Below are 54,798 nucleotides of genomic sequence, written 5' to 3'. Positions count from 1 at the left end.
CCCGATCGCGGTCGATGCCTGGCGCACTCCGGGGTCGACGGAGTCGAGACCGTCGGCGACGGAGCGCACGAGGATGGCGACCGCATAGATCGCCAGGGCCACGATGAGGTTTGTCTCGCTCACGATGCTGTAGCCCAGGACGGACGGCAACAGGATGAGGAGTGCCAGCGAGGGGATCGTGTAGAGCAGACCCGTGATCGTGATGACGCCGCTGCGTACGAGACGGTAGCGCCACGCCACCCACCCGAGCGGCACCGAGATGACGAACCCGATCACCAGGGGGATGACGCTCTGGCGCAGGTGATCGAGCGTCAGGCCGCCGATGAGACCGAGGTTGTCGAGAACCCAGCTCACCCGGTGGGTCCGTCCACGAGCGCTCCCTGCGTGCGTCCTTCGCCGTCGACGAGGAATGACCCGTTCGCCGTCGTCTCGATATGCAGCGCCCGCTTGCCGCGCTCCGTTCCGACGAAGCTGGCGACGAAGTCGTTGGCCGGGTTCTGGATGATCTCGGTCGGCGTGCCGAGCTGGGCGACCTTGGCGCCCTTCTCGAGGATGACGACCTGGTCGCCGAGCAGGAACGCCTCGTCGATGTCGTGGGTGACGAAGACGATCGTCTTGCCGATGTCGCGCTGCAGTCGGAGCAGTTCTTCTTGCAGCTCGGCCCGCACGATCGGGTCGACGGCCCCGAACGGCTCGTCCATGAGGAGGATGTTGGGATCGGCCGCGAGTCCGCGCGCCACGCCGACGCGCTGCTGCTGACCGCCCGAGAGCTGGCTCGGGTAGCGGTCGGCCATGGAGGGCTCCAGCCCGACCGTCTCCATCAACTCCAGAGCCCGGGTGCGGGCGACCTTGCGCGACTGCCCCTGCAGCACCGGCACCGTCGCGATGTTGTCGGCGACGGTGAAGTGCGGCAGCAGGCCGGAGTTCTGCATGACGTACCCGATGCTGCGGCGCAGCTCCACCGGCGAGCGGTCGGCGATGTTCTCGCCGTCGATCGAGATGGTGCCGGCCGTGGGTTCCACCATGCGGTTGATCATGCGCAGCAGGGTGGTCTTGCCGCATCCCGATGACCCGACGAAGACCGTCGTCTTGCGCGAGGGCAGCAGGAGGTCGAAGTCGCCCACTGCTCGTGTGCCGTCGGGGAATTCCTTCGAGACGTTCGTGAACTCGATCATGTCGACCGCCTCAGTCCTGGACCGATACCTTCCGGTCGAACGCCACGAAGCCCGCGAAATCGCCGCCGGCCTTCTCCACCGCGCCCGGCAGCAGATCGGGATACGACCACGCTCCGTCGGTGAGATCGGCGCCGTCGAGCGAGATGCTCCAGTACTGCGCGGCACCCTTCCAGGGGCAGGTGTAGGGGGTGGGGGTCTTCGTCAGCGCACCCTCGCGGATGCTGGCCGGCGGGAAGTACCAGTTTCCTTCGATCGAGATGAGATCTTCGCGATCCGCCTCAGCGATCACGACACCGTCGAGCACAGCCTTCATGAGTCCTCCTCGGAGCTCCGCGGGGCACGGACGCCCGTGCGATCCCGCCACGGTACCCGAGGCTACCGACGCCCGGGTCGGTCTCGACCGAGATTGCCGCGTATGACGCCGACGTGTTATGAGGTCGCGTCAGACGACGCGCGCACCCGAGACGGGGCCGTGCACGTGGAGCGCGGAGAAGCCGGCGGCGCTGAGGGTGATCTGCAGATCGAGCGCGGATGCGTCGTCGGCGGCGAGGAACGCCAGGGTGGGGCCCGAACCCGACACGATGCCGGCCAGTGCCCCGGCCTTCTCCCCCGTCTCGAGGGCTGCTCCGAGGTCGGGGCGGAGAAGCAGCGCCGGTGCCTGCAGGTCGTTGCGCAGCGCCGCGGCGAGCATGCCCGCGTCGCCCTGGCGCAGCGCGTGCAGCACGTCGGGGTCGACGCGCGGCTGCCGCGGTGCGGGACCGATGTCGACGAGGTGCCGCGCGCGGTGGGCGTCCAGCTCGCCGTAGACGACGGGTGTCGACATCCCCTCGTCGCTGACCACCAGCACCCAGTCGAACCGTCCGCGCGCGAGTGCGGGGCTCAGCTCGTCGCCTCGGCCCGTCCCGATCGCGGTGCCCCCGAGCAGCGCGAAGGGCACGTCAGCACCGAGCCGTGCGGCCAGACGGGCAAGCTCCGCGGTGGACAGCCCCGTGCCCCAGAGCGCATCGCACGCGACGAGGGCGGCCGCAGCATCCGCCGATCCGCCCCCCATGCCGCCGGCGACCGGCACCGACTTGCGGATCTCCAGGTGCACGCCGCGATCGACCCCGGCGGCCCCGGCGAGCAGTCGCGCGGCCCGGACCGCGAGATTGCGGTCATCGACCGGCACGTCGCCGATCGCGACGCTGCCCGAGACGTGGGCCGTGATCTCGTCGGCGTCGCTCGCCCACAGGTCTTCGTACAGCGAGACGGCTTGATAGGCCGTGGCGACGTCGTGGTACCCGTCGTCCTGCACGTCACCGACCTCGAGGAAGACATTGATCTTTCCCGGCGCGCGCACGTGCACGCGCTCGGATGACGACGCGAGAGTCACCGCTTCGCCGAATCCGCCCACGGATCGGCGCCGACGATGTCAGAGATGGCGTCGATGCGCTCGAGCTCCTCGGAGTCGAACGCGGGACCGCTGAGAGCGGCGATGTTGTCGTCGAGCTGCTCGACACGAGAGGCGCCGATGAGGGCGGAGGCGACCACCGGGTCGCGCAGCACCCACTGGATCGCCATCTGCGCGAGCGTCTGCCCGCGCTCCTTGGCGATGAGGTTCAGGCTCCGCAGCGCCGAGACCGTGCGATGCGGCAGCGCCGCCTCCGGCAGCGACGACCGCTTCTGAGCGCGGTTGGCCCGTCCGTCGCCGAGGTACTTGTCGGTCAGCAGGCCCTGCGCGAGCGGGGTGAACGCGATCGCGCCCATCTGCTCCTGGCGCAGCACACCGGTCAGCCCGTCCTCGACCCATCGGTTCACGATGGAGTACGACGGCTGATGGATCACGAGGGGCGTGCCCAGCGAGCGCGCAACGGCGACGGCCTCGGCCGTGCGCTCGGCGCTGTACGACGAGATACCGACGTAGAGGGCCTTGCCGTCGCGCACGAGGGTGTCGAGCGCCCCGATGGTCTCCTCGATCGGCGTGACCGGGTCGACCCGGTGCGAGTAGAACACGTCGACGTAGTCGAGCCCCATCCGCGTCAGCGAGGCGTCGGCGCTGGCGATCAGGTATTTCCGCGAGCCGTAATTTCCGTAGGGCCCGGGCCACATGTCGTACCCCGCCTTCGACGAGATGATCAGCTCGTCGCGGTAGGGCGCGAGGTCCTCGCGCATCATCCGGCCGAAGTTCGTCTCGGCCGAGCCGTAGGGCGGTCCGTAGTTGTTGGCGAGGTCGAAGTGCGTGATGCCGTGGTCGAATGCGTGACGAAGCAGCGCGCGCTGCCGGTCGAACGGGATGTTGTCGCCGAAGTTCCACCACAACCCGAGCGAGATCGGAGGCAGGTACAGCCCGCTCGTTCCGACCTGACGGTAGTCGACTCCCGAGTACCGTTCGGCGCGGGCGGCGTATGGCCGGTGCAGGTCTCGAACATCGGCGCCGAAACGGTCGGAATCACTCACTCTTCGACCCTAGCGCGCGACCCCGCCCGCAAAGGAAGCCCCTGTGAAATGCGGGCGCAACACGGTGTGTTTACCTTTAGTACACCTTCGCGCTCGCGAAGCGCGCCACATCCTGCCCCTCAAGGAGCCTCGTTGCCCCGAATCACACCGCTGCCGGCCGAGACCGATCCGCTTCGTCGCATCCTCTCGCGCGACGACGTCCGTCTCTCCGACGGCATCCTGCACCTCATCGGAGACGACACCGCTCCGGCCGAGGCCCGCGACGCCGACCTGCTCTACATCGCCGCAGCGCTGGAGTCGGCGTCGATCGACATCCTGCTCGTGCGCGACACCAATCGCCGTCCGAAGATCGTCGTGGATCTGACGGATGCTGCCGCCGCACTCTCGGCGCTGCGCCTGGCCGCAGCGGACGAACCGCTCTACCTCAAGACGTCGGGGGAAGACCCCGCGCCCGTGCACACCGCGACGCTCGCGACCGACGCCGTCTCGGCGATGGCCGTCTTCCGTCCCCGTGCCTCCGTCGACGGCGCGTTCCGCTACGGTTCCGCGCTCGCCCCGCACCTCGAGTTCTGGCGGTTCGGCGACGCGCTCGTCGAGGCCCCCCGCCCCAACGCCCTCACCCGCCGCGTGATGGCCGCCTCCGACCTCTCTTTCGTCGAGGTCGAACGCCACGGTCGACGGTGGCGCACCGTGGAGGGCATGTTCGAGCCCCACGCCAACGAGTTCACCGAAGACGTCGACATGGTCTTCTCGTGGGTGGACGGCACCGACTCGGAGTTCCAGCGACAGCGCGCCGCCCGCATGCAGGGCTACGTGGTCGGCGACGGCGACGACGCCCCCGCGCGGTACCGCCAGATCGACGAGCTCCGCTACGCGCTGCGCAGCGTGCACATGTACGCACCCTGGGTGCGGCGCATCTTCATCGCGACCGACTCCCCGCGGCCGGCGTGGCTCGACGACCACCCGAACGTGACGATCGTGCGCAGCGAGGAGTTCTTCGCAGATCCGTCGACGCTCCCCACGCACAACTCGCACGCGGTCGAAGCGCAGCTGCACCGCATCGAGGGGCTGGCCGAGCATTTCCTCTACAGCAACGACGACATGTTCTTCGGTCGCCCCGTCTCCCCCGAACTGTTCTTCAGCGGATCGGGCGTCAGCCGTTTCGTCGAGAGCGGCATCCGCATCGGCGGTGGGGCGTCCGCCCCGGAGCGCTCGGGACACGACAACGCGTTGCGGGTGAACCGTGCGCTGCTGCGCGAACGCTTCGGGCGCGTGATCACCCACGACCTCGAGCACAGCGCCGTCCCGATGCGCCGCTCGATCGCCGCAGAACTCGAGCGCACCTTCGCCGACGACTACGCCCGCACGGCGGGCAGCCGGTTCCGTTCGGCCACCGATGTCTCGGTGACCAACAGCCTGTACCACTACTACTCGCTGTTCACCGGGCGGGCGGTCGTGACGACCGAACCGCGGGTGCGCTACATCCAGACCACGAAGCTCGATTCGCTGCGCAGGATGGAGCGCCTCATCGAACGGCGCGACACCGACATGTTCTGCCTCAACGACGGCAGCGAACCGGAGATCCCCGAAGAGATGCGGGTGAAGGCGCTGCGTTCGTGCCTCGAGCGTTACTTCCCGGTGCGCGCACCGTGGGAGCGCGCGGACGTCGTCCCCACCGAACTCAGCGGATCGCCGTCATCGGAGCCGTCGGCGGCGACGATGGTGTGAGCGCGCGAGCCGCGGGCGTCTCGATGCCCGCGGCACGCAGCCGCGCGAGCGACTCCGCAGCATCCACGAACTGCAGCGGCGCCGCGGTGTCCAGCGGAACGACCGAGTGCACCACGGTGTCGTCGTAGACGTGGATGAGGTTGAACCCCTGCGCGCCGTCGTGGGGCCGCGTTCCGCCCACCGGCACAGTGAGGTCCTGCGTATAGCAGGTGGCCGAGGCGACCGACACCGGGATGCCCGCGAACGTCGCGAACGTCGAGTAGTGCAGGTGCCCGCCGATGATCGCGCGCACGTCGCTGCCGCGCAGCACGTCGCCCAGGCGACGCTGCTCGCGCAGCTCGACGGATGCCGCGAGCTCGAGCACGCTCGGAACGGGCGGATGGTGCAGGGCCAGGATCGTGCCCAGGGGCGCCGGCGTCGAGAGCTCCTCGGCGAGCCACCTCAGCTGCGCGTCGGTCACCTCGCCGTGGTGATGCCCCGGAACGGTCGTGTCGAGCGTGATGACGCGCAGGCCGTCGAGCTCGTCGACCCGATCGACGGGCGCGTCGCCGGCCGCCTCGCCCGGAAGGAGCCGCGCGCGGAAGGCGGCGCGATCGTCGTGGTTGCCCATGACCCAGATCACGCGCGCGTCGAGCGATGCGGCGAGCGGCTCGACGAGGGCGGCGATCCGGTCGTAGGCGTCGTCCTCGCCGTGGTCGGCGAGATCGCCGGTGAAGATCAGCGCGTCGGGCTTCACGCCCGAGGCCGAGATCGCGGCGAGCGCTCGGGCGAGGTAGGCCTCGGAATCGACGCTGTCGTACAGCGGGGCGCCGTGAGCGCGCAGGTGGGTGTCACTCAGGTGGAGCAGTACCCGCTCGGGTTTGGGGTACTCCGCATACCGCATGTGTCTCCTCGTGCCGTGGAGCCGAAGGTGCGGCTGCCGGGCGATCATCGTGGCAGAACGAGGGAAATGTTACAGACGTGTTTCGTGAACGTCCGGTGGACACGTCATGAAACGCTGATGCGGGCGATGCGGAGATAGTCCTCGACGCCGAGCTCCTCGCCGCGAGCCGTCGGCGCGACGCCGGCGCTCTCGAGCAGGGCGGATGCTTCGGCAGCGGTCGTGCCGACCACGCCCGCGAGGGCCTGTCGCAGCATCTTGCGTCGTTGCTGGAACGCCGCATCCACGATCGCGAACGTGCGGCGGCGCTCCTCCTCCGTGCCGCGCGGGTCGGAGTCGAGCGTGAAGGCGACGAGCACGGAGTCGACGTTCGGCACCGGCCAGAACACCTGCCGGGACACGTTGCCGGCGAGCCGCCACGACCCGTACCAGGCCGCCTTGACGCTGGGCGCGCCGTAGATCTTGGAGCCGGGGCCCGCGGCCATGCGCTCCCCCACCTCGGCCTGCACCATCACGACACCGCGCTGCAGCGCCGGAAAGGTCTCGAGGAAGTGCAGCAGCACGGGCACCGAGACGTTGTAGGGCAGGTTCGCCACGAGCACCTCGGGGTCGCCCGGCAGCTCCATCACTCTCAACGCGTCGGCGTCGACGACGGTCAACGCACCGTCGGGCACGCCGTGCGCGGCGGCCGTCTCGGCGAGCCGGGCGGCCAGGCGGTGGTCGATCTCGACCGCCGTCACCGTCGCGCCGGTTTCGAGGATGGCGAGGGTGAGCGAGCCGAGACCCGGGCCGATCTCGACGACGCGGTCGCTCGCGGTGACGCCCGCGACCTGCACGATGCGCCTGACGCTGTTCGCATCGACGACGAAGTTCTGCCCGAGCTTCTTGGTCGGGGTGACGTCGAGCTCCGCCGCCAGCCGACGGATCTCGGTCGCCCCGAGCAGGGTTACAGGCATCCTTTAACCCTACGACCTCGCGCGCAAGCCTTCGTCTTGTCTCGCGGCGAGGAGTACGGTGACGGCCATGACATCAACCGGCACCATTCCCGCGAACGCGTTCTCGATGAAGAGCCCGTTCGGTCGACGCGCAGCCGCCCTCTCGATCGCGGCCGCCGTCGGCGGGTTCCTCTTCGGGTTCGACTCCTCGGTGATCAACGGTGCCGTCGACTCGATCCAGGAGAACTTCGCCCTGGGCGAGTTCCTCAAGGGGTTCGTGGTCGCCATCGCGCTGCTCGGCTGCGCGCTCGGCGCCGTCATCGCCGGCAACCTCTCCGACCGGTGGGGACGGCTGCGCGTGATGAAGCTCGGCGCGATCATGTTCCTCGTCTCCTCCGTCGGCTCGGCGCTCACCTTCAGCGTGCCCGACCTCATCCTCTGGCGTGTCATCGGCGGCATCGGCATCGGCATCGCATCGGTGGTCGCTCCCGCGTACATCGCCGAGATCGCACCGCGGCAGATCCGCGGCGCGCTGGCCTCGCTCCAGCAGCTCGCGATCACGCTCGGCATCTTCGCCGCGCTGCTGAGCGATGCGGTGCTCGCCACCTCGGCGGGCGGCGCCTCGGAGCAGCTGTGGTGGGGCCTGGAGGCCTGGCGGTGGATGTTCCTCATCGGCGTCGTCCCCGCGGCCGTATACGGCGCGCTGGCGTTCGTCATGCCCGAGTCGCCGCGCTACCTGCTGTCGAAGGACCGCGCAGACGAGGCGCGCGCGATCTTCGCCCGGCTCGTGCCGCCGGCCGACCTCGATAAGTCGGTGAACGAGATCGCCCAGGCCATCGAGACCGACCGCAAGAACGCGAACGCCTCGCTGCGCGGGCCTGTGCTGGGCCTGCAGGGCATCGTCTGGACCGGCATCATCCTGTCGGTCTTCCAGCAGTTCGTCGGCATCAACGTGATCTTCTACTACTCGACCACTCTCTGGCAGGCGGTCGGCTTCGGCGAGAGCAACTCCCTGCTCATCAGCGTCATCACCTCGGTGACGAACGTCGTGGTCACCCTGATCGCGATCTGGCTGGTCGACCGCGTCGGACGAAAGCCCATCCTCCTCACTGGTTCCACGCTGATGGCGCTCTCCCTCGGCACGATGGCGCTGGCCTTCGCCTTCGCCGAGACCGTCGACGGCGAAGTGAGCCTCCCCGGGGCGTGGGGCCCGATCGCGCTGGTCGCCGCGAACCTGTTCGTCGTCGGATTCGGCGCGTCGTGGGGTCCGCTGGTGTGGGTGCTGCTCGGCGAGATCTTCCCGAGCCGCATCCGCGGCAAGGCGCTCGGTGTGGCCGCGGCCGCGCAGTGGGTCGCCAACTTCCTCATCACCGTGTCGTTCCCCGTGATGTCGGAGTGGTCGCTTCCGCTGACCTACGGCATGTACGCACTGTTCGCCGCGCTGTCGTTCGTGTACGTCGCGATCAAGATCCCCGAGACGAAGGGCATGGCGCTGGAGCAATCCGAGACGCTGTTCACCGAGAAGAACGCCAAGAGGAAGGCCGCTTCCGCCGCGAAGGACTGAACCTGCACGACCTGCGGCAGGATGGACCCCGTGCCGTGGCTCCGTCCCTGAAGAAGGGCCCGCCCGGGCCCCGCACAGGCAGGATGGACGCATGACCAGGTTCGTCGTGGTTCCCCAGTGGCAGGGTTCGTCGTCGTCGCGCGCGATGCAGCTCGTCGACGGGGCGGACGCCATCGCCGGCGATCTGCCGCGCAGCGCCACCACCCGGCTCGACATCCCGCTCGAAGCCGGCGACGCGCTCGGCTCGGGCGTGCACCGCCTGAGCGCTCTGCATCGCGTTCGTGCCCAGGTCGAAGAGGCGGTGCGCGACGCCACCGAGACGATCGTGGTCGTCGGCGGCGATTGCGGTGTCGCGCTCGGAGCGGTCGCCGCCGTCGCGGGCGACGATCTCGCCGTCGTCTGGCTCGACGCGCACGCCGACGCCCACAACCCCGAGACGTCGGCCTCGGGAGCCTTCCACGGCATGGTCCTGCGCAGCATCCTGGGCGACGGTCCCGACGGCATGACCGTCGAGACCGGGCTCGTCACGCCGTCGCGCGTCGTGCTGGCCGGCACGCGCTCCCTCGACCTGGAAGAAGAGCTCTACGTCGCCGGGTCGGAGATCCGGATGCTGACGCCCACCGACCTTTCGCACCACGACGCCCTCGCCGACGCCGTCGAGGCGACGGGCGCCGGGCGCGTGTACATCCACGTCGACCTCGACGTGCTGGATCCCGCGGAGATCACCGGCATCGGTCTGGCGGAGCCCTTCGGGGTGGCGACCGCCGACCTCGTGGGCTCGATCCGGGCGTTGCGGGCGCGGATTCCGCTCGCCGGAGCATCCCTCACCGAGTTCTCGCCCTCCTCGCCCGACGCCGCCGTCGACGACCTCGGCACGATCCTTCGCATCGTGGGAGCGCTCGCGTGAGCCCGGTCGCTACGCCGCCCGACGGGTGGGAGCAACGCGCCGAGCGGGCCGTCGAGCGCGGTCGCCGTTTCGATCGCTGGATTCCGTCGTTCCTCCTCGACTCCCCCCTGAGCCGGCTGGGCTATCTCTACGGCACCGCCACGGGGTGGATCTGGGGCACGATCTGGAGCACCGGACGCGTCGAGCGCCGCGGCGGTCTCTGGGTCTTCCGCGGGATGCCCGCCTGGACCTACGGGCGCGGAGGGGTCTGCGTGGGCGGATGCTTCCTCACCGGATACGCGCGAGTGACCCCCGCGATACTGCGCCACGAGGCCGTGCACCAGCGGCAGTGGCGGCGCTACGGCATGCTCATGCCGTTCCTCTACGCCTTCGCCGGGCGCGATCCGCTGCGCAACCGCTTCGAGATCGAGGCCGGCCTGGTCGACGGCAACTACGTCCCCCGCGACACGTGATGCGAAGCGCCTCGCGGCGAAACACGCGCATCGGCTGACACACACCGCCTGGCGGTGCGTCTCGCCCGAAAGGTGTGTCTCAGCGGGGTTTGCGGCCGGCGGTCAGCGGGCGGTCGCGAGCCCGAAGCGCTCCGGGGTGTGGATCGACGCGGCGTCGACGGCGTACGCCAAGGTGAGCTCGTCGACGATGTCGGCCGTGCCCAGGTATCCACCGAGCAGGAACACGCGCGTGTGGGCTGCCGACTCGGCATCGCAGAGCATCTCGCCGGCCCAGCCCGTGACAGCGCGCGTCAGCGCCTCGCCGGGCGCGCACGAACGGGCGGTGCCGGGTGCGCCGGCGCGACGCGAACGGTCGAGCCACGTGACCGTCATGCGGGCGGGGGCACGAAGGGGGCCGATCCAGGATGCGTCGGGCACCTCGATGAACACGCGACCCGTCGAACAGATCGGGAGCGTCACCAGCAGCGTCTCGAGGTCGACCAGCGACGACTCGTCGGCCGTGATGAGGTGCTGCACGCGCGTGTGACGCGACGACCGGCAGACGGTCTCGTTGTGCTCGTTCTGGGTGCCCATGACCCTCCCACTATACGCGAGGGAAGGGTTGCCTCACCTTATGCCGGGCGAACGATCAGGATGCGGCGCAGCTCGGCGATCTCGTCGTCGCCGAGCCCCTGGGCGCGCAGGTAGTCGCTCGGCGATCCGTACTCGCGCTCGAGCCGGGCCAGCAGGTCGCGCATCACGGGGGCCGGCGACCGGGTCGCGAGCTCCTCGAGATGGCGGGCTTCGGGATGCATCGCCCGCAGCCGGGCGATGACCTGCGTGTTGCGTGACGCGGGCAGCAGCGTCTCGGTGCGCGCGTAGTCGTCGACCACGGCGTCGAGGTCGACACCGGCCGCGGCGAGGGTGAGGGCGACGGTCACCCCGGTGCGATCCTTGCCGACCGTGCAGTGGACGAGCACGGGCTGATCGACGAGGACGCTGCGCACCACCTCGACCACACGGTCAGCCGAGTCCTCGATGAGGCTGTCGTACAGCTCGCCCAGGCTCGGATCGTTGCGGAAGAAGGAGGCGACCGAGCCGAGGAACAGCGGCACGCGCTGGGTCGTGAGGTCGAGTCCGTCGACCCGGCTCGGCGAACGGGTCACCTCTTCGTCGTCGCGGAGATCCAGGATGCGGCGCAGTCCGAGCCCGCGAAGGGATTCGGCCCCCGCGGCGTCGACGTCGGCGAGGTTTCCCGACCGGTAGAGCACGCCGCTGCGGGTGAGGCCGCCCTCGGCCGGCAGTCCCCCGACGTCGCGGAAGTTCATCACGCCGGAGACGAGGGTCGGCGGCACCTCGGTCATGCCCGCGCCTCGCGTGCCGGCACGGCGTAGCGACCGGCGATCGCGACGCGGTTGAAGGCGTTGATCGCCACGAGGATCCAGCTCAGCCCGACGTACTCCTTCTCGCTCAGGATGCCGCCGACGTGGTCGTACACCTCGTCGGGGATGCCGTCCTCGGAGATGAAGGTGAACGCCTCGGCCAGCTCGAGGGCGGCACGTTCGCGGTCGGTGAAGACGCCGGAATCCCGCCACACGGCGACCTGCGCGATCTCGTCGGCCGTGACGCCGGCCGCGACGGCGCGGTCGACGTGCACCCGCACGCAGAAGGAGCACCCGTTCAGCTGCGACGCGTGGATCTGCACCAGCTCGCGCAGACGCGGCTCGATCCCCGAATCGGACGCCACCGCACCGACGGTCTTCGAGAACGCCTCCAGCGCGCGATAGGCGTCGGGGGCCGATCTCGACAGGTGGACACGCGCTTCATCCGTCATGCGACCAGCCTAGGCGCGCGCCGCGCGCGTGTGCGGGCAGAATAGCCGCGTGACCGACTTCGACGAGTTCTCGTTCCTCTCCGATCAGGCCGCCGACGCCGGGCTGACGGTTCCGATCCCGCGGGGTGAGCGTCTCACCCTGACCCTGCCGGACGGGCGGACGCTGAGTGCATTGCGCTACGGCGACTCGGCCCCCGAGGTCACCTTCCTGCACGGCGCGGGACTCAACGCTCACACGTGGGACACGACGATCCTCGCGCTCGGGCGCCCCGCGCTCGCGATCGACCTGGCGGGGCACGGCGATTCGTCGTGGCGCGACGATGCGGCCTACACCCCGCGCAACCTCGCGCCCGACGTCGTCTCCGCCCTGTCGGCCTGGACCGACCGCCCGCAGGTGCTGGTGGGTCAATCGCTCGGGGGCCTCACGGCGGCCCCGGTCGCCGCATCCGCCCCCGACGCCGCATCCAGTCTCCTCATCGTCGACATCACCCCGGGCGTCGATCCCGATGCCGGCCCCACGCAGGTGCGCGCCTTCTTCGCGGGCCCCACCGATTGGGCGTCGCGCGACGAGCTCGTCGACCGAGCGCTCGCGTTCGGGCTCGGCGGCGGCTCGCGCGAGAAGGCGGCGCGCGGCGTGTTCCTCAATTCCCGCGTGCGCGCCGACGGGCGGGTCGAGTGGAAGCACCACTTCGCGCATCTCGCCGCAGCCGCCGCGAACGACGCCGGGGGCACGCCGTCGCGCGACGACGCGGTGTCGGCGCTGCTGTCGGGTGCGGGCTGGGACGACCTCGCGGCGGTCGGGGCCCCGATCACGCTGATCCGCGGCGAGCGCGGGTACGTCACCGAGGCGGATGCGGCGGAGTTCGCCCGTCGCGCGCCCGCGGCGCGCATCGTCTCCTTCGACTCGGGGCACAACGTGCAGGAGGACGCACCGGTCGAGCTGGCGCGCGCGATCGCCGACCTTCTCTGAGTCCCGGTGCATCGACCTGTGACGTTCCGCGTCACGGTCGCCTCACGCACCCGCGCGGAACCCTAGGCTGGTAGGCACACCGAGATTGCCTGCCCGCGGCGTCCGACAGCATCGATGACGCCGCCTCCTGGGGAAAGGACCCGCCCGCACATGCCCCGCCGCGCCACCCTCGCCACTGCCGCCCTCTTCGTCACGGGGGCCCTGGTCCTCGCGGGGTGCTCCAGTTCACCGTCACCGGCACCGACATCCGTCGGCGCCCCCGACCCGGACGCGACCCTGACGATCGCCGCGACGCTCGAGCCGTCGAACCTCGACATCCGTCACACGTCGGGTGCGGCCCTCGATCAGGCGCTCATCGACAATGTCTACGAGGGGATCGTCTCCCGGGACCAGGACAACAAGGTCGTCCCCAAGCTCGCGAGCGCCTACGAGGTCTCCGACGACGGGCTGACCTACACGTTCACCCTGCAGGAGGGCGTCACCTTCCACGACGGGAGCGCCCTCACCGCCGACGACGTCGTCACCTCGCTCACCACGGCGAAGGACGACCCGACCGTGCAGGGCAACTCCGACCTCGCGGGCGTGACCTCGATCACCTCCCCCGACGCCGCGACCGTCGTCGTCACGCTGGCCGAACCCAACAGCGACTTCCTCTTCTCGCTCACCGGGCGCGCCGGTCTCGTCGTCCGGGCGGGCGACACCACCGACCTGCAGACGAAGGCGAACGGCACCGGCCCGTTCACCGTCTCGCAGTGGGCGCAGGGCCAGAGCCTGACCCTCGACCGGGCCGACGCCTACTGGGGCGAGCAGGCGGGCGTCGCCGAGGTCGTCATCGACTACATCCCCGACCGCACAGCGGCCGCCAACGCCGCCCTCGCGGACGAGGTCGACGTCACCCTCGAGCTCGACCCCGAGTTCCGCTCGCAGATCGAGGACAGCGGCCTGTTCACCATCGAGACCGGACAGACCACCGACAAGGGCACGCTGGCGTTCAACAACGCCGCTCCCCCGCTGAACGACCCGAAGGTGCGCGAGGCGCTGCGTCTGGCGATCGACCACGACGGGCTCGTCGAGGCCATCGGCGGCGTCGGCTCGACGCTCTACGGTCCGATCCCCGAGCTCGACCCGGGGTACGAGGACCTCTCCGATCTCGTCCCGTTCGATCCGGAGCGCGCGAAGGAGCTGCTGCGGGAGGCCGGCCAGGAGAATCTCGAGCTGACGCTCACCATTCCGAACATCTACGACGCGACCATCCCGACCTACCTCGTGTCGGCGTTCAACGACATCGGTGTGACGCTCACGGTCGAATCGGTCGAGTTCTCCGTCTGGCTCCAGGACGTCTACACGAATAAGGACTACGAACTCAGCTTCGTCCGCCACGTCGAGGCCCGCGACTTCTCGAACTGGGTCGACCCCGACTACTACTTCGGATACGACAACCCCGAGGTCCAGTCGCTCTACGCCGAGGCCGTCGCCTCGGTGGACGAGGACGAGGCGAACACCCTTCTCGCCCAGGCCGCGCGGATCGTGTCGGAAGACAACGCGGCCGACTGGCTCTTCGCGGCGGCTCCGCTCGCCGCGGTGAGCACGCAGGTCGGCGACTTCCCGAAGAACTCCTTGAACGTGCGGCTTCCGCTGGCCGGCGTGACGGTCTCGTCCGAGTGATGCGCTCGAAGAACTGACGGTGTCCTCGCGGTGATGCGCTACGCGGTGACGAGGGTGGTCCTGCTCCTGGCAGGCCTCCTCGTCGCCAGCGTGCTCATCTTCGTGACGTTGCGCGTGCTCCCCGGCGACGTCGCGGCGGTGATCGGGGGCACCACCTCCTCGCCCGAACAGGTCGCGGCCATCCGCGAGGGCCTGGGACTCGACCGGCCGCTGGTGGTGCAGTACACCGACTGGATCGGCGGACTCCTGCGCGGTGACCTCGGCACATCGCTGCTGACCGGGGCCCCGGTCGCCGACGAACTCGCCGCGAAGGCGCAGGTCACCGTGCCCCTGGGCGTGATGTCACTGCTCATCGCCCTCGCCATGAGCGTCCCCCTCGGCGTGGCCTCGGCCCTGCGCCGCGGCCGCGCCGACGGCACCGCGCTGAGCGTGGCGGCCCAGTCGCTCGCGGCCGTGCCGGTGGTCTGGGCGGGACTGATGCTCGTCGTCGTCTTCGCGGTCTGGCTCGGCTGGCTGCCCGCGCAGGGCTTCCCCCGCAACGGCTGGGACGACCCCGGTGCGGCGTTCCGTTCGCTGATCCTCCCGGCCCTCACGATCGGGGTGGTGGAGGGGGCGATGCTGATGCGCTTCGTCCGCAGCGCCACGCTGCAGGCGATCGGCCAGGACTACGTCCGCACGGCGGCGGCGAAGGGACTCACCCGCACGCGCGCGCTGATCCGCCACGGGCTGCCCAATGTCGCGCTGTCGATCATCGCCGTCCTCGGTCTGCAGATCGCCGGCATCGTGGTCGGCGCCGTCATCATCGAGCAGTTGTTCTCGCTTCCGGGCATCGGGCGGATGCTGGTCACCGACGTCGGTCAGCGAGACCTCCCCAAGGTGCAGAGCGCGCTGCTCGCTCTGACGGGCTTCGTGCTCGTCATCGGGTTCGTCGTCGATCTCGTGCAGCGGCTCATCGACCCCCGGCAGCGGGAGGCAGCATGAGCACCACGAGACCCGTCGCGCGTCTTGCGTGGCTCCGGCGCCTCTGGGCGCTCGGCACCGGGCGTTTCGGTCTGATCGTCGTGGCGGTGGTCGTGGCGACGGCGATCGTCGCGGCCTTCTGGACCCCCTTCCCGCCGCAGCAGGTCGATATCGGCGCCCGCTGGTCATCGCCCGGCTGGCCGCACCTGCTCGGCACCGACGACACCGGCCGCGACATCCTGAGCCTCCTGATGGCGGGAGCACGCACAACACTGATGGTCTCCCTCGGGGCGGGCGTGGTCGCGACCCTGCTCGGTATCGCTCTGGCCGCGCTCGGCGCTCTGACGGCCCGGTGGGTGCGCGAGACGGTGGCCGTGCTGATCGACATCCTCGTCGCCTTCCCCGTGCTGATCATCGCGATGATGATCACCGCCGTCTGGGGCGGATCGCTCGGCGTGGTGATCTGGGCGGTCGGCATCGGATTCGGGGTGAACATCGCCCGCGTCACGCGCGCGGAGCTGCGCCGCGTGCTGCACAGCGACTTCGTGCTGGCCGGTCGAGCCAGCGGCCTCTCCCCCGCGCAGAACCTGTGGCGCCACCTGCTGCCGAACGTGGCGCCCGTCTTCATCGTGCAGCTGTCGTGGGCGATGGCCGTGGCCGTACTGGCCGAGGCCGGGCTGTCGTACCTCGGGTTCGGCGCACCGCTCACCGAGCCGTCGTGGGGGGTGCTGCTCGAGCAGCTGCAGCGGTACGTGTCGGTCTACCCGTTGACCGTGATCTGGCCGGGGCTCGCAATCACCCTCACCGTGCTCGGTCTCAACCTCCTCGGCGACGGGCTGCGCGAAGCCACCGACCCGACGCTGTCGCGGCGCGCCGCCGCATCCCGCCTGCACGTCCCGGAGGTGGTCTCGTGACGCTCGAAGTGCGCGATCTGACGGTCGAGATCGGGGGGCGCCGGGCCGTCGACGGCGTCTCGTTCGACGTTCCCGACGGCGGCCGTCTCGGACTGATCGGCGAGTCGGGGTCGGGCAAGTCGCTCACCGCGCTCGCGATCCTCGGGCTCCTGCCCGACGGGGCGACGGCGGCCGGAAGCATCCGCTGGGACGGCCGCGAGATCCTGGGGCTCCCCGACCGCGACCTCGCGCAGCTCCGCGGCGACGAGATCGGCGTCGTGTTCCAGGAACCGCAGACAGCGCTCAATCCCATCCGCACCGTAGGGCGCCAGATCGGCGAGTCGCTGCGCATCCACGAAGGGCTCTCCCGCGCCGACGCCCGGCGGCGGGCGATCGACGAGGCGGAGAGGGTGGCCCTCCCCGACCCCGCGACGATCGTGACCCGCTACCCCCACCAGCTCTCGGGCGGCCAGCGTCAGCGGGTCGCGATCGCCATGGCCCTCGCCTGTCGACCGCGGTTGCTCATCGCCGACGAACCGACCACCGCTCTCGACGTGACGATCCAGGCCGGCATCCTCTCCCTGCTCGCAGACCTCGTCCGCGACGCGGGGATGTCGCTCGTGTTCATCACGCACGACCTGGCGGTGCTCGCGCAGGTCGCGACGACGGCGGTCGTGCTCGAGCACGGGCGCGTCGCCGAAGCGGGTCAGGTGTCGCAGCTGCTCGACGCGCCGGCGTCACCCGTCACCCGCGGCCTGGTTCGCGACGCGCGCGCCACCCTCTGGCGCCCGGAGGGCCGGTCATGAGCGAGATCCTGCTGCGCGCTCGCGGACTCACGCGTCGCTACACCGCGCCGCGCCGCACCCTGTTCACGCCGCGGGTCGTCACGACGGCTCTCGACGCGGTCGACCTCGACGTGACCGCGGGGTCGGCGGTCGGCGTGATCGGCGAATCGGGGTCGGGCAAGTCCACGCTCGTGCGGCTGCTCCTGGCGCTCGACACCCCCACCGACGGAACGGTCGAACTCGACGGCCGCCCGGTGGACGCCCGCCAGAGCGCGCGGTCGCTGCACTGGCTGCGCCGACAGACGGGCATCGTCTTCCAAGACCCCTACGCCTCGCTCGATCCGCGCATGAGCATCGGGCGGATCGTCGGCGAGCCGCTGTGGGCGCTCGATATCGCGGGCGACAGACGCGCCCGCGTTCGCGAGGTGCTCGAGCAGGTCGGCCTCGAAGCGGCGATGGCCGACCGCTTCCCCCACGAGTTCTCGGGCGGTCAACGTCAGCGCATCGCGATCGCCCGGGCCATCGTGCACCGGCCGGCCGTGCTCGTCGGCGACGAACCGCTGTCGGCGCTCGACGTCACCGTGCGCGCCCAGATCCTGCGGCTTCTCGCCGAGCTGCGCGCCACCGCGGGGCTCACCCTTCTGCTGGTCTCCCACGACCTCGGTGTCGTGCAGAACCTGTGCGACGAGGTCGTCGTGATGAAGGATGCACGCATCGTCGAGCGCGGACGCACAGAATCGGTGCTGCAGCATCCGGCCTCCGCGTACACGCGGTCGCTCCTCGACGCGATCCCGACGCTCCCCCGGCCGTCATCTTCGCGAAACCGAGGTGTCGGAACCGACCGTTAGTGTTCGGACATGTCCCCCGCGATCATCCCCCCGTTCCTGCTCGATCGGCTCGCCGAGACCGATCATCCCCGCTTCGCCCGCGCCGCGGCCGCTGCGCGGGCGACCCTCGCTGTCGGTCGTCCCGACCGGCCCGTGCGTGCGCGCCTGCGACTGTCGATCGACGAGTCGGGCACCCTGGTCGCCGAGGCCGCACCGGGTCCTGATCGCATCGTGTTCGACGCCGGCAACACCGAGCGGCTTCCGGGGGCGATCGTGCGGTCCGAAGACGATGCGCCCACCGGCGACGCGGCGGCCGACGAAGCCTTCGACGGCCTCGGCGCCACCTTCGACTTCTTCTGGGACGCCTTCTCGCGGGACGGGATCGATGCCGCAGGCGGCGCGCTGCTGGCGACGGTGCACTTCGGGGAGGACTACGACAACGCCTTCTGGAACGGTGAGCGCATGGTCTTCGGCGACGGCGACGGCGAGGTGTTCACCGGCTTCACGCGGTCGCTCAGCGTCATCGCGCACGAACTCGCGCACGGTGTGACCGAGGCCGAGGGCGGCCTCGAGTACGAGGGACAGTCGGGGGCCATCAACGAATCGCTCTCCGACGTGTTCGGCGTGCTCGCCGAGCAGCACCACCTCGGTCAGACCGCCGACACCGCGACGTGGCTCGTCGGCGAAGGCATCTTCAGCGCCGAGGTTCAGGGTGACGCCCTCCGCTCACTGAAGGCCCCCGGCACGGCGTACGACGACGACGTGCTCGGGAAGGATCCGCAGCCGGGCCACATGCGTGATTACGTCGAGACGAGCGACGACAACGGCGGGGTGCACATCAACTCGGGCATCCCGAACAAGGCCTTCTACCTCGCGGCGATCACTCTCGGCGGCCGGGCATGGGAGCGCGCGGGACGGGTGTGGTACCGCGCTCTCACCGGCGGCACCCTCTCGCCGACCGCCGACTTCGCCGAGTTCGCGGCGGCGACCATCGCCGCGGCGACGGCGGAGTACGGTGAGGAGTCGGAGGAGGTCGCCGCCGTCCGCGCCGGATGGGCCGGAGTCGGCGTCATCGAGCATGCAGGGAGCGACTGAGCCGAGAGTGGTCGTCACGGTCGTCCGATCCGGCGGGATCGCCGGGCTGCGACGCGAGTGGCGGGCAGAGCCGGCGCCCGACGCGGTCGCCCGGTGGACCGAGCTGATCGACGGGTGCCCGTGGGACGACCCGCCCGCCGCGGAGCCCGGGGCCGATCGATACCAGTGGCGCATCCGGGCGCGCAGCGACGATGCTCCTCCGCGCGAAGTCCGGCTCGGAGACGGCGGCCTGGCCGGCCCGTGGCGCACGCTCGTCGACGAGGTGCGCGCGCAGTCCCGCCCCCGCCGCCCCGAACGCCCGCGCTGACGCGGCGCGTCAGCCGAAGAGGCGTTTCTTCTTCAGCTTCGGCACGCTCAGCTGCAGGTAGACCACGCCCAGCCACCGGCCGAACTTGAAACCGACCCGGCCCATGCGGCCGACCTCGACGAACCCGAGCTTCTGGTGCAGGGCGATCGACGACTCGGCACCCCGGTCGCTGATGGCCGCGACGATCTCGCGGATCCCGGCTTCCTGCGCCGCGGCGATGATGGCCTCCATGAGAGCCCGCCCGAGGCCCTTGCCCGCGGCCGCCTGCCCGAGGTAGATGGAGTTCTCCACCGTGTAGCGATAGGCCGACTTGCTCTTCCACGGCTGCAGCAGCGCGTACCCGAGGATCTGTCCCGATGGCGACTGCGCGACCAGGAACGGCATGCCGAGCTTGTGGAGGTGCGCGTACTTCTCCCGCCACTGCGCGAGGGTCCAGCGCTTCTCGTCGAACGTGACCATCGAGTTCGTCACGTAGTAGTTGTAGATCTCGCGGATGTCGGGGATGTCGCTCTCGCGCACCGGCCGGATCTCGTACGTGAAGGGGCGCTCGGGCTCGGGTGTGCGGCGCAGATGCCACGGAAGACGCCGACGGCTCTTGTCGTATTCGTCTTCCAGCATGACCGCCATTTTATGTGGTCCGCGCACCGGCGACCGCTCGCGGGCTGCGCGTCGTGCCCGGCGGTGACGCATGCCCGAGACGCCGGCCTTCGGCCGTCGTCTCCCGCCAGTCCCGATGCCAGCGTCTCCGCCGAGCACGACACTCCGCCCGCACCATCCCCCGCCCGACGGTGACGCATGCCCGAGACGCCGGCCTTCGGCCGTCGTCTCCCGCCAGTCCCGATGCCAGCGTCTCCGCCGAGCACGACACTCCGCCCGCACCATCCCCCGCACGGCGGTGACGCATGCCCGAGACGTAGCTGCGGGTTCAGGCGGGCAGGCGCCAGTCGACCGGCGTCGCCCCCTGCTGCTCGAGCAGCGCGTTCGCCGCCGAGAAGGGTCTCGATCCGAAGAAGCCGCGCCTCGCCGACAGCGGGGAGGGATGGGCGGAGGCGACGATCGGCGTATCACCGAGGAGAGGGCGGAGGTTCGCCGCATCCTTCCCCCACAGGATCGCCACGAGCGGTGCGTCACGTTCGACGAGGCTGCGGATCGCGAGCTCGGTCACCGTCTCCCACCCCCAGCCCCGATGCGAGCCCGCCTCGCCGGGGGCGACGGTCAGCACCCGGTTGAGCAGCATGACGCCCTGGTCGCTCCAGGCCGAGAGGTCGCCGTGCGGCGCCGGCGGGATACCGAGATCGGACTCGAGCTCGGCGTAGATGTTCGACAGGCTCCGCGGGATCGGCCGCACGTGCCGGTCGACGGCGAACGACAGCCCGATCGGGTTGCCCGGCGTCGGATACGGGTCCTGTCCGACGATCAGCACCTTCACGTCGCCGCGCGGCCGCGCGAACGCGCGCAGCACGTTCTCCCCCGCGGGCAGGTAGGAACGACCCGCCGCCACCTCGGCCCTGAGCCGCTCACCCAGCGCGGCGATGTCGCCGGCGACGGGTTCGAGTGCATCGGCCCACCCGTCGTCGAGAAGTCCGGCGGCAGAGAGCTCCGGCAGAGTCATCGCCACGGTGTCAGGCCTCGTCCTCTTCGACGACCGTCCCCTGGGCCGACCACGGGAAGTCGATCCACAGCGACGTCTCCTTCCAGGAGTAGTCGGGCTGGACGATCGTCGTCGGCTTCGTGTAGATGACGACCGAGCGCATGTCCGCACCGCGCTCGCGCAGCATCTTCACCGCGAGGGCGAGCGTACGGCCGCTGTCGGCGACGTCGTCGACGAGCAGCACCTTGCGACCGCCGAGGTATTCGGTGTCCAGCGCCGGGCGCAGCACCTCGGGGGCGTCGAGCACGGTGCCGATGCCGGTGTAGAACTCGACGTTCAGCGCGCCGCAGTTCTTCACCCCCAACCCGTACGCGATCGCACCCGCCGGCAGCAGACCGCCGCGGGCGATCGCCACCACGACCTCGGGGACGAAGCCGTCGGCGAGGATCTCGCGGGCGAGGTCTCGGGATGCGGCACCGAACCCGTCCCACGTCAGTGTCTCGCGCTCTTCGCTCATGGCCATGGGGTCCTCCTCGGGGACGGTTCGCTCCAGCCTAGGCATCCGGCAGCCGTGCCCGTCTCCCGCCCGACGCCCGGTGTACTCTCGGCCCCATGTCACGCGCATCGTCCGCCGCTGAACGCCTGCGCGGGTCTTCCTTCGGCATCACCGCGGGGCTCATCGGCTGGTTCGTCGTCGTCGAGCTCACCAGCGGCATCCTGCAGGGCTACTACGTGCCCCTGCTCAGCGACATCGTGGTGCATCTCGGGGTGACCGACGCCGACGTGAACTGGTTCGAGGCGGCGCAGCTGCTGCTCTCGGCCCTCGTGCTGCCGATCCTCGCCAAGCTCGGCGACATGTACGGGCACAAGAAGGTGCTGCTGGCCTCGGCGATCCTGACGGCCGGTGCCAGCTGGTGGCTCGTCTTCGCCGATTCGTTCACGACGTTCCTCATCGCGTGGGCGCTGCAGGGCTTCTATGTGGTGTGGCTGCCCCTCGAGATCGCGCTCGTGTTCGAACGCGGGCGCCGTCAGGCCCGGGGAGTGTCGCAGACGCGACGCGCGGCGGGTCTGCTCGTCGTGGGCCTGCAGGCCGGAGCGATCCTCGGCGCCCTCGCCGCCGGGCGCCTCTTCGCGGCGACGAGCGAGAACCTGCAGCTGACGCTCATGGTGCCGGCGGTGGCGGTCACACTCGTGTGCGTGGTCATCTGGCTCGGCGTGCCCGAGTCCGAACCCGTGCCCGGGCGTCGTCTGGACATCGGCGGTTTCGTGCTCCTGGCTTTCGCGCTGCTGCTCGTCACCGGCGCCCTGTCGTTCCTGCGGGTGCCCGACGGCCCCGGCGCGGGCGTCGTCGTCGCTCTGCTCATCACCGGTCTCGCGGCCTTGGCGGTCTTCGTCTGGTAAGAGCTGCGTCAGAGCGACCCCGCGGTCGATATCCGTGTGCTCGCGCGGCCCGAGATGTGGCCGGTGCAGGCGACCGCGTTCCTCGTCGGCATCAGCCTGCTCGGCGCGCAGGGCCCGCTGGCCACATACGCCGGCACCGACTCCTCACTCGGGTACGGCCTCGGACTCGACGCGACAGACCGCTCCAACGTGATCGGCGTCTACCTCGTGTCGCTCATCGTCGGAGCGGTGCTGTTCGCGGTGTTCTCGCGCCGGGGCAATCCGCGCCTCATCCTGATCGGCGCCTCGGCGCTCGTCGGCATCGGCTACGCGCTCTTCGTCCCGTTCCACGTCGAGCTGTGGCAGGTGCTGGCGAACCTGTCGATCGCCGGCATCGGCTCGGGGGCCCTGGTGGCAGCCCTGCCCGCCGCGGCCGCTGCGGCTGCGCCCCGCGGCCAGACGGGCATCGCCTCCGCACTGACGAACACGACGAAGACCATCGGCGGCACGTTCGCCTCCGCCGTCTTCGGCGTCGTGCTCGCCGCGGGCGTCGGAGCCGCGGTCGCCGGCACCGCCGCACCCCTCGTCGGCTACGTGACCGTCTGGACCGTCTGCGCGGTCGGCGGATTCCTCGCCGCGGCGCTGCTCTTGTTCGTTCCGAAGGTCGCGTTCAGCGACGCCGATGCGGCGGATGCGGCTGCCGGGCAGACGCAGGTGATCTAGTCCTGACGCACCCGCAGCGGTCCGCGGGCGAGCGCGTGCTGCGCCGACTGCGCGACCGGGCGCACGGTGACCAGGTCGAGGTTCACGTGGCCCGGCGCCTCCAACGCGTAGGCGATCACATCGGCGACGTCGGCGCCGGTGAGCGGGTTCTCCACATCCTCGTAGACGCGGTCGGCGGCGTTCTGGTCGCCGCGCAGGCGGTTGAGCGAGAACTCCTCCGTGGCGACCATGCCCGGCGCGATCTCGATGACGCGGAGGGGCTCGCCGTTCAGCTCCAACCGCAGCGCGTGCACGAGCATCGCCTCCGCGGCCTTCGCCGCGTTGTAGCCCGCACCGCCCGGATAAGCGGTCTGCGCGGCGGTGGAGGTCACGAAGACGGTGTCGGCATGGCCGTCGGATGCTGCGGCATCGCGCAGCAGCGGAAGAAGCGCGGCGACCAGCCGCTGGGTCGAGACGACGTTGGCCTCGAACATCCACTGCCAGTCGGCCGGGTCGCCGTGCTCGACGAGGTCTGTCCCGCGAGCTCCGCCGGCCACCTGCACGAGCGCGTGCACGGGGCCGGTCTCGGCGAGCCATCCGGCGAGCGCGTCGATGTCCTCGCCTCGCGTGAGGTCGGCGGCGTACGCCACGATGCCGGTCTCGGCCTCGAGCGCTTCGAGGCGCTCGGCCCGCCGGGCCACCCCCACCACGTCCCATCCCCGGGAGCGCAGCATCCGAGCCGTCGCTTCACCGATCCCGGAACTTGCACCCGTCACCACAACACGTCGCGTCATTAGAGCAACGCTACCCGCGCCAGGCTCCCCCGACGGCTGTTACGCCGCGTGTCCGAAGCGGTGGCGTGTCCGATGCGGCGTCCGTAGTCTCGCAGCAGGTCACCGCACCCGCCTGACCGAATCCGACTGCAGGAGCCCGATCATGTCCGCACCCGAGAACTGGCGATTCGAGACCAAGCAGATCCACTCGGGCGCCCAGCCCGACCCGGTGACCAAGGCGCGGGCGACCCCGATCTATCAGACGACCTCCTACGTCTTCGACAACGCCGACCACGCTGCGAACCTCTTCTCGCTGGCCGAGTTCGGCAACATCTACACGCGCATCCAGAACCCGACCCAGGCGGTCGTGGAGGAGCGCGTGGCGGCCCTCGAAGGCGGCACCGGCGCGCTCCTGGTCGCCAGCGGCCAGGCGGCCGAGACCTTCGCGGTGCTAAACATCGCCGAGGCCGGCGACCACATCGTCTCGTCGTCGTCGATCTACGGCGGCACCTACAACCTCTTCAAGTACACGCTGAAGAAGCTCGGCATCGACGTGACGTTCGTGGAGAACCAGGACGACGCCGAGGAGTGGCGCGCCGCGGTGCGCCCGAACACGAAGCTGTTCTTCGCCGAGACGATCGGCAACCCCAAGATCAACGTGCTCGACATCCGCACGGTCGCCGATGTCGCGCACGCCGCCGGCGTGCCGCTGATCGTCGACAACACGATCGCGACCCCGTACCTCATCCGTCCGTTCGAGCACGGCGCCGACATCGTGGTGCACTCGGCGACGAAGTTCCTCGGCGGCCACGGTACGGTCATCGGCGGCGTCATCGTCGACGGCGGCTCGTTCAAGTGGTCGGAGAACGTCGAGCGCTTCCCCGGCCTCACCGAGCCCGACCCGTCGTACCACGGCGCGAGCTACACCGCGGCGGTCGGCGACGGCCTCGCCTACGTCATCAAGGCCCGCGTGCAGCTGCTGCGCGACCTCGGTGCGGCCATCTCGCCGCAGAGCGCGTGGCTGCTGATCCAGGGCATCGAGACGCTGTCGCTGCGCATCGAGCGTCACGTGCAGAACGCGCAGGAGATCGCCGAATGGCTCGAGGGTCAGCCCGACGTCGCCACGGTCAACTACTCGGGCCTGCCGACCTCCCCCTGGTACGCCGCCGCCAATAAGTACGCCCCGAAGGGTGTCGGCGCGGTGCTGTCGTTCGAGCTCAAGGGAGGGGTCGACGCCGGGCGGGAGTTCGTGAACTCGCTCACCCTCTTCAGCCACCTCGCCAACATCGGCGACGTGCGTTCCCTGGTGATCCACCCCGCCTCGACCACGCACTCACAGCTCACCCCCGAGCAGCAGCTCACCACCGGAGTGACGCCCGGCCTCGTGCGGCTGTCGCTGGGGCTCGAGAACATCGACGACCTGAAGGCCGACCTCTCGCAGGCCCTCGCCGCGGCGCGCCGCAGCGTGGACGCCGCGCGCGTCTGACCCGCAGCATCCAGATGCCCCGGCCGCCCTCACGGGCGCCGGGGCATCCGTCGTTCTTCCCGCGCGGGTGCGAGAACACCCGCGTCCGGGTGAGGGCGAGGTCAGGCCCGCACCTTCGGGCGGAGGGTCCCGAGCCCTCCGTCGATGCCGAGCACCTGGCCCGTGATCCAGTCGTTCGCCGGGTCGAGGAGGAACTGCACGCCGCGCGCGACATCGTCGGGTTCGCCGAGACGGCCGAGCGCGTGCATCGACTCGGACACCTTGCGAGACCCTTCGCTGGCGGTGAGCGCCGACGTCAGCGTCGTGCGGGTCAGGCCCGGTGCGACGGCGTTGATGCGGAGCCCCTGCGAGGCGTAGCTCGCCGCCGACGAGAGCATCAGCCCGATGACGCCGGCCTTCGCCGCCGAGATCGCGTCGTGGTTCGGCAACCCCGCCATGGCGGCCGCCGAGGAGACCAGTACGACGGCGCCACCCGACCGCAGCTGCCGGCCGGCGGCCCGCACGGTCGCGAACGCGGTCGTCAACGACGCGGCGACGATGCCGTCGTACTGCGCGCGCGACGTGAGGTGGGCGGGCTTGAGCAGCATCGATCCCGCGAAGCACGCGACACCGTCCAGGGGTCCGGCATCGACGACCGCCTGCTCGACGGCCTCGAAGTCGGTCGCGTCGAGCACGATGTCGGGATCGCCGTTCCCCGCCTCGCGGGCCGTCGTCACCACCTCGTGACCCGCCGCGCGCAACAGCTCGCACGTCGCCGCACCGATACCGCTGGATGCGGCGATGATCAGATATCGCGCCATGGTGTACCTCCCCCGTCATTGTCTCCTCACCCGGGCCGCCCGCGGCGCATCGGCGCGATCGCACCCGCACCGATCGTCGGTGTAACAGTCGGCTGGCCGGCGGGTCGGACCGCCTAGCCTGGAAGGGCGCGAAAGGTAGTGCTCATGGACTGGCAGACGTCGGAGGACACGGTGCCGTCGGCACCGATCACGGAGGCCGACGCGCGCATGCTCCTGGGGCGTCCACCGACCACGGGCGCCTGGCGCGACGGCGACCCCGTCGGCGACCGGCGGTTCGCGAGCTTCACCGGCTTCCGCACGGAGGGCGGCGAGGAGCTGCCCTCGTGGCGGCTGTCGTACGAGACCTGGGGCGAGCTCTCCCCGGCCCGCGACAACGCCGTGCTGGTGCTCCACGCCCTCACCGGGGACAGCCACCTGCGCGGCCCCGCCGGCCCCGGGCACCCGACGGCCGGCTGGTGGGAGGACCTCGTCGGCCCGGGCGCGCCCCTCGACACCGACCGGTGGTTCGTGGTGGCGCCGAACATGCTCGGAGGCTGCCAGGGCTCGACGGGCCCGGCGAGCGTCGCACCCGACGGCTACGAGTGGGCGGCGCGCTTCCCGTACCTCACCATCCGCGACCAGGTGGGCGCGCAGGCCCGTCTCGCCGATGCGCTCGGCATCGACGTGTGGGCGGGCGTCATCGGCGGCTCGATGGGCGGCATGCACGCGCTCGAGTGGGCGATCGGCCACCCTGCGCGCGTCGAGCGCGCGGCCATCCTGTCGGCACCCCCGGTGACCACCGCCGACCAGATCGCGCTCAACTCGGTACAGCTCGAGGCCATCCGCATCGACCCGCGCTTCGCCGGCGGAGAGTACTACGACGCGGGCGACGGCGACGGTCCGCACCGCGGCCTCGCGCTCGCCCGCCGCATGGCGCTGCTGAACTATCGCAGTCCTACGGAGCTCAATCAGCGCTTCCAGCGGTCGTGGCAGTCGGGGGTCAGCCCGCTCGGTCGCGGGGGGCGGTTCGCGGTGGCGTCGTACCTCGACTTCCACGGCAACAAGTTCACGCGCCGCTTCGACGCGAACAGCTACCTGACGCTCGTCGACGCGATGAACTCCCACGATGTCGGGCGCGACCGCGACGGCATCGAAGACGCGCTGAAGCGGGTGACCGCGACGACGCTCGTGCTCGGGATCGACAGCGACCGCCTGTTCCCCATCGACGGACAGCATCGGATCGCCCGCAGCATCCCGAACACCCTCGACGGGCGCGAGGCGGTGACCGTCACGAGCGACTTCGGCCACGACGGCTTCCTCATCGAGACCGACGAGGTCGGGCGCCACCTGCGGCGCCTGTTCGCGGCCTAGACCGCGACCGGCTCCGCGGCCCGCGACTTCTCGACGCGGAAGCTCCAGGCCGCGACGACCAGGCCACCCATCGCGAGCACCGCCCCCACCCACGCGGGCGCGGCGAACCCGAGGCCGAGCGCGATCACGACACCGCCGAGGAACGCGCCGAGACTGTTGCCGATGTTGAGCGCGGAGTGGTTGAGCGCGGCGGCGATCGACTGGTTGTCGCCCGCGACGTCCATGAGACGCGTCTGGATGGCCGGGCTCAGCGCCGACCCCACGAAGCTGACCGCGAAGGCGAAGAGCGCGAGGGTGACGACCCATCCCGCCGTGAGGGCGAGCAGGGCCGAGGCCGCCGCCATCGCGACGAGGCCGATGAGCAGCCACTTCTTCAGGTTCACGTCGGCGAGGTGCCCACCGACGATGTTGCCGATCGTCATGCCGATGCCGACGATGACGAGCACGATCGACACCGCCCACTCGGGCGATCCGGCCAGCTCCGTCACCATGGGCGCGATGTAGCTGTACATGGCGAAGAAGCCTCCGAAGCCGACAGCCCCGATACCGAGGGCGAACCAGACCTGGCCGACCCGGAACACTCGCAGTTCGTCGCGCAGTCGGCGCCCGGGATCGCCGGGGTGCTCGGGGACGAACAGCACGATCGCGAGGGTCGCGAGGGCGAACACCCCGCCGACGACGAGGAACGCGAGCCGCCAGCCGAAGTTCTGGCCGAGCAGGGTTCCCAGCGGAACGCCGACCACGTTCGCGACCGTCAGACCGGTGAGCACGAACGCGACGCCCTTCGCACGGTTGCCGGGACCGAGCACGTCGGCGGCGACGAGGGCTCCGATGCCGAAGTATGCGCCGTGCGGGAGGCCAGCGAGCAGACGGGATGCGGCGACCAGCTCGTACGTCGGAGCGATGACCGTGAGCAGGTTGAACACCGTCAACGCGAGCGCCAGCACGATCATCACGCGATGCCGGGGGAAGCGCGCGACGGAGCCCGCGATCGTGGGCGCTCCGATGACGACGCCCAGGGCGTAGAGGGAGATGAGCCACCCGGCTTGAGCAATCGCGTCGTCGGGGTTCGCCGCCCACGCGGTGGGCAGCAACTCCGCCGCGACGTTCGGCAGCAGGCCCATCATCACGAACTCGGTCATGCCGATGCCGAAGCTGCCGATGGCGAGCGAGAGGAGCGCCCGCATCGCCGCACCCCTCGAGAGGATCGAGGAGGTCATTCCTCGATGCTAGACCCGCCCGCGTCCGTATGACGAATCGATTCGATGGCGCTTTCGAGGCGTTCGATCTTCCCGTCGATCTCGCCCGTGCGTCCGGGGCGGATGTCGGCTTTGAGCACGAGCGATACGCGCGAGCCGAAGGGCATCACGGCCTCGGTCGCGCGGCGCACGACATCGAACACCTCGTCCCACTCCCCCTCGATCTCGGTGAACATCGAGGTCGTGCGATTCGGCAGGCCCGATGCGCGCACGACCTCGACCGCCGCGGCCACGGCGTCGTGCACCGAGCCGTCGGCGTTACCGGATCCGGACGGGGCGACGGAGAAGGCGATGAGCATGGGGTCAGCCTTTCACGGCGGCGGGCCGCCGGGAAAGAACGGATGCCGGGTGGGAACGCGTCCGCACGCGGGCGAGTCGGTAGACGGTCCACGCGAACAGCACCACGAGGAGCACGTTGCGGAGGTTCACCAGGAGCACGGCGCCGATCTGCGCGACGAGGAGCCCGTCGTAGGCGAGCGGATACACGCCCTGCGTGAGTCCGGCGATGGCCAGCATGAGGATCGCGGGCTTGGCCCAGTGGGCACGATCGATGACGAGCCCGACGATCACGGGCGTCACGAGCCACACGATGTACTGGGGCGACCCGACCTTGTTGAACACGATGAATCCGAGCACGAGACCGAGGGTGAGCGCGGGGAAGACCGCCGCGAAACTCGCTCCCCGCAACGATTTCACCGCCCCGATCACGAACACTGAACCCATCGCCAGCAGCATGAGCGGGGTCATCGCGGCGATGACGGCGTCGACGTTCGGCCCCGTCACCTGGAAGGTGAGGATGTTGGGCTCGTAGTAGACGCTCGCACCCTCGACGCCCAGCGACGCCAGGAGCATGTAGAAGCCGCTCACCGGAGCCTCGATCTGCAACCCCCGGTTGGTCTGCTCCGTCACGAAAGCGAACGCGTACGACCCGCCCCCGGCGAGGAACACGATCGCCAGAGTGACGGCCGAGACGGCCAGGGCCCCGCCGATCACGGTGAAGCGCCGGCGCAGCGTCACGACGGCCGCGGCGAGCACGGCGGCCGGCCACACCTTGATCCACGTCGCCACGGCGAGCAGGATCGCACCCAACCAGGGACGACCGACGAGCCACAGCGAACCGGCGATGGCCAGCGGCACGGTCACCCCGTCGAGGCGGTACATGCCGACCGGGCCGAGGAGCAGGATCGCTGCGAGCCAGAACCACGCACCGGTGACGCGGCCGCGCGAGCGGGCCGTGCCCACCAGCATCCAGAACACGACCGCATCGATGAGCGTGACGAAGACCGCCCACCCGGCGGTGTACGTGAGGAAGCCGAAAGCCCAGGCGAGCACGAGGGGCACGAGGGCGAGCTGCGGGTAGACCCACGGCTCGGTGATGCCGACGATGCCTCCGCCGGTCAGCGCGCGAGCCGACCAGGGTTCGTAGACGAGGTAGACATCGCCCATCGGACCACTGGGAAGCACGTACCCGGCGACGGCGACGGCGACATGGACCACCGCGAAGGCGATCCACAACACACCCCGCCTCGACACGGCGTCCATCCTAAGCGCGACGGCCCGAGCGCCCGCACCGCGCGACGCGCGACGACTCCTCAGCGCATGCGGTGCGCGAGCACGGAGGCGACGATGCCGGGGAGCTCCTCGGTGATGTCCAGGGCGGTGATCGGCCCTCCGCCCTCCCCGTGCCGGTCGGCGGCCGCCGTCGCCGCGCGGCCGTGCAGCCACGCGCCGGTGGCGGCGAGCGCGCCCAGGCTCTCCGTGTCGCTCACCGGCTCGACCGAGGCGGCCGCGACCACCGCGCCGATGATCCCGCCGAGCACGTCTCCCGTGCCGGCGGTCGCGAGCCACGGCGTGCCGGACGTCACGCGCGCCACCCACCCGCCGGGGGTGGCGACGATCGTGCGCGCACCCTTCAGCAGCACCGTCGCACCGAGCGTGCGCGCCGTCTCGAGCGCCGCTCGCTGCCGCGCGGCGTCGTCGGCATCGCCCCCGACCGGCGCGAGCCCGATGCTCTCGCGCAGGCGGTCGTGCTCGCGCCCGTGGGGGGTCACGATGCGCGGTGCGGAGCCGACGCCCGCGAGATCCAGCGCACCCGCGTCGACGACGACAGGGAGGTCGGAGTCGAGGATGCGGCGCAGCGCTGCGTCTTCCGATGCCGGCCGGTCGGCAGCATCCGTCCCCGACCCGATGAGCCAGGCCTGCACCCGTCCGTCGGCGGTGACCGTCTCGGGGCGGCGGGCGAGGATGAGATTCTGCGCGCGCTCGGGGCCGAGGTAGCGCACCATGCCGAGGCCCGTGCGCCACGCGGCTTCGACGCCCAGCACGGCGGCACCCGGATAGCGGGTCGAGCCGGTTCGCACCCCGAGCACCCCGCGGGAATACTTGTCGTCCGACGCCGTTGGCACCCGGAGGACGCTCGACGCGCGCTCCGCGGTCCACTCGGCGGTCGTGGGATCGATCGCGGCTTCGAGCCCCTCACCAGACATGGCCCACACCCTACGCGCCGGAGGCACCATGAGCATCCTCTTCTCCCCCCTCACGATCGGTGCGACCACGTTCCGGAACCGGCTGTGGGTGGCCCCGATGTGCCAGTACAGCTCCACCGACGGCATGCCCGGTGAGTGGCACCACGTGCACCTCGCTCAGTTCGCCTCCGGCGGCGCGGGCCTGGTCGTCTCCGAGGCGGCCGCGGTGTCGCCGGAGGGACGCATCTCGCCCGAGGACGCCGGCATCTGGAACGACGCGCAGCAGGCCGCCTGGGCCCCGATCGTCGCCGCGATCCGCTCGCGCGGGGCCGTCGCCGGCATCCAGCTCGCTCACGCCGGCCGCAAGGCCTCCACGTGGTCGCCGTTCTCCGGCGAGCGCGGAACCGTGCCGTCCGACCGGGGCGGCTGGCAGAGCGTCGCGCCGTCGGCCGTCGCCTTCGAGGGGTACGCGGCTCCCGCGGAGCTCGACCACACGGGTATCGACCACGTCGTGGCGAACTTCGCCTCCGCCGCGCGCCGTGCGGTGGCCGCGGGCTTCGAGGTGCTCGAGATCCACGCCGCCCACGGATACCTGCTCCACCAGTTCCTCTCGCCGCTGTCGAACCTGCGCACCGACGAGTACGGCGGATCGTTCGAGAACCGCACGAGGCTGCTGCGCCGCGTGGTCACCGCGGTGAAGGATGCCGCGCCCGAGGCGGTCGTCGCCGTGCGGTTCTCCGCGACCGACTGGGCGGAGGGCGGCTGGGACGTCGAAGACACCGTGCGCGCGGCCGCCGTCGTAGAAGACCTCGGCGCGGAGCTCATCGACGTCTCCAGCGGCGGGCTCGTCGCCCACCAGCAGATCACCACCGGACCGGGCTACCAGGTCGCCTTCGCCGCGGCCGTGCGCGCCGGGGTGGGCATCGCGGTGAACGCCGTCGGCATGATCGACACCGGCGCGCTGGCCGAGGAGGTGCTCGCCCGCGGCGACGCCGACGCGATCATGTCGGCGCGCGAGTGGCTCCGCGACCCGCACTTCGCCCTCCGCGCCGCCGGTGAGCTGGGCGCCGACATCGCGTGGCCCCCGCAGTACGAGCGCGCCCGCCGTCGCTGAGGCCCGCAGCATCCACCGCCGCTCCCGCGGGGTTCTCCCCCCGCAGGAATGTGACGCATTCCGGCGACTGACCCCACGAATTCGTAGAGTCAGTCGCCGGAAGGTGTGGCGATCACGCGAATCGCTCGCCGCGCGAGGCGTCAGCGCCGACGCGCGGTGGCGTCCTGCACCTCGCCGACGAGCTCCTCGATGATGTCCTCGAGGAAGAGCACCGCCGTCGTCTCACCCGATTCGTTGCGCACCTGTGCGAGGTGACGGCCTGCGCGTCGCATGAGCGCCAGGGCGTCTTCGAGATCGGTCGACTCCATCACCGGAACCATGTGGTGGATCCGCTTCGACGGCAGCGGACGGGCGACGTCGGTCACCGCGCCCTCCACCTCGGCGGCGCGGAGCACGTCCTTCAGGTGCACGTACCCGACCGGCATGTTCTCGGCATCCACGATCACGTAGCGCGAATACCCGTGCTTGGCGACGGCCCGCTCGATCTCGTCGGGCGTCGTCGTCTCCGGGAGGGTCACCAGGTCGGCCAGCGGCACCGCCACGTCGCGACTCTTCTTGTCGGTGAACTCCACGACCGCCGCCACCGTGCCGGCCAGGTCGTCGAGCACGCCCTCTCGGCGCGACTGGTTCACGATCGTCGCGACCTCGTCGAGGGTGAAGGTGGATGCTGCCTCGTCCTTGGGCTCGACACGGAAGAGGCGCAGTACGTGGTTGGCGATCCAGTTCAGCGTGACGATGATCGGACGGAAGACCTTCGACACCGCCACCAGAGGCGGGGCGAGCATCAGCACGGCCCGGTCGGGCAACGAGAACGCGAGGTTCTTCGGCACCATCTCACCGAACACGACGTGCAGGTACGACACGATCAGCAGCGCGACGACGAACGCGGTCACGTCGACGGCGACCTCGCCCATGCCGGTCAGGGCCAGCGGCTCGGCCAGCAGGTGGTGGATGGCCGGCTCCGACACGTTCAGGATCAGCAGCGAGCAGATCGTGATGCCCAGCTGGCAGGTCGCGAGCATGAGCGTGGCGTGCTCCATCGCCCACAGCGCGGTCTTGGCGGCGCGCGATCCGCGCTCCGCCAGCGGCTCGATCTGCGAGCGACGGGCCGAGATGACGGCGAACTCCGCCCCGACGAAGAAGGCGTTGGCGACCAGAAGGACGACGAGCCAGGCGATTCCTGCCCAATCGTTCATCGTTGGTCACCCCCCTTCGCCGCGCGCACGAGGTCGCCGACGTTCTCCTCCACGGGCTTCGGGGTGAACGCGACGCGGTCGATGCGGCGGCCGTCCATCCGGATGACGGTGAGGGTGCCGTCCTCGACGGGCACGCTGTCGCCGACGACGGGGATGCGTTCGAGCTCGGCCATCATGTAGCCCCCGACGGTGTCGTAGACGTCGCCCTCGGGAACGCGGACGCCCGCGCGGTCGAGCACCTCGTCGGGGCGCAGGTCGCCCGGGATGTTGATCGACCCGCCGGTGCGCACGACGCCGGCGCGCGAGCGGTCGTGCTCGTCGAGCACCTCGCCCACGATCTCCTCGACGAGGTCTTCGAGGGTCACGACGCCGGCGGTACCGCCGTACTCGTCGACAACGACGGCCATCTGGTATCCCCGGGCGCGCAGCTCGGCCACGAGCGCGTCGAGGTGCACGGTCTCGGGAACGCGCAGCGGCTCGGTCGCCAGCGCCGCGGCGGGAACGTCGGCCCGGCGGTCGCGCGGAACGCCGATCGCGGCTTTCAGGTGCACGATGCCGACGATGTCGTCCATCGAGTCCTGGTAGACGGGGAACCGGCTGTGCCCGGTGCGGCGTGCCAGCTGCACCACGTCGTCGGCGGAGTCGTCCGCCGAGAGGGCATGCACGCTGGGGCGCGGCGTCATCACGTCGGCGGCGCTCAGCCGCGCGAACGTGAGGCTCCGGTCGAGCAGCGACGCGGTGTCCTCCTCGAGCATCCCCGCGCTCGCCGAGCGGCGCACGAGGCTGGAGAGCTCCTCGGCCGTGCGGGCGCCCGAGAGCTCCTCCTTCGGCTCCACACCCATCGCGCGGAGGATGCCGTTCGCGCTGCCGTTGAGCACCGCGATCGCGGGACGGAAGACGGCGGTGAACGCGACCTGGAAGGGGATCACGAGCTTGGCCGTCTGCCGCGGGATGGCGAGGGCGAAGTTCTTCGGCACGAGCTCGCCGAGGATCATCGACAGGACCGTCGCGATCGACACACCGAGGATCGCCGAGAACGGCGTGACGAACCCGTCGGGCCATCCCCACGAGGAGAAGACGGGGCGCACCAGACTCGAGATGGCCGGCTCCATCGTGTAACCGGTCAGGAGCGTGGTCAGCGTGATACCCAGCTGCGCGCTCGAGAGGTGCGTCGAGGTGATGCGCAGCGCCGCGATCGTCAGCGACAGACGCGACTCACCAGCATCCTGTCGCTTCTCGAGATCAGCGCGATCCAGATTGACCAGCGCGAACTCGCTCGCAACGAACAGGCCCGTTCCGACCGTGAGCAGAAGCCCCACGCCCAGCATGACGAATTCCATCACGCACCACCTCCGCCCGGGGCGGAGAGAGGACAGTGGGGCAACGGTCTACAAGGAGGGGGGTCGTCCATCGTCCCGCCATTCTATCCCGAGCCTCTGCGGCTCGGAGGGTGGTCCCGCGATCTCTCCCCCGGCAGGAATGTGGCGCATTCCTGCGAGTGACACCGCAGGTTCGCGCCGTCACTCGCCGCAGAGTGGCGCAGTCGTACGCGAAGACCCACCGCGTGCTCTCCTCCACAGGCATCGACGCGACGCCGCCTGTCCGCACACTCGCTGTATCTGACGAACGGATGCTGCGGCTGCACCACGCTCGACGCATGACATGGATGGATCGCCCGCCCATCTCCGCCGTGTTCCGACGGCGAGAACACGCGGAGGTGAACGAGCGCCGACTCCGCCGGATCGTGGAGCGCGGCGAAGCCGTGCGGATCGCCCCGGGCTCCTACGTGTGGAGGGATGCGTGGGACGCGGCCGACCCACTGCAGAGGCACGCGCAGCGGGTCTGGGAAGCCGCCACGCGCCTCCAGCCGGGCGCAGTATTCGTCCGTCACGCCGCGGCTGCGCTCTGGTCGATCGACACCCTCGGCGCGTGGCCCGGCCGCGTCGACGTCGCCGTCGACGATTCCGGCGGTGGCCGATCGACGGGTCTCATCGTGCGGCATTCACGGCGCGTTCCGGTGGACGGCATCGTTGCGTGGGGCGACCACTTCGTCACGACGCCCGCTCAGACGGTCGTCGACATCGCGGCCTCCCACCCGTTCACGATCGGGGTCGCCGCGGCAGACCAGGCGCTCTGGGAACGCCGGATCGGCGGAGCACTCCTGAGCGCCGACGAGCTGGGGGATGCCGCCCACGCGTTCATCGGGCGTGGCAACGTGCGTGTCGATCGCGTCGCACGGTTCGCCGATGCGCGGGCGGCGAACGTGCGGGAATCGCAGAGCCGGGTCTTGATCCACACCCTGGGGTTCCCCGCCCCCGAGCTGCAGCAGCGATTCGACCTACCCGGCGGAGGAGTCGCCTACTCCGACTTCTGGTGGCCGAGGTGGCGCGTGATCGGCGAGCTCGACGGCCTGACCAAGTACCTCGATGAACGGATGCGGGCGGGCCGCTCGCCGGCGCAGGTACTCTCCGACGAGAAGGATCGAGAGGACGAGCTGCGGCGACTCGTCCATCGCGTGGCGAGGTGGCGCGTCAGCGCCCTCGACTCCCCCTGCGCCCTCTGGGACATCCTCACCGCCGCGGGACTTCCCACTTCGATGCGTCGCCCCGGCTACTAGGCGACTGCGACAGCATCCTGCCTCTGACGCCACGAATCGCTGGCGTCAGTCGCAGGAATGCGCCACAATCCGGCACATGCCAATGCAGGGGGCACCGCAGCCGCAGTCGCACCGCAGCGGCAGCGGCAGCGGCAGCGGCAGCCGTAGCGCCGGCGTCACCACGAGACGGGGAGCGCCTTGCCCTCCTCGTAGCCGGCGGCCGACTGCAGGCCGACGCAGGCCCGGTCGCGGAACTCGGCCACGGTGGCCGCACCGGCGTAGGTGAACGACGAGCGCACGCCGGAGGTGATCATGTCGACCAGGTCCTCCAGACCCGGACGCAGCGGGTCGAGGTAGATGCGCGACGACGAGATGCCCTCGGCGAAGAGCTCCTTGCGCGCCAGCTCGTACGGGTCGAGGCGCCCGAACCGCTCGTGCACGGCCTTGGTCGAGGCCATGCCCCACGACTCCTTGTAGATGCGCCCGTCGGCGTCGGTCAGCAGCTCGCCGGGCGCCTCGATGGTGCCCGCGAACCACGAGCCGATCATGACGGATGCGGCGCCCGCCGCGAGTGCGAGGGCGACGTCGCGCGGGTAGCGCACTCCCCCGTCGGCCCAGACGTGCGCGCCGCGCGAGCGAGCGGCCTCGGCGGTCTCGAGCACGGCCGAGAACTGCGGACGCCCTACGGCCGTCATCATGCGGGTGGTGCACATCGCCCCCGGTCCGACGCCGACCTTGAGGATCGTCGCGCCGGCGTCGACCAGGTCCTCCACGCCGTCGGCGGTGACGATGTTGCCCGCGACGATCGGCAGTCCGAGCTCGAGCGACGCCACCTCGCGCAGGGCGCGCAGCATCCCGTCCTGGTGCCCGTGTGCGGTGTCGAGCACGAGAACGTCGACGCCGGCCGCGGCGAGAGCGCGCGCCTTGGCCGCGGCGTCGCCGTTGATGCCCACCGCCGCAGCGACGATCAGGCGCCCGGAGGCGTCGACGGCCGGCGCGTAGAGCGTGGAGCGCAGGGCGCTGCGCCGTGACAGCGTGCCGACGAGGTATCCGTGCTCGAGCACGCAGACCGTGTCGGCGTCGGCGGCCACGATGAGGTCGAAGGCGTGCCGCGCGGTCTCCACGTCGTAGGCGTCGATCGCCGGCGGGCGCCCTCGCACGAGGTCGCCCAGTCGTGCGTCCGGCAGGGCCGTGCCCAGCCGGGTGGCGGAGACCGTGCCCACCACGTCGTCGATGTGCACCCGGTCGGCGTTCTCGGCGACGACGATCCCGTGCCCCTCGGTCGGCGGCAGGAGGCGCGCGGCGTCCGAGACCGTCGCATCGGGCGGGAGGACGAGGGCGCTGTCCCACCGCACCGGCTGGGCCTTCACCCATCGGATGGCGGCGTCGAGATCCTGCAGCGGGAGGTCTTGCGGCAGAACGCCGAGCCCGCCCCTGCGGGCGAGGGTGGCGGCGAGTCGCCGACCCGTGACGGAGTTCATGTTCGCCGAGACCAGCGGGATGCGCGCGCCGGTCCCGTCGCCCGGCGAGAGGTCGACGTCGAGCCGGCTCGTGACCGCCGAGCGGCGCGGAACGAGGAACACGTCGGAATAGGTCAGATCGACCTCGGGCTGTTCTCCGTAGAACTCCATGCCCCTACGCTACGCGCGGGTCGGTCGCCGCGTGTTGTGCCCCGCTCCGAGGAGACCCCTCTGCCAACTGGGCTACGCTTGTGGGGCGGCGTGCAAGAGGCAGCATCGACGCGCCGCCTCCATCTTCATCGAGGAAAGCAGGCGATCGACCGTGTCGAGCCAGGTGACGGGCGTCGGTACTTCGAACGAGGGCGAATTCGGAGCCAATGAATGGCTTGTCGACGAGCTCTACGAACAGTTCAAGTCCGACCGGAATTCCGTAGACAAGGCCTGGTGGCCGGTTCTCGAGGCCTACCACCCGGTCGTCGGCGAGGCGAGCGCGACGGGAGCAGCCCCTTCCGAGCCGAAGCCCGTGACGGCTCCGATCCCGGTGATCGGCGCTCCGCCGGTCGCCCGCACGACGGCCAAGCCCGCCAAGCCCCAGCCCATCCCCGCGCAGGCACCGAAGGCAGCGCCCGCCGAGGCGAAGCCCGAGGTCGAGCCGGAGGCTGACAAGGTCACTCCGCTCCGGGGCATGCCGAAGACCCTCGCCGCCAACATGGACGAGTCGCTGACCGTTCCGACGGCGACCAGCGTCCGCACCGTGCCCGCGAAGCTGATGATCGACAACCGCATCGTCATCAACAACCACATGGCGCGCACGCGCGGCGGCAAGGTCAGCTTCACCCACCTGATCGGGTGGGCGCTCGTCCAGGCGCTCAAGGAGTTCCCGAGCCAGAACGTCTTCTACGCGGAGGTCGACGGCAAGCCCTCGGTCGTCGCGCCCGCCCACGTCAACCTCGGCATCGCGATCGACCTCCCGAAGCCCGACGGCACGCGCGCACTGCTCGTTCCGAGCATCAAGCGCGCCGACACGCTCACGTTCGACGAGTTCCTCTCCTCCTACGAAGACCTCGTCAAGCGTGCGCGCAACAACAAGCTCACCGCGGCCGACTTCCAGGGCACGACGCTGTCGCTGACCAACCCCGGCGGCATCGGCACCGTGCACTCGGTGCCGCGCCTCATGAAGGGGCAGGGGTGCATCATCGGAGCCGGTGCCCTCGAGTACCCCGCCGAGTTCCAGGGTTCGAGCGACACGATCCTGAACGAGCTCGCCGTCGGCAAGACGATCACGCTGACCAGCACCTACGACCACCGGGTCATCCAGGGCGCGGGCTCCGGCGAGTTCCTCAAGCGCGTGCACGAGCTGCTCACGGGTGAGCGCGGCTTCTACGACGACCTGTTCGCGGCGCTACGCATCCCGTACTCCCCCATCCGCTGGGGCAAGGACATCCACGTCGACCTGTCCGAGCGCATCGACAAGGCCGCCCGGGTCCACGAACTCATCAACGCGTTCCGGGTGCGCGGCCACCTCATGGCCGACATCGATCCGCTCGAGTACGTGCAGCGCACCCACCCCGACCTCGAGATCGAGTCGCACGGTCTGACCTTCTGGGACCTCGACCGCGAGTTCGTCACGGCGGGCTTCGGCGGCAAGCGCGTGATGAAGCTCCGCGACGTCCTCGGCGTGCTCCGCGACTCCTACTGCCGCACGATCGGCCTGGAGTACATGCACATCCAGGACCCCGTGCAGCGCAAGTGGTTCCAGAACAACGTCGAGGTCAAATACACCAAGCCCGGCCACGACGAGCAGCTGCGCATCCTCTCCAAGCTCAACGAGGCGGAGGCGTTCGAGACGTTCCTGCAGACGAAGTTCGTCGGGCAGAAGCGCTTCAGCCTCGAGGGTGGCGAGTCGCTCATCCCTCTCCTCGACGAGATCCTGCGGGGCGCAGCATCCGCCGGACTCGACGGAGCCGCCATCGGCATGGCCCACCGCGGTCGCCTCAACGTGCTGACCAACATCGCGGGCAAGACCTACGGTCAGGTCTTCCGCGAGTTCGAAGGTTCGGTCGCCCTCGGAAACGAGCGCGGCTCGGGCGACGTGAAGTACCACCTCGGCACCGAGGGCACGTTCGCGACCGAGACCGGCACGGAGCTGCCGGTCTATCTCGCGGCCAACCCGTCGCACCTCGAGACCGTCGACGGCGTGCTCGAGGGCATCGTCCGCGCCAAGCAGGACCGCAAGCCGATCGGGAGCTTCTCGTGGCTGCCCGTCCTCGTGCACGGCGACGCGGCGTTCGCCGGACAGGGCGTCGTCGTCGAGACGCTGCAGATGTCGCTGCTGCGCGGCTTCCGCACCGGCGGAACGATCCACGTCGTGGTCAACAACCAGGTCGGCTTCACCACTCAGCCCTCCGACGCGCGGTCGTCGGTCTACGCCACCGACGTGGCCAAGACCATCCAGGCGCCGATCTTCCACGTGAACGGCGATGACCCCGAGGCCGTCGTCCGCGTCGCGCAGCTCGCGTTCATGTACCGCGAAGAGTTCCACCGCGACGTCGTCATCGACCTCGTCTGCTACCGCCGCCGTGGACACAACGAGGGCGACGACCCCTCGATGACCCAGCCCCTGATGACGAACCTCATCGAGGCGAAGCGGTCGGTGCGTCGCCTGTACACCGAGTCGCTCATCGGTCGCGGTGACATCACGCAGGAGGAGTACGAGCAGGCCAAGGCCGACTTCCAGGGTCGACTCGAGGTCGCCTTCGCCGAGACGCATGCCGCCGAGACCGGTGCGCTGCCCATCGCCGACCCGGATGCTTCGGACGAGCCCGTCGCGGGCGAGCCCGAGACGACCGGTGTGTCGATCGAGGTCGTGCAGTCGATCGGCGACGCGTTCGTCAACAAGCCCGAGGGCTTCACCGTCCACACGAAGCTCCAGCAGCTGCTCGACAAGCGCCTCGAGATGAGCCGCAGCGGCAACATCGACTGGGGCTTCGGCGAGCTGCTGGCCTTCGGCTCGCTGCTCCTGGAGGGCACGTCCGTGCGCCTCGAGGGCCAGGACTCCCGCCGCGGCACCTTCGTGCAGCGCCACTCCGTGCTCCACGACCGCGCCAACGGGCAGGAATGGATCCCGCTGTCGAACCTCAGCCAGAACCAGGGGCGGTTCTGGGTCTACGACTCGCTGCTGAGCGAGTACGCGGCCATGGCGTTCGAGTACGGCTACTCCGTGGAGCGGGCCGACGCGCTCGTGCTCTGGGAGGCGCAGTTCGGCGACTTCGGCAACGGTGCGCAATCCGTCATCGACGAGTTCATCTCGTCGGCCGACCAGAAGTGGGGCCAGCAGTCGAGCGTCGTGCTGCTGCTCCCCCACGGCTACGAAGGCCAGGGGCCCGACCACTCGTCGGCGCGCATCGAGCGCTACCTGCAGCTGTGCGCGCAGGACAACATGACCGTCGCGCGTCCGTCGACCCCGGCGTCGTACTTCCACCTGCTGCGTCGCCAGGCCTACCAGCGTCCGCGTCGTCCGCTCGTGGTGTTCACGCCGAAGGCGATGCTGCGTCTGCGCGGGGCGACCAGCCCGGTGGAGAACTTCACCACCGGGCGGTTCGAGCCCGTGCTCGACGACGACCGCGGCATCGACGCCTCGAAGGTGACCCGTGTGCTGCTCCACGCGGGCAAGATCCACTGGGACCTCCGCGGTGAGCTCGAGAAGAACCCGCGTCCGGAGATCGCCCTGGTGCGTCTCGAGCAGTTCTACCCGTCGCCGGTCGCCGAGCTCAACACCGTGCTCGACCGCTACCCGAACGCCGAACTGGTGTGGGTGCAGGACGAGCCCGAGAACCAGGGCGCCTGGCCGTTCATCGCTCTCGAGATGGTGAAGCACCTGCACGGTCGCACGATCCGCCGGATCTCGCGTTCCGCAGCCGCCTCTCCCGCCACCGGTTCGCCGAAGGTTCACGCTCGCGAGTCCGCGGCCATCCTCGCGGAGGCCGTCGCGCCGTAAGCGCCTGCGAAGAAGGCCCCGCACGGTTCGCCGTGCGGGGCCTTCTTCGTGGTGCGGTGCGACACGCGCTCGCGCACGCCGACGCGTCACGCCGACCCGCGATGCTCAGCGGGCGGTCAGAGCCGCCGAGGGGTCAGCGACTGGTCTGCGCTGCCGCGAGGCGGGCGAGAACGAGGTCGCGCAGGTCTTCGGGTGCCGACTCCTTGCACGCGCGGGCCACCACTTCGGTGAGCGTGCGGGCGACGAGCGCCTCGTCCTGACATCCGGGGCAACCCTCGAGATGCTGCTCGATGTCGTGGTGCGAGGTCTTGCAGACCTCGTGGCGGAGGTACTCCTCCAGGTCGCGTCGGGCCTTGTCGCAGCCGCAGTCGCTCATTTCTCTACTCCCGACGCGGCGGTGAAGCCGCGCTCCTTCGCGTAGCCGGCCAGCAGTTCACGCAGCATTCGCCTGCCTCGGTGCAGGCGGCTCATGACCGTGCCGATCGGAGTCTTCATGATGTCGGCGATCTCCTGGTAGGCGAAGCCCTCGACGTCGGCGAGGTACACCGCCAGACGGAAATCTTCGGGAATCGACTGGAGGGCGTCCTTCACGACGGATGCGGGCATCCTGTCGATCGCCTCCGCCTCGGCCGAGCGCGAACTCGTGGCCGTCGTCGATTCGGCTCCCCCGAGTTGCCAGTCCTCGAGGTCGTCGATGGTGCCCTGGTAGGGCTCACGCTGCTTCTTGCGGTACGTGTTGATGTAGGTGTTCGTCAGGATGCGGTAGAGCCACGCCTTGAGGTTGGTCCCCTGCGTGAACGACGACCACGACGAGAAGGCCTTCACGAACGTCTCCTGCACGAGATCGGCCGCGTCGGCCGGGTTGCGCGTCATACGCATGCCAGCCGCGTACAGCTGATCCATGAAGGGGAGCGCCTGCTCCTCGAACTGCGCGCGCGTTTCCGCTGCCGCGTCGACCTCGTCGTTCATCACCGGCCAGTCTATGTCGGGCCACGACGCAGACACCGGCACGGTCGTCTGCGGCGATCGTGAGTACTCACGTTCCAGGATTGCAGGCATCAGGCTCCTTTCGCCTTCAGTAGAGTTGAAACCGATGACCGCCGACGGCTATTCCCCGATCACCACGAACGCGACAGCTCCCCGTGGGGAGTGGGCCGCGCCCGTCTCCGAGGGCGCCATCCGCGCGTCGCTGTCGGTGCCCGGCTCCAAATCGCTCACAAACCGCGAGCTGATCCTCGCGGCGATCGCCGACGGGCCGGGGATGCTGCACTCCCCGCTCCACTCCGACGACTCGGCGCGCATGATCGACGCTCTCCGCGGACTGGGCGTCGGGATCGAGGCGGTCGCCACCTCGGGATCCTTCGGCCCCGACCTCATGGTCACCCCTGTCGCCCCCTTCCGCGGCGGCACCTCCATCGACTGCGGGCAGGCCGGTACGGTCATGCGTTTCGTCGCCGGACTCGCCGGACTGGCCGCGGGCGACGTGGTCCTCACCGCTCATGAGAGCGCACTGCACCGCCCGATGGGGGCGATGATCACGGCGCTCCGCGACGTGGGCGTCGACATCGACGACGGCGGTCGGTGGGCCCTCCCCTTCGCCGTGCGCGGCCACGGCCACGTCCGCGGCGGCGAAGTCGAGATCGACGCGAGCGCGTCGAGCCAGTTCGTCTCGGGCCTGCTCCTGGCCGCACCGCGCTTCGACGTAGGCCTGCGGCTCCGGCACGTGGGCGGCAGGCTCCCCAGCATCCCCCACATCGACATGACGGTCGAGGCGCTCGGCCACCGCGGCATCCACGTCGAGCGGCCCGCCCCCGGCGAATGGCTCGTGCCGGCGGGCCCGGTGCGCTCGAAGGACGTGACGATCGAGCCCGACCTGTCGAACGCGGCGCCGTTCCTCGCCGCCGCCATGCTCACCGGAGGAAGCGTCTCCGTGGCCGGGTGGCCCCTGCACTCGACCCAGCCCGGTGCCCTGCTCACCGACATCCTGACGGAGATGGGCGGTCGCGCCACGCGTCGCGGGGGCAGCCTCACCGTGACGGCCGGAGAGTCGATCGTCGGCGTCGACCTCGACCTGTCCGCCGCCGGAGAGCTCGCCCCCACCCTCTTCGGTCTCGCCGCGTTCGCCGACGCGCCCACCACGCTGTACGGCATCGGGCACATCCGAGGGCACGAGACCGATCGCATCGCCGCCCTCGTCGGCAACCTCCGCGCGCTCGGCGGCGAGGCGGAGGAGCTCGAAGACGGCATCCGCATCGTTCCCCGCCCGCTCACCGGCGGCGTCTGGCGTGCGCACCACGACCACCGCCTCGCCACGACCGGCGCCCTCATCGGCCTGCGCGTGCCCGGTGTGGTCGTCGACGACATCGGCACGACGGCCAAGACCATGCCCCAGTTCGCGCACCTGTGGCAGCGGATGCTCGACGGGTCCCCCGCGAGCGCGGGATCCTGACCCCGTGACGGCACGATGAGCTGGATCGACGACTCCGACGACGACGAGCCGGAGTTCGACGAGTCCGACTTCCGCGCGCGCCCCAACCCGCGGGCCAACCGGCCGCGCACGAAGCGGCGTCCGGCACACGCCGACGCGACCATCGCGCGGGTGCTCGGAGTCGATCGCGGCCGATACACGGTTCTCGTCGACGAGAACACCCCGGAGGAGCGACGCGTGACGACCACGCGGGCGCGGGAGCTCCGCCGCGAGCGGATCGTCACCGGCGATCTCGCCCGCGTCGTCGGCGACACCTCCGCCACCGAGGGCACACTCGCGCGGATCGTGGGGCTGGAACCGCGCACGTCACTCCTTCGACGAAGCGCCGACGACACCGATCAGGTGGAGCGCATCATCGTCGCCAACGCCGACCAGATGCTCATCGTCGTGGCCGCAGCAGACCCCGAGCCGCGAGAGCGCCTCGTCGACCGCTACCTCGTGGCAGCTCTCGACGCAGGGGTGCGCCCTCTCCTCGTCGTCACGAAGACCGACCTCGCCGACCCTGCGCGCTTCCTCTCGCACTTCGACGGCCTCGAACTCGAGGTGTTCACGAGCGGGCGCGACGAGATGCCCCTGGAACGCATCGGCGCCGCGCTGATCGACCACTCGACGGTCTTCGTCGGGCACTCCGGCGTCGGCAAGTCCACGCTCGTCAACGCCCTCACCGGCTCCGATCGGGCGACAGGGCACGTGAACGAGGTCACCGGCCGCGGCAGGCACACCTCCTCGTCGACCGTGTCGCTGCGGTACCGCGACGAGGGCGGGTCGGGCTGGGTCATCGACACGCCCGGCGTGCGCTCGTTCGGGCTGGGTCACGTCGACCCGGCGAACATCCTGGGGGCCTTCACCGAGCTGGCGCTGGTGGCGGAGGAATGCCCCCGCGGGTGCACGCATCTCCCCGATGCGCCCGACTGCGCGATCGTCGAGGCCGTCGGCGAGGGCCGACTGGGACCGGAGGGCGCCGCCCGATTGGATTCCCTGCAGCGGCTGCTGGCCACCTTCGCCGGATCGTAGGCTGGTCGGGTGACCCATCTCGAACCCGGCTCCGTTGCGCCCGACTTCACCCTCCTCGACCAGGACGAGCGACCGGTGTCGCTCTCGGACTTCCGCGGCCGTCGCGTCATCCTGTACTTCTACCCCGCCGCGATGACGCCCGGCTGCACGACGCAGGCCTGCGACTTCCGCGACAGCATGGCGTCGCTGCAGGGAGCGGGCTACACCGTGCTCGGCCTGTCGCGCGACGAACCCGCCAAGCTGCGCCAGTTCCGCGAGAACGACGGCATCACCTTCCCCCTGCTCAGCGACCCCGACCATGCTGTGCACGAGGCGTACGGGGCGTGGGGCGAGAAGCAGAACTACGGCAAGACGATCACCGGGGTGCTGAGGTCGACGTTCGTGCTCGACGAGGACGGCGTCGTGCGCGAAGCCCTCTACAACGTGAAGGCGACGGGGCACGTCGCGCGCCTGCGCAAGACACTCGGCGTCGACGCCGCCTGACGGTCGGCGTCGACGTCATTCGTCGTCGGGACGCTCCGGCGCGGCCCGCCTGACTGCTCCGACGAGGAGCACGAGTCCGATCGCACCGGGCGCGGCGATCGCGAGGGCCGTCAGCGGGTCGGCCTCCGCCCCCGTGAGCGCACCCAGCGCGACGGCGAGGATGAGGATCTGCACGACGATCCCGCCCGAGCGCCCCCACGATTGGTCGCGTGCGGTGGCGACCGCGAAGGCGGCCAGGGCACCGGCCGCGACCACGGTGAGCACGATCAGTGCGAGAGCCGTCGTGAGGAAGACGGTGTCGCCCTCGAAGAGCGCCACGATCTGCCACACCACGAGCGCGAGCGCACCCACGGCTTCGAGCGCCAGCATGGCTGCGGCGAGAACGCGCACGGGCACGATGCGTCCTTTCGGGAACCGGATGCGGGCGGTAACTCCCTGGAAACCTGCCGGTTACCTCTTGATCGTCCGGGAGCGCTGTGGGAGCATGGTCGAAGCCGTGTGCTCCCACAGCGAAGTGGGGCGGGCCTCTGCCCGCATCTCCCACCAGGGTACCCGACACCCGAATACGGGATCCGAACCCATCCGACTTACGTCACAAGGAGCACCACCATGGATTGGCGCGACAAATCCGCCTGCCTCACCGTCGACCCCGAGCTGTTCTTCCCCGTGGGGAACACCGGCCCTGCCGTCGACCAGATCGAGAAGGCGAAGTCGGTCTGCGCCCGGTGCACCGTCACCGAGGTGTGCCTGCAGTACGCGCTCGAGTCCGGACAGGACTCCGGTGTCTGGGGCGGTCTGTCGGAAGACGAGCGTCGCGCGCTGAAGCGGCGCGCCGCGCGCGCCCGTCGCGCCTCCTGAGCGCCCATCACCGGCGTCACCCGCTCACCGGCGGGCTCCTGACGCACACCTGGTGAAACCACCTTCGCGGTGAGCAACCGCCAACTGAGCGGGGAGCGTCTTCGGATGCTCCCCGCTCAGGCGCGAGAGCGGTCGATGTAGCGCATGGGGATGTCGATCGTCACCTCGGTGCCGCTGCCGACGAGAGTGTGCCAGTCGATCGTGCCGCCCAGCTCGCCCTGGATCAGGGTGCGGACGATCTGCGTTCCGAGCCCTTGGCCGACGTGCCCCTCGGGCATGCCGACACCGGAGTCGCGGACGCGCACCTCGAGTCTCTCGTCGGATCGCTCGGCGGTGATCTCCACCTCGCCCTCGCGCCCGGCGAGTCCGTGCTCGACCGCATTCGTGACGAGCTCGGTGAGAGCCAGCGCCAGTGGCGTCGCGTACTCGCTCGGCAACGTTCCGAAGCGGCCCGTCGAACGCGTGCGGGCGCGGGTGTTGGGAGCGGCGGCGACCTCGGCGACGAGCTTCAGCACGCGGTCGAACACATCGTCGAAATCGACGTTCTGGGCGAGACCCTCCGAGAGGGTGTCGTGCACCACGGCGATGGCCGACACGCGTCGCATGGCCTGGCTGAGAGCGTCCCGGGCTTCGTCGGAGTGGGTGCGCCGCGCCTGGATCCGCAGCAGCGACGCGACGGTCTGCAGGTTGTTCTTGACCCGGTGATGGATCTCGCGGATCGTCGCATCCTTGGTGATGAGTTCCTGCTCCTGGTGCCGGATCTCGGTCACGTCACGGCAGAGCACGATCGCGCCGATGCGCACGCCGTGATCGCGGAGCGGGATGGTGCGCAGCGACACCTGCACGCCGCGGGCCTCGATGTCGGCCCGCCACGGAGCACGCCCGGTCACGACCACCGGCAGCGACTCGTCGACCTCGCGGTCGGCGGGGAGGATGCGGGTGGTGACGTCGACGAGCGCCTCCCCCTCGAGCTCATCATCGAAGCCCATGCGATTGAACGCTGAGAGGGCGTTGGGGCTGGCGAAGGTGGTGATCCCGTCGACGTCGAGCCGGATGAGGCCGTCGGAGGCCCGCGGTGCGCCGCGGCGAGGCGCGATCGGAGCCGCGAGATCGGGGAACTCCCCCGACGCGACCATGCCGAAGACGTCGTCGGCGCAGTCGTTGAAGGTGATCTGCTGACGCGAGGGGATGCGTGCCTCGCCCAGGTTCGTGTGACGGGTGAGCACGCCGACCGTGACCGGTGCCTGACCGGCCTGGGTCGAGGTGCGGACGATCGGCACGGCGCGCACGCGCGTGGGAGTCTCCTCGAACCAGTCGGGCGACGCCGAATCGATGATGCGGCCGCTCTGGAAGGCTTCGAGCACCTGCGTGCGCCACTGCGGCCGCACGCGGTCGCCGACGATGTCGCGGTAGAACAGGGTGGCGGCGCCGCCCGGGCGGGTGTGCGCGACGGCGACGAACGAGTCGTCGGCGGTCGGCACCCAGATCACGACGTCGGCGAACGCGAGGTCGGCGAGCAGCTGCCCGTCCCCGGCGAGACGATGGAGCCACTCGACATCCGGTTCCGTGAATCGGCCCTGGGCATAGACGAGGTCGCTGAGCGTGGACACCCCCCTAGCGTACGGGGAGCCTCCCCCGTCCACCGACGCTCACGCGGTACGCGCCACGCGTCGCCCGATGGAGCCGCGGCGCGTTCGGGGAGCCGCTGACGCTGCCACCGCCGGAGCGACCGCCTCACCGACGACACGACGCACGGCAGCGGCGAGCGGAGAGCGGGGGGACGTCTCCGCGACCGGTCGAGCCGCCAGCACCGCGGCGTCTGCCGAGCGGGGATCGAGGGGGACGAACCAGACGTCCTCGATCCCCGCGAAGCGCTCGAGCGTGCGACGCACCTGCCCTCGGGCGTCGACCCCGAGGGTGCCCGGGCGCATCCTGTTCGCGACGACGACGACGCGTGTCGTCCCCACCGCAGCGCGCAGCTCGGCGTGCGCGCGGAGGAAGCGCGACACGCCTACGGGATCGGCCGACAGCACGGCGACGATCATGTCGGCCTCCCGCAGCGCGCCGAGCGTCGCCGCGTTGCGTCGCGGCCCGTCGAGGTCGCTGACGATCTCCTCGTCGGTCTCGAGAGAGGCCGCGACGTCGACCACCACGTGGTCGGCCCAGCGCCGACAGGCGCGCAGCGCTCCCGTCACGCGATCGTGCGTCAACTCGGGCCACCTCCCGGGCCGGTTGATGCCGGTCAGCACGTCCACGCGCCCCGCTCCGGCCCCGATGGGCACGCTGATCCGACGGAGCTCTTCGTCGTCGAGCTCGGCGAGACCGACCTGGCGGCACGCCGCGGCGAAACCCGGTCCCTCGTCGGCGAGCCCCAGCATCACCGCCAGCGCGGGCGCGTGCGTGTCGGCGTCGACCAACGCGACCCTCGCCGCGCTGCGTCGGAGTTCGACGGCGAGCTCGATGGCCAGGGTCGAGCGGCCGGGCGCGCCGTGCGGCCCCCACACGGCGATCACCCCGCTCCCTCTCGCCGGCGGCGGCGTCGGCGCAGCGACGAACGTCGCCGCGGGGCTCGCGAGCGCATCGGCGAGCACCCACCCCTCGACGTCCAGCGGGAGCGGCCGGGCCAGTCCGAGCAGCTCGGCGTCGCGCCGGGCCGACGGCTCGTCACCGAGGACGACGACCCTGACAGCACGCCGCTGGCACTCCTCGACGAGAATCCGCGACAGGCCCCGCCGGGACGCCTGGACCACCAGGACGTCGGCATCGGCGGCGAGTACATCGCGCGGCGTGCGCGACGCAGCATCCGCGTCGACGACCGCGACGACGGTCAGACCTTCGCCGCGGAGCTCGGACGCGAGGCGGGCGCCGCGGGGCGCGTCGACCGCGACGACCACGGTCATCGCGTCGCCCCGGCGATCGGCACCACCGACAGCACCGAGCCGTCGGACTGCGCCCCGAGGATCGTTGCGACGTCGGCTCTCGCGATCACGAGCTCGAGTGTCGCCGCGGGGCCGGCGATCATCGCGTCGTCGCGGCTGACACGGGCCACCGTGGCGTCGGCGATGAGGATGCGCGGCACCTCGAACGTGTCACGATCGAGAGGGGGCGCGTGCCAGACCTCGACGCGCGTACCCACCCCGATGGCCTCGGAGACGTCGGTCGTCGAGCGGACGACGACGCTGGTGGTCCGGGCGTCGCCGGCACCGCCGACGGCGTCGACCGGCACCAGCTCGCCCTCGCCGATCGTCCTCGTCGCCACGAGTGCGTCTTCGAGCGCGGAGGCCGGGAGATAGGAGCGCCGCGCCTGGCCGAGAGCGACGTCGACGACCCGGAGATCGGAAGGGGTCACCGCCTCCCCCGGCACGATCGTGCGCGTCGCGGCGTAGACCGGTTCGGTCTGCCGGGCCGCGGCCACGACGAACCAGACACCGGCGATGGAGACCGCGATGAAGACGATCCCGATCAGGAATCGGGCGTCGGCCCAGAACGTCCGCGGTCGTCGGCGAGGAGAGTCGATGGCCGTCATGGCGACCATGGTGCAACGAAGCGCGCCGGCCCGGCGGCGATTATCCACAACCGCGCGGGTCGCTGCGGCGCCGCCGTGGCGACGCTCATAATGAAGACATGCCAGATGTCCCCCCGACCGGCGCGCGGATGCTCGCGCCGTCGCAGGTGGCCGAACTGCTCGACGTGACCGTCGAGGAGGTCATCGCGCTCGTCCACGACGGACGCCTGCGAGGCGCCCGCGTCGGCACGCCCGCGAGATGGCGGGTCGACGCGGACAGCGTCGAGGGATACCTCGACGATCAGGCCGAGGAGGCGCGGCGGATCGCGCTCTGGCGACAGTCGAACGCCGCCAGCTTCCCCGAGCTCTGGGGCAGAGGAAGCGTGCGCAACCCCGACTGAGCCATCCCCCCGCTCACACCGCGATCGGCGCGTCGATGCCGATCCACGCGACCGAGGCGAAGGGGATGATGCGGTACGCCGAGACCTCGGCGCGACGACGCGGCGCCCCCGGATCGTGCAGTGCGAGATCGAGATGGTCGGCGCCAGCGCGGTCGATCGTCCCCGAGAAGACGCGCGCGGAGGTCGCGTGGATGCTGACCCCCGCCCGGCGGCGCACGAGATCGCGCACCGCGAACCCGAACGTGGCGCGGCGGGAGACGGGCGCCTTCGCGGTCGCGCCCGCGGGCCGCGCGGTGCGCAGGAGTTCGGCGTGAGGCGTCCTCACGGCCGTCACGGAGGTCAGCGGGACGAGCGCGGCGCCGGCGCGGGTCTGCCACGGGGACACGAGCAGCCAGTCCGCGCCCAGGGCGGTGACGGGGGCATCGAGCGCGGTGCCGTCGATGAGCTCGAGGGTCGCGGAGGCGTCGGCACCGACCATCGCGGCGACACGTTCGTGCAGGGTCAGCTTCGACAGCCGCAGGCGCTCCGCTTCGCTCTCGAGGGCAGCGCGCTCGGCCTCCCACTCCGACTCCAGCTGATCTTCGATGTCCTCGAAGAAACGGTCCCATCGCATGACGCCGACGTTAGGGCAGCTACCCCGTGGCCCGGATCGCTTATCCACATCCTGGAAAAGTTCGGCCACCGTAGCAGATGTTGTGCTGTACTGAGCGGAAAGTCCCCCGCTGGACTCAACGACACCCCCGGTCGAGAGAGGCGCACTGATGGCATCGATGTCGACGAGCTCTGCCCGCGCATTCCCCCTCACGGTTCGATCGCTGGAGATCGACGAATACTTCGCACCCCAGCCCACCCGCTCCAGCGACCTCCCCGCCCCGGCGCCGCTGCTGCGCAACCTCACGCTCGGCGTCCTCGAGGTGCTGGCCGGCGTGCGCGAGATCGAACAGCTGTCGCGCTGGCTCACCGAAGACGCCTACCGCAGCCTGCTGACGCGCGCCAACCTCGCCACGCGGGCCCGCAGCGCACGAGGCGTGCCCGCCGCGCGCCCGGTGCACCGGATCCTGTCCGTGCGCGAGTGCGTGCCCGCCGACGGAGTCGTCGAGGCGGTCGTGATCGTCGCGGGCCCGGCGCGCACCCGCGCCGTGGCCATCCGGCTGGAAGGGATGGACCGTCGCTGGAGGGCGACGTCCCTCGCCCTGCTGTGACGCCTAGGGGCGGTACGAGGAGAGGAAGTTGCCGAGCCGCTCGATCGCGTCGGTGAGCACCCGCGCCTCCGGCAGCGTGACGATGCGCACGTGGTCGGGCGTCGGCCAGTTGAACCCCGTGCCCTGCACGAGGAGCACATGCTCGGCGATGAGGAAGTCGTGGACGAACTTCCCGTCGTCCGGGATCTCGTAGACCTCCGGGTCGAACCGCGGGAAGGCGTAGAGCGCTCCCTGCGGCATCACGCAGGAGACACCGGGGATCGCCTCGAGGCCCTGCCACGCCGCATCCCGCTGCTCGTGGAGCCGACCCGTCGGGGCGATGAGCGCGTCGATCGACTGCACCCCCGAGAGCGCCGCCTGGACGGCGTACTGCGCCGGGACGTTCGGACACAGACGGGTCGAGGCGAGGAGGGTGATCCCCTCGATGAACCCCTTGGCGTGGTCCTTCGGACCGGTGATGACGAGCCAACCCGAGCGGAACCCTGCCACGCGGTAGGTCTTCGACAACCCGTTGAACGTCAGGCACAGCAGGTCGGGCGCGACGGTCGCGAGCGGGATGTGCTGCGCATCGTCGAAGAGGATGCGGTCGTAGATCTCGTCGGCGAGGAGCAGCAGCGAATGCTCGCGCGCGACGGCAGCGATCCCCTCCAGCACCTCCCGCGAGTAGACCGCCCCCGTCGGGTTGTTCGGGTTGATGATGACGATCGCCTTGGTGCGCGGGGTGATCTTCGACCGGATGTCGTCGAGATCGGGCTGCCACCCGTCGAGCTCGTCGCAGATGTAGTGCACCGGCGTGCCGCCGCCGAGGCTCGTCATCGCCGTCCAGAGCGGGTAGTCGGGCGCAGGGATGAGCACCTCGTCGCCCTCGTCGAGAAGCGCCTGCATGACCATCGTGATCAACTCGGACACACCGTTGCCGAGGTACACGTCATCGGGGTCGAACAGCGGGAATCCCGGCACCTGCTCGTACCGCGAGACGACCGCGCGGCGCGCCGACATGATGCCCTTGCTGTCGCTGTAGCCGTGCGCGTGGGGAACGGCGTCGATCATGTCGCGCACGATCTGGAAGGGTGCCTCGAAGCCGAACACGGCCGGGTTGCCGGTGTTCAGCTTGAGGATGCGGTGTCCCTCGCTCTCGAGCCGATCGGCCTCTATGAGCGCCGAGCCACGGATCTCGTAGAGGACGTCTTTCAGCTTCGACGACTGGTCGAGCGAGCGTGGCGAGGTCATCCAGTCAGAATAAACCCGCCCCGAACCGGCCAATGCTCATCGCGTGGACCGGTCCGGGGCCGCGGTCACTTCTTCTTCGGGGCGGCCCGTCGCTCCGCACGGTTCTGCGGGGCGGCCGCCGGGGCCCCCTGGCCGCCATCGGTGCGCTGACCGAAGGCGCCGCGGGGCGCCTCGGCGACGGGCGCCGCGGCCGGGACCGATGCGGCGGCCGCTGCCTGACGCACGCGGTTCGTCGCCGCCTGCTGCACCTGCCCGCGGTCGTTGCGCACCTCGACCTCGCCGGCATCGTTCGCGGCGGAGTACTCCAGGCGCTGACCCTCCACCGGCGGCGCGGCGAGCCCCTTGGCCTCGACCTCGGCCTCGTCGCCGTCGGCGCGACGCACCTCGACCTCGAGGTTGTAGAGGTATCCGACCGACTCCTCCTTGATCTGGTCCATCATCGACTGGAACATCTGGTACCCCTCGCGCTGGTATTCGATGAGCGGGTCGCGCTGTGCCATCGCGCGCAGGCCGATACCGTCCTTGAGGTAGTCCATCTCGTAGAGGTGGTCGCGCCAGCGGCGGTCGAGCACCTGGAGCACGACGCGACGCTCGAGCTCTCGCATGGCGGGGGCGCCCAGCGTCTCCTCGCGGTTCTTGTAGGCGATCGTCGCGTCGGAGAGGATCTCGCGCTTGAGACCGGCCGCCGTCACGCGGCCCTTGTTGCCGGCTTCGGCCACGACCTCGTCGATGGTGACCGAGACGGGGTACATCGTCTTCAGCTCGGTCCAGAGCGCGTCGAAGTCCCAGCTCTCGGTGTGACCGCTTCCGGTGTGGTCGTCGATCACCGTGCTGATGGCGTCTTCGATGAAGTGCTCGACGCGCCCGGCGATGTCGTCGCCGTGCAGCATCTGGCGACGGTCGGCGTAGATCGCCTCGCGCTGGCGGTTGAGGACGTCGTCGTACTTCAGGACGTTCTTGCGCACCTCGGCGTTGCGCGCCTCGACCTGGGTCTGGGCGCTGCGGATCGCGCGCGAGACCATGGTCGATTCGATCGCGACGTCGTCGGGGAAGTTCGTTCGGGCGAGGATCGCCTCCGCCGCACCCGACTGGAACAGCCGCATGAGGTCGTCGGTCAGGGAGAGGTAGAAGCGGCTCTCGCCGGGGTCGCCCTGACGGCCCGAGCGGCCGCGCAGCTGGTTGTCGATGCGACGCGACTCGTGCCGCTCGGTGCCGAGCACGTACAGACCGCCCGCCTCGACGACCTTGGCGGCTTCCTCGGACACCACGTCCTTCGTGCCCTGGTAGACCGTGTCCCACTCCGACTCGTAGGCCTCGGGGGTCTCGACGGGGTCGAGACCCTTGGCCTTCATCTCCTGCACCGCGAGGAACTCGGCGTTGCCGCCGAGCATGATGTCGGTACCGCGACCGGCCATGTTGGTGGCGACCGTGACCGCGCCCAGACGCCCGGCACGTGCGACGATCTCGGCCTCGCGCGCGTGGTTCTTCGCGTTGAGCACCTCGTGCTTGATGCCCTTCTTGGCCAGCAGGCGCGAGAGGTACTCGCTCTTCTCGACGCTGGTGGTTCCGACGAGCACCGGCTGGCCGGTCTCGTGGCGCTCCGCGATGTCTTCGACCACCTGCGCGAACTTGGCCGTCTCGTTCTTGTAGACGAGGTCGGACTGATCCTTGCGGACCATCGGCTTGTTCGTCGGGATCGGCACCACGCCGAGCTTGTAGGTCGACATGAACTCGGCGGCCTCGGTCTCGGCCGTACCGGTCATGCCCGCGAGCTTGTCGTAGAGACGGAAGTAGTTCTGCAGCGTCACGGTGGCGAGGGTCTGGTTCTCGGCCTTGACCGGCACGTTCTCCTTGGCCTCGATGGCCTGGTGGATGCCCTCGTTGTACCGGCGACCCACGAGGATGCGGCCGGTGTGCTCGTCGACGATCATGACCTCGTCGTTCATCACGACGTAGTCGCTGTCGCGCTTGAACAGCGCGAGCGCCTTGATCGAGTTGTTGAGGAACGAGATGAGCGGGGTGTTGGCCGACTCGTAGAGGTTGTCGATGCCGAGGT

The 54,798-nt window shown here is 70.4% G+C and carries 54 protein-coding genes and 1 pseudogene (2 of these 55 running past the window's edge); 24 read left to right on the top strand and 31 right to left on the bottom strand.

Translation table 11 applies throughout. From position 1 onward, the window contains the following. The 5 genes from DEU34_RS04670 to DEU34_RS04650 all read right to left on the bottom strand — a co-directional run. On the bottom strand, positions 1–354 hold the 5' portion of the coding sequence (locus DEU34_RS04670) for an ABC transporter permease (protein WP_121149023.1). The gene continues 330 nt to the left of window position 1, outside the view; 354 of the gene's 684 nt are visible here — the first part of the coding sequence; the start codon lies at positions 352–354; the stop codon falls past the left edge of the window. After that, entirely contained in the window at positions 351–1,175 is an 825-nt protein-coding gene (locus DEU34_RS04665) for an ABC transporter ATP-binding protein (protein WP_121149022.1), read from the bottom strand. The genes DEU34_RS04670 and DEU34_RS04665 overlap by 4 nt, the downstream gene beginning before the upstream one ends. 10 nt (positions 1,176–1,185) lie before the next feature. Next, positions 1,186–1,488: a DUF427 domain-containing protein gene (locus tag DEU34_RS04660; RefSeq protein WP_121149021.1), complete on the bottom strand. Its 303-nt coding sequence runs from the start codon at positions 1,486–1,488 to the stop codon at positions 1,186–1,188. Positions 1,489–1,617: 129 nt separating this feature from the next. Beyond that, on the bottom strand, positions 1,618–2,547 hold the full coding sequence (locus tag DEU34_RS04655; protein WP_121149720.1) for a 4-(cytidine 5'-diphospho)-2-C-methyl-D-erythritol kinase: 930 nt from the start codon (positions 2,545–2,547) through the stop codon (positions 1,618–1,620). Beyond that, the gene (locus tag DEU34_RS04650; protein ID WP_121149020.1) at positions 2,544–3,611 is read right to left on the bottom strand and encodes an aldo/keto reductase; all 1,068 of its coding nucleotides are present in this window, start codon (positions 3,609–3,611) and stop codon (positions 2,544–2,546) included. Before DEU34_RS04650 ends, DEU34_RS04655 begins: the two co-directional genes overlap by 4 nt. A gap of 132 nt (positions 3,612–3,743) precedes the next feature. On the opposite strand from DEU34_RS04650, the gene DEU34_RS04645 reads away from it, so the two are divergent. Further along, the gene (locus DEU34_RS04645) at positions 3,744–5,339 is read left to right on the top strand and encodes a stealth conserved region 3 domain-containing protein (protein WP_121149019.1); all 1,596 of its coding nucleotides are present in this window, start codon (positions 3,744–3,746) and stop codon (positions 5,337–5,339) included. Here DEU34_RS04645 and DEU34_RS04640 read toward each other — a convergent pair. Continuing rightward, positions 5,293–6,222, bottom strand: a complete 930-nt coding sequence (locus tag DEU34_RS04640; RefSeq protein ID WP_121149018.1) for a phosphodiesterase — start codon at positions 6,220–6,222, stop codon at positions 5,293–5,295. The genes DEU34_RS04645 and DEU34_RS04640 overlap by 47 nt on opposite strands. 104 nt (positions 6,223–6,326) lie before the next feature. Continuing rightward, positions 6,327–7,175 (bottom strand): 16S rRNA (adenine(1518)-N(6)/adenine(1519)-N(6))-dimethyltransferase RsmA, encoded by an 849-nt coding sequence (gene rsmA, locus DEU34_RS04635; protein ID WP_121149017.1) that lies wholly within the window; start codon positions 7,173–7,175, stop codon positions 6,327–6,329. A gap of 67 nt (positions 7,176–7,242) precedes the next feature. Between rsmA and DEU34_RS04630 the strand changes: the two genes are divergently transcribed. The 3 genes from DEU34_RS04630 to DEU34_RS04620 all read left to right on the top strand — a co-directional run bounded on the left by DEU34_RS04630 (position 7,243) and on the right by DEU34_RS04620 (position 10,077). Beyond that, a complete protein-coding gene (locus tag DEU34_RS04630; protein WP_121149016.1) occupies positions 7,243–8,718 on the top strand; it encodes a sugar porter family MFS transporter in 1,476 nt (491 codons plus the stop codon). A gap of 91 nt (positions 8,719–8,809) precedes the next feature. Beyond that, positions 8,810–9,625, top strand: a complete 816-nt coding sequence (locus DEU34_RS04625) for an arginase family protein (RefSeq protein WP_121149015.1) — start codon at positions 8,810–8,812, stop codon at positions 9,623–9,625. Further along, the gene (locus DEU34_RS04620) at positions 9,622–10,077 is read left to right on the top strand and encodes a Fe-S oxidoreductase (protein ID WP_121149014.1); all 456 of its coding nucleotides are present in this window, start codon (positions 9,622–9,624) and stop codon (positions 10,075–10,077) included. Before DEU34_RS04625 ends, DEU34_RS04620 begins: the two co-directional genes overlap by 4 nt. Before the next feature lie 102 nt (positions 10,078–10,179). Here the strand turns inward: DEU34_RS04620 and DEU34_RS04615 are convergent, their stop codons facing one another. From DEU34_RS04615 to DEU34_RS04605, 3 genes are read right to left on the bottom strand one after another with little or no spacing between them, the layout of a single operon-like run. Next, a complete protein-coding gene (locus DEU34_RS04615; protein WP_121149013.1) occupies positions 10,180–10,650 on the bottom strand; it encodes an SIP domain-containing protein in 471 nt (156 codons plus the stop codon). A gap of 38 nt (positions 10,651–10,688) precedes the next feature. Continuing rightward, positions 10,689–11,420: a tyrosine-protein phosphatase gene (locus DEU34_RS04610; protein WP_121149012.1), complete on the bottom strand. Its 732-nt coding sequence runs from the start codon at positions 11,418–11,420 to the stop codon at positions 10,689–10,691. After that, positions 11,417–11,890 (bottom strand): carboxymuconolactone decarboxylase family protein, encoded by a 474-nt coding sequence (locus tag DEU34_RS04605; protein WP_121149011.1) that lies wholly within the window; start codon positions 11,888–11,890, stop codon positions 11,417–11,419. Before DEU34_RS04605 ends, DEU34_RS04610 begins: the two co-directional genes overlap by 4 nt. Before the next feature lie 49 nt (positions 11,891–11,939). On the opposite strand from DEU34_RS04605, the gene DEU34_RS04600 reads away from it, so the two are divergent. The 8 genes from DEU34_RS04600 (at position 11,940) to DEU34_RS04565 (ending at position 19,392) form a co-directional block, all read left to right on the top strand. Next, the gene (locus tag DEU34_RS04600; protein WP_121149010.1) at positions 11,940–12,860 is read left to right on the top strand and encodes an alpha/beta fold hydrolase; all 921 of its coding nucleotides are present in this window, start codon (positions 11,940–11,942) and stop codon (positions 12,858–12,860) included. Positions 12,861–13,010: 150 nt separating this feature from the next. After that, positions 13,011–14,525: an ABC transporter substrate-binding protein gene (locus DEU34_RS04595; RefSeq protein WP_121149009.1), complete on the top strand. Its 1,515-nt coding sequence runs from the start codon at positions 13,011–13,013 to the stop codon at positions 14,523–14,525. A 30-nt stretch (positions 14,526–14,555) separates the two neighbouring features. Beyond that, the gene (locus tag DEU34_RS04590) at positions 14,556–15,506 is read left to right on the top strand and encodes an ABC transporter permease (protein ID WP_121149008.1); all 951 of its coding nucleotides are present in this window, start codon (positions 14,556–14,558) and stop codon (positions 15,504–15,506) included. Continuing rightward, a complete protein-coding gene (locus tag DEU34_RS04585; RefSeq protein WP_121149007.1) occupies positions 15,503–16,399 on the top strand; it encodes an ABC transporter permease in 897 nt (298 codons plus the stop codon). The genes DEU34_RS04590 and DEU34_RS04585 overlap by 4 nt, the downstream gene beginning before the upstream one ends. Beyond that, complete coding sequence (locus DEU34_RS04580; protein ID WP_121149006.1) at positions 16,396–17,184, top strand: ABC transporter ATP-binding protein; 789 nt, start codon at positions 16,396–16,398, stop codon at positions 17,182–17,184. Before DEU34_RS04585 ends, DEU34_RS04580 begins: the two co-directional genes overlap by 4 nt. Continuing rightward, a complete protein-coding gene (locus tag DEU34_RS04575) occupies positions 17,181–18,011 on the top strand; it encodes an ABC transporter ATP-binding protein (RefSeq protein ID WP_121149005.1) in 831 nt (276 codons plus the stop codon). The genes DEU34_RS04580 and DEU34_RS04575 overlap by 4 nt, the downstream gene beginning before the upstream one ends. Before the next feature lie 9 nt (positions 18,012–18,020). Beyond that, entirely contained in the window at positions 18,021–19,085 is a 1,065-nt protein-coding gene (locus tag DEU34_RS04570; protein WP_121149004.1) for a M4 family metallopeptidase, read from the top strand. Continuing rightward, on the top strand, positions 19,069–19,392 hold the full coding sequence (locus tag DEU34_RS04565) for a protealysin inhibitor emfourin (protein WP_121149003.1): 324 nt from the start codon (positions 19,069–19,071) through the stop codon (positions 19,390–19,392). Before DEU34_RS04570 ends, DEU34_RS04565 begins: the two co-directional genes overlap by 17 nt. Before the next feature lie 9 nt (positions 19,393–19,401). Here DEU34_RS04565 and DEU34_RS04560 read toward each other — a convergent pair whose 3' ends face one another. The 3 genes from DEU34_RS04560 to DEU34_RS04550 all read right to left on the bottom strand — a co-directional run bounded on the left by DEU34_RS04560 (position 19,402) and on the right by DEU34_RS04550 (position 21,500). Beyond that, complete coding sequence (locus DEU34_RS04560; protein WP_121149719.1) at positions 19,402–20,010, bottom strand: GNAT family N-acetyltransferase; 609 nt, start codon at positions 20,008–20,010, stop codon at positions 19,402–19,404. 307 nt (positions 20,011–20,317) lie between these two features. Further along, entirely contained in the window at positions 20,318–21,010 is a 693-nt protein-coding gene (locus DEU34_RS04555; RefSeq protein WP_183042359.1) for a uracil-DNA glycosylase, read from the bottom strand. A gap of 4 nt (positions 21,011–21,014) precedes the next feature. Then, positions 21,015–21,500 carry a phosphoribosyltransferase gene (locus tag DEU34_RS04550; RefSeq protein ID WP_121149718.1) on the bottom strand — a complete coding sequence of 162 codons (486 nt, stop codon included), beginning with the start codon at positions 21,498–21,500 and terminating at the stop codon, positions 21,015–21,017. 95 nt (positions 21,501–21,595) lie between these two features. Between DEU34_RS04550 and DEU34_RS04545 the strand changes: the two are divergent. Then, a pseudogene (locus tag DEU34_RS04545) lies at positions 21,596–23,086 on the top strand (MFS transporter). Here DEU34_RS04545 and DEU34_RS04540 read toward each other — a convergent pair. Continuing rightward, complete coding sequence (locus DEU34_RS04540) at positions 23,083–23,859, bottom strand: SDR family oxidoreductase (protein WP_183042358.1); 777 nt, start codon at positions 23,857–23,859, stop codon at positions 23,083–23,085. The pseudogene DEU34_RS04545 and the gene DEU34_RS04540 sit on opposite strands and share 4 nt — an antisense overlap. A 142-nt stretch (positions 23,860–24,001) precedes the next feature. Here DEU34_RS04540 and DEU34_RS04535 point away from each other — a divergent pair, with 142 nt between their 5' ends. Continuing rightward, positions 24,002–25,324, top strand: a complete 1,323-nt coding sequence (locus DEU34_RS04535) for a bifunctional o-acetylhomoserine/o-acetylserine sulfhydrylase (protein WP_121149000.1) — start codon at positions 24,002–24,004, stop codon at positions 25,322–25,324. Between the two features lie 101 nt (positions 25,325–25,425). Here the strand turns inward: DEU34_RS04535 and DEU34_RS04530 are convergent, their stop codons facing one another. Beyond that, a complete protein-coding gene (locus DEU34_RS04530) occupies positions 25,426–26,124 on the bottom strand; it encodes an SDR family NAD(P)-dependent oxidoreductase (RefSeq protein ID WP_121148999.1) in 699 nt (232 codons plus the stop codon). Positions 26,125–26,268: 144 nt separating this feature from the next. Between DEU34_RS04530 and DEU34_RS04525 the strand changes: the two genes are divergently transcribed. Continuing rightward, on the top strand, positions 26,269–27,474 hold the full coding sequence (locus tag DEU34_RS04525; RefSeq protein ID WP_121148998.1) for a homoserine O-acetyltransferase: 1,206 nt from the start codon (positions 26,269–26,271) through the stop codon (positions 27,472–27,474). On the opposite strand, the gene DEU34_RS04520 is transcribed toward DEU34_RS04525, so the two are convergent. The 4 genes from DEU34_RS04520 to DEU34_RS04505 are packed head-to-tail and all read right to left on the bottom strand — an operon-like array spanning position 27,471 to position 31,219. Then, positions 27,471–28,694, bottom strand: a complete 1,224-nt coding sequence (locus DEU34_RS04520) for an MFS transporter (protein ID WP_121148997.1) — start codon at positions 28,692–28,694, stop codon at positions 27,471–27,473. The two genes, DEU34_RS04525 and DEU34_RS04520, sit on opposite strands and share 4 nt — an antisense overlap. Next, complete coding sequence (locus DEU34_RS04515; RefSeq protein WP_116646096.1) at positions 28,691–29,032, bottom strand: thiamine-binding protein; 342 nt, start codon at positions 29,030–29,032, stop codon at positions 28,691–28,693. The genes DEU34_RS04520 and DEU34_RS04515 overlap by 4 nt, the downstream gene beginning before the upstream one ends. Positions 29,033–29,036: 4 nt before the next feature. After that, positions 29,037–30,266 carry a glycosyltransferase family 87 protein gene (locus DEU34_RS04510; RefSeq protein WP_183042357.1) on the bottom strand — a complete coding sequence of 410 codons (1,230 nt, stop codon included), beginning with the start codon at positions 30,264–30,266 and terminating at the stop codon, positions 29,037–29,039. A 59-nt stretch (positions 30,267–30,325) separates the two neighbouring features. Beyond that, entirely contained in the window at positions 30,326–31,219 is an 894-nt protein-coding gene (locus DEU34_RS04505) for an ADP/ATP-dependent (S)-NAD(P)H-hydrate dehydratase (protein ID WP_121148995.1), read from the bottom strand. A gap of 28 nt (positions 31,220–31,247) precedes the next feature. Between DEU34_RS04505 and DEU34_RS04500 the strand changes: the two genes are divergently transcribed. After that, on the top strand, positions 31,248–32,312 hold the full coding sequence (locus tag DEU34_RS04500) for an NADH:flavin oxidoreductase/NADH oxidase (protein WP_121149717.1): 1,065 nt from the start codon (positions 31,248–31,250) through the stop codon (positions 32,310–32,312). A gap of 140 nt (positions 32,313–32,452) precedes the next feature. Here the strand turns inward: DEU34_RS04500 and DEU34_RS04495 are convergent, their stop codons facing one another. Together DEU34_RS04495 and DEU34_RS04490 are read right to left on the bottom strand one after the other, a co-directional pair. Then, positions 32,453–33,508, bottom strand: a complete 1,056-nt coding sequence (locus tag DEU34_RS04495; RefSeq protein WP_121148994.1) for a hemolysin family protein — start codon at positions 33,506–33,508, stop codon at positions 32,453–32,455. Beyond that, positions 33,505–34,848 carry a hemolysin family protein gene (locus DEU34_RS04490; RefSeq protein ID WP_121148993.1) on the bottom strand — a complete coding sequence of 448 codons (1,344 nt, stop codon included), beginning with the start codon at positions 34,846–34,848 and terminating at the stop codon, positions 33,505–33,507. The genes DEU34_RS04495 and DEU34_RS04490 overlap by 4 nt, the downstream gene beginning before the upstream one ends. Positions 34,849–35,165: 317 nt before the next feature. Here DEU34_RS04490 and DEU34_RS04485 point away from each other — a divergent pair, with 317 nt between their 5' ends. After that, the gene (locus DEU34_RS04485; RefSeq protein ID WP_147424006.1) at positions 35,166–36,125 is read left to right on the top strand and encodes a hypothetical protein; all 960 of its coding nucleotides are present in this window, start codon (positions 35,166–35,168) and stop codon (positions 36,123–36,125) included. Between the two features lie 155 nt (positions 36,126–36,280). On the opposite strand, the gene DEU34_RS04480 is transcribed toward DEU34_RS04485, so the two are convergent. Continuing rightward, entirely contained in the window at positions 36,281–37,735 is a 1,455-nt protein-coding gene (locus DEU34_RS04480) for a GuaB1 family IMP dehydrogenase-related protein (RefSeq protein WP_121148991.1), read from the bottom strand. A gap of 151 nt (positions 37,736–37,886) precedes the next feature. On the opposite strand from DEU34_RS04480, the gene DEU34_RS04475 reads away from it, so the two are divergent. Next, positions 37,887–41,561, top strand: coding sequence for a multifunctional oxoglutarate decarboxylase/oxoglutarate dehydrogenase thiamine pyrophosphate-binding subunit/dihydrolipoyllysine-residue succinyltransferase subunit (locus tag DEU34_RS04475; RefSeq protein ID WP_121148990.1), 3,675 nt, complete (start codon positions 37,887–37,889; stop codon positions 41,559–41,561). A 133-nt stretch (positions 41,562–41,694) separates the two neighbouring features. Here the strand turns inward: DEU34_RS04475 and DEU34_RS04470 are convergent, their stop codons facing one another. Together DEU34_RS04470 and DEU34_RS04465 are read right to left on the bottom strand one after the other, a co-directional pair. Beyond that, positions 41,695–41,937: a zf-HC2 domain-containing protein gene (locus tag DEU34_RS04470; protein WP_116646088.1), complete on the bottom strand. Its 243-nt coding sequence runs from the start codon at positions 41,935–41,937 to the stop codon at positions 41,695–41,697. Then, positions 41,934–42,530, bottom strand: a complete 597-nt coding sequence (locus tag DEU34_RS04465; RefSeq protein WP_205781207.1) for a sigma-70 family RNA polymerase sigma factor — start codon at positions 42,528–42,530, stop codon at positions 41,934–41,936. The genes DEU34_RS04470 and DEU34_RS04465 overlap by 4 nt, the downstream gene beginning before the upstream one ends. A 124-nt stretch (positions 42,531–42,654) precedes the next feature. On the opposite strand from DEU34_RS04465, the gene aroA reads away from it, so the two are divergent. Genes aroA through bcp form a run of 3 tightly spaced genes read left to right on the top strand, consistent with a single transcriptional unit; the run spans position 42,655 to position 45,546 of the window. Continuing rightward, positions 42,655–44,010, top strand: coding sequence for a 3-phosphoshikimate 1-carboxyvinyltransferase (gene aroA, locus DEU34_RS04460; RefSeq protein ID WP_121148988.1), 1,356 nt, complete (start codon positions 42,655–42,657; stop codon positions 44,008–44,010). Between the two features lie 15 nt (positions 44,011–44,025). Continuing rightward, positions 44,026–45,063 (top strand): ribosome small subunit-dependent GTPase A, encoded by a 1,038-nt coding sequence (gene rsgA, locus DEU34_RS04455; protein ID WP_121148987.1) that lies wholly within the window; start codon positions 44,026–44,028, stop codon positions 45,061–45,063. A 9-nt stretch (positions 45,064–45,072) separates the two neighbouring features. Further along, positions 45,073–45,546 (top strand): thioredoxin-dependent thiol peroxidase, encoded by a 474-nt coding sequence (gene bcp, locus DEU34_RS04450; RefSeq protein WP_116646084.1) that lies wholly within the window; start codon positions 45,073–45,075, stop codon positions 45,544–45,546. A gap of 15 nt (positions 45,547–45,561) precedes the next feature. On the opposite strand, the gene DEU34_RS04445 is transcribed toward bcp, so the two are convergent. Continuing rightward, positions 45,562–45,942 carry a histidine kinase gene (locus tag DEU34_RS04445; protein ID WP_259460024.1) on the bottom strand — a complete coding sequence of 127 codons (381 nt, stop codon included), beginning with the start codon at positions 45,940–45,942 and terminating at the stop codon, positions 45,562–45,564. A gap of 213 nt (positions 45,943–46,155) precedes the next feature. Here DEU34_RS04445 and DEU34_RS04440 point away from each other — a divergent pair, with 213 nt between their 5' ends. Beyond that, positions 46,156–46,404 (top strand): WhiB family transcriptional regulator, encoded by a 249-nt coding sequence (locus DEU34_RS04440; protein WP_116646083.1) that lies wholly within the window; start codon positions 46,156–46,158, stop codon positions 46,402–46,404. Positions 46,405–46,520: 116 nt separating this feature from the next. On the opposite strand, the gene DEU34_RS04435 is transcribed toward DEU34_RS04440, so the two are convergent. The 3 genes from DEU34_RS04435 to DEU34_RS04425 are packed head-to-tail and all read right to left on the bottom strand — an operon-like array spanning position 46,521 to position 49,930. Next, complete coding sequence (locus DEU34_RS04435; protein WP_121148986.1) at positions 46,521–48,014, bottom strand: sensor histidine kinase; 1,494 nt, start codon at positions 48,012–48,014, stop codon at positions 46,521–46,523. A 39-nt stretch (positions 48,015–48,053) separates the two neighbouring features. Continuing rightward, positions 48,054–49,304 (bottom strand): P-loop NTPase, encoded by a 1,251-nt coding sequence (locus DEU34_RS04430; protein ID WP_121148985.1) that lies wholly within the window; start codon positions 49,302–49,304, stop codon positions 48,054–48,056. Beyond that, entirely contained in the window at positions 49,301–49,930 is a 630-nt protein-coding gene (locus DEU34_RS04425) for an SAF domain-containing protein (RefSeq protein ID WP_121149715.1), read from the bottom strand. Before DEU34_RS04425 ends, DEU34_RS04430 begins: the two co-directional genes overlap by 4 nt. A 98-nt stretch (positions 49,931–50,028) precedes the next feature. Here DEU34_RS04425 and DEU34_RS04420 point away from each other — a divergent pair, with 98 nt between their 5' ends. Beyond that, the gene (locus tag DEU34_RS04420) at positions 50,029–50,310 is read left to right on the top strand and encodes a helix-turn-helix domain-containing protein (protein ID WP_259460023.1); all 282 of its coding nucleotides are present in this window, start codon (positions 50,029–50,031) and stop codon (positions 50,308–50,310) included. A gap of 13 nt (positions 50,311–50,323) precedes the next feature. Here the strand turns inward: DEU34_RS04420 and DEU34_RS04415 are convergent, their stop codons facing one another. Beyond that, the gene (locus DEU34_RS04415; RefSeq protein ID WP_121148983.1) at positions 50,324–50,923 is read right to left on the bottom strand and encodes a hypothetical protein; all 600 of its coding nucleotides are present in this window, start codon (positions 50,921–50,923) and stop codon (positions 50,324–50,326) included. Positions 50,924–51,080: 157 nt separating this feature from the next. Here DEU34_RS04415 and DEU34_RS04410 point away from each other — a divergent pair, with 157 nt between their 5' ends. Next, entirely contained in the window at positions 51,081–51,512 is a 432-nt protein-coding gene (locus tag DEU34_RS04410) for an Rv3235 family protein (protein WP_121149714.1), read from the top strand. A 3-nt stretch (positions 51,513–51,515) separates the two neighbouring features. Here the strand turns inward: DEU34_RS04410 and DEU34_RS04405 are convergent, their stop codons facing one another. Next, positions 51,516–52,742 (bottom strand): pyridoxal phosphate-dependent aminotransferase, encoded by a 1,227-nt coding sequence (locus DEU34_RS04405; RefSeq protein ID WP_116646078.1) that lies wholly within the window; start codon positions 52,740–52,742, stop codon positions 51,516–51,518. 65 nt (positions 52,743–52,807) lie between these two features. Continuing rightward, positions 52,808–54,798, bottom strand: the 3' portion of a protein-coding gene (gene secA, locus DEU34_RS04400) for a preprotein translocase subunit SecA (protein ID WP_121148982.1). It continues 820 nt past the right edge of the window; only the last 1,991 of its 2,811 coding nucleotides appear in the window; its start codon lies beyond the right edge, outside the window; the stop codon is at positions 52,808–52,810.

The organism is Microbacterium sp. AG1240 (assembly GCF_003635115.1).
In the GTDB taxonomy this organism is placed as follows: domain Bacteria; phylum Actinomycetota; class Actinomycetes; order Actinomycetales; family Microbacteriaceae; genus Microbacterium.
This window is presented reverse-complemented; position numbering and strand designations above follow the sequence as displayed.

What these genes read in the sequence shown, in the direction of transcription:
- DEU34_RS04665 (WP_121149022.1), bottom strand. Translation starts at nt 1,175, where the DNA reads ATGATCGAGTTCACGAACGTCTCGAAGGAATTCCCCGACGGCACACGA.
- DEU34_RS04660 (WP_121149021.1), bottom strand. Translation starts at nt 1,488, where the DNA reads ATGAAGGCTGTGCTCGACGGTGTCGTGATCGCTGAGGCGGATCGCGAA.
- DEU34_RS04640 (WP_121149018.1), bottom strand. Translation starts at nt 6,222, where the DNA reads ATGCGGTATGCGGAGTACCCCAAACCCGAGCGGGTACTGCTCCACCTG.
- rsmA (WP_121149017.1), bottom strand. Translation starts at nt 7,175, where the DNA reads ATGCCTGTAACCCTGCTCGGGGCGACCGAGATCCGTCGGCTGGCGGCG.
- DEU34_RS04630 (WP_121149016.1), top strand. Translation starts at nt 7,243, where the DNA reads ATGACATCAACCGGCACCATTCCCGCGAACGCGTTCTCGATGAAGAGC.
- DEU34_RS04625 (WP_121149015.1), top strand. Translation starts at nt 8,810, where the DNA reads ATGACCAGGTTCGTCGTGGTTCCCCAGTGGCAGGGTTCGTCGTCGTCG.
- DEU34_RS04615 (WP_121149013.1), bottom strand. Translation starts at nt 10,650, where the DNA reads ATGGGCACCCAGAACGAGCACAACGAGACCGTCTGCCGGTCGTCGCGT.
- DEU34_RS04610 (WP_121149012.1), bottom strand. Translation starts at nt 11,420, where the DNA reads ATGACCGAGGTGCCGCCGACCCTCGTCTCCGGCGTGATGAACTTCCGC.
- DEU34_RS04605 (WP_121149011.1), bottom strand. Translation starts at nt 11,890, where the DNA reads ATGACGGATGAAGCGCGTGTCCACCTGTCGAGATCGGCCCCCGACGCC.
- DEU34_RS04595 (WP_121149009.1), top strand. Translation starts at nt 13,011, where the DNA reads ATGCCCCGCCGCGCCACCCTCGCCACTGCCGCCCTCTTCGTCACGGGG.
- DEU34_RS04585 (WP_121149007.1), top strand. Translation starts at nt 15,503, where the DNA reads ATGAGCACCACGAGACCCGTCGCGCGTCTTGCGTGGCTCCGGCGCCTC.
- DEU34_RS04575 (WP_121149005.1), top strand. Translation starts at nt 17,181, where the DNA reads ATGAGCGAGATCCTGCTGCGCGCTCGCGGACTCACGCGTCGCTACACC.
- DEU34_RS04570 (WP_121149004.1), top strand. Translation starts at nt 18,021, where the DNA reads ATGTCCCCCGCGATCATCCCCCCGTTCCTGCTCGATCGGCTCGCCGAG.
- DEU34_RS04565 (WP_121149003.1), top strand. Translation starts at nt 19,069, where the DNA reads ATGCAGGGAGCGACTGAGCCGAGAGTGGTCGTCACGGTCGTCCGATCC.
- DEU34_RS04560 (WP_121149719.1), bottom strand. Translation starts at nt 20,010, where the DNA reads ATGCTGGAAGACGAATACGACAAGAGCCGTCGGCGTCTTCCGTGGCAT.
- DEU34_RS04550 (WP_121149718.1), bottom strand. Translation starts at nt 21,500, where the DNA reads ATGAGCGAAGAGCGCGAGACACTGACGTGGGACGGGTTCGGTGCCGCA.
- DEU34_RS04540 (WP_183042358.1), bottom strand. Translation starts at nt 23,859, where the DNA reads ATGACGCGACGTGTTGTGGTGACGGGTGCAAGTTCCGGGATCGGTGAA.
- DEU34_RS04535 (WP_121149000.1), top strand. Translation starts at nt 24,002, where the DNA reads ATGTCCGCACCCGAGAACTGGCGATTCGAGACCAAGCAGATCCACTCG.
- DEU34_RS04530 (WP_121148999.1), bottom strand. Translation starts at nt 26,124, where the DNA reads ATGGCGCGATATCTGATCATCGCCGCATCCAGCGGTATCGGTGCGGCG.
- DEU34_RS04525 (WP_121148998.1), top strand. Translation starts at nt 26,269, where the DNA reads ATGGACTGGCAGACGTCGGAGGACACGGTGCCGTCGGCACCGATCACG.
- DEU34_RS04520 (WP_121148997.1), bottom strand. Translation starts at nt 28,694, where the DNA reads ATGACCTCCTCGATCCTCTCGAGGGGTGCGGCGATGCGGGCGCTCCTC.
- DEU34_RS04515 (WP_116646096.1), bottom strand. Translation starts at nt 29,032, where the DNA reads ATGCTCATCGCCTTCTCCGTCGCCCCGTCCGGATCCGGTAACGCCGAC.
- DEU34_RS04505 (WP_121148995.1), bottom strand. Translation starts at nt 31,219, where the DNA reads ATGTCTGGTGAGGGGCTCGAAGCCGCGATCGATCCCACGACCGCCGAG.
- DEU34_RS04500 (WP_121149717.1), top strand. Translation starts at nt 31,248, where the DNA reads ATGAGCATCCTCTTCTCCCCCCTCACGATCGGTGCGACCACGTTCCGG.
- DEU34_RS04495 (WP_121148994.1), bottom strand. Translation starts at nt 33,508, where the DNA reads ATGAACGATTGGGCAGGAATCGCCTGGCTCGTCGTCCTTCTGGTCGCC.
- DEU34_RS04490 (WP_121148993.1), bottom strand. Translation starts at nt 34,848, where the DNA reads ATGGAATTCGTCATGCTGGGCGTGGGGCTTCTGCTCACGGTCGGAACG.
- DEU34_RS04485 (WP_147424006.1), top strand. Translation starts at nt 35,166, where the DNA reads ATGACATGGATGGATCGCCCGCCCATCTCCGCCGTGTTCCGACGGCGA.
- DEU34_RS04480 (WP_121148991.1), bottom strand. Translation starts at nt 37,735, where the DNA reads ATGGAGTTCTACGGAGAACAGCCCGAGGTCGATCTGACCTATTCCGAC.
- DEU34_RS04470 (WP_116646088.1), bottom strand. Translation starts at nt 41,937, where the DNA reads ATGAGCGACTGCGGCTGCGACAAGGCCCGACGCGACCTGGAGGAGTAC.
- DEU34_RS04465 (WP_205781207.1), bottom strand. Translation starts at nt 42,530, where the DNA reads ATGAACGACGAGGTCGACGCGGCAGCGGAAACGCGCGCGCAGTTCGAG.
- aroA (WP_121148988.1), top strand. Translation starts at nt 42,655, where the DNA reads ATGACCGCCGACGGCTATTCCCCGATCACCACGAACGCGACAGCTCCC.
- rsgA (WP_121148987.1), top strand. Translation starts at nt 44,026, where the DNA reads ATGAGCTGGATCGACGACTCCGACGACGACGAGCCGGAGTTCGACGAG.
- DEU34_RS04440 (WP_116646083.1), top strand. Translation starts at nt 46,156, where the DNA reads ATGGATTGGCGCGACAAATCCGCCTGCCTCACCGTCGACCCCGAGCTG.
- DEU34_RS04430 (WP_121148985.1), bottom strand. Translation starts at nt 49,304, where the DNA reads ATGACCGTGGTCGTCGCGGTCGACGCGCCCCGCGGCGCCCGCCTCGCG.
- DEU34_RS04425 (WP_121149715.1), bottom strand. Translation starts at nt 49,930, where the DNA reads ATGACGGCCATCGACTCTCCTCGCCGACGACCGCGGACGTTCTGGGCC.
- DEU34_RS04420 (WP_259460023.1), top strand. Translation starts at nt 50,029, where the DNA reads ATGCCAGATGTCCCCCCGACCGGCGCGCGGATGCTCGCGCCGTCGCAG.
- DEU34_RS04415 (WP_121148983.1), bottom strand. Translation starts at nt 50,923, where the DNA reads ATGCGATGGGACCGTTTCTTCGAGGACATCGAAGATCAGCTGGAGTCG.
- DEU34_RS04410 (WP_121149714.1), top strand. Translation starts at nt 51,081, where the DNA reads ATGTCGACGAGCTCTGCCCGCGCATTCCCCCTCACGGTTCGATCGCTG.
- DEU34_RS04405 (WP_116646078.1), bottom strand. Translation starts at nt 52,742, where the DNA reads ATGACCTCGCCACGCTCGCTCGACCAGTCGTCGAAGCTGAAAGACGTC.